The following is a 56167-nucleotide window of genomic DNA, read 5'->3' as shown; positions in this document are numbered from 1 at the left end:
CCGCCGACCATCCGCTCGCCGCGCGCCGCGTCATCGACCTCGCCGACCTCGCGGGGGAGCCGTGGATCGGCAGCGAGCCGCCGGGGCCGTGCCTGGACGTGATCCTCGACGCCTGCGCCACGGCGGGTTTCAGCCCGAACTTCGTGGCCGGGAGCGAGGACTACGCCACCGCGCAGGGTTTCGTCGCGGCGGGCCTCGGCGTGGGCCTCCTGCCCCGCATCGCCGTGGCGGGCCGCCGCCACGCGGGCATCGTCCTGCGCAGGGTGCGGCATCCGGAGCCGGTCAGGGTGGTCCACGCCGCCGTCCGCGAGAGCGCCACGCCCCAGCCGGCCCTGCGCACCCTGCTCCAGGCCCTGGAGGAGGCGGGCGGCGCGCGGCCCCAACGCTGACGGCCCGCCGCGGTCCGCTCAGCCGCTCGTGGAGCCGACCGCGTCGGCGGACGGCGACGGCCGCTCCTCGGGGCGCTCCCGGCCGGTGAACGGCGACAGTCTCACCAGCAGGTCGAGCAGGAGCGGGCCGAGTGCCAGGCTGAACAGCACGTCGGTCAGCCAGTGGTCGTCGGCCAGCACGAGCGCCACGGCCGCCAGCACGCCCGACGCCAGCGCGAGGGCGCGGCGGCGGCGCGGCGGCAGGCGCCGGGCCGCCGCGGGCAGGGCGAGCGCGAGCAGTTCGAGGATCACCCAGACGAGCAGGATCGCGTTGAGGGTGTGCCCGGACGGGTACGCGTTGCCCTGCGCGAAGATCACGTCGGTGTCCCCGAACGGGAACGTCCGGGGGATCTGTGCCTTCAGCGTGACCTGGAGGTAGGACAGCACCACGATGATCAGTGCGGCCGCCAGCGGGGGACGCGGCGACCGCCGCCGGATCGCGGCGACGACCGCCAGCGGCACGATGGCCTGCAACAGCACGCCGCGCTGCCCGAGCTGCGTGACCGCGTTGGCCATCTCCCACCACACGCCGCGCACATGGCGGGCGCACAGCCGGTGGAGGGCGAAGTCCAGCTCCCGGAGCGGGCCGTCGGCCAGCACGTCCACGGTGACGAGCGCCATGGCCGCGACGAGGAGGCCGTACCCGACCACCACGCCTCGCCGCAGCCCCATGCCCGAGGCGTACCCGTGCGATCTACCTCTTATCCCCCTGTGTCACGACATGGGTCTCATTGCTTCTTCATGGCGCTTGATGGTGAAGGGGCGTGATGCGTGTAGCGTGCGCCGGCGTGATGATCTTCTCTGAACGGGTGGCCGCGTTGCGGACGGCGGCGCAGGACGGCGATGGCGAGGCCGCCCGGGAGTACGGACGGTTGCTGGGCCTGCTTCCGAGTGTGGTCGTGGGGGAGGAGGAACCGGTCTGGTCGGGCGAGCCGTGGTTGCGCGCCGCGGTCGCCGCCCGTCCCGGTGACGCGCTGGCCCGCACGCTGCTGGGCAGCCTGCTGGTCACGCAGGTCGCGGAGTGGCGGAACATCATCGAGATCGCTCCGGACGTCGACGTGGCCGCGATCGAAGCCGCGAACGCGCGTCGACGGGAGGAGGCCGTGGAGCTGCTCGGCGGCGTCCTGCGCGACGACCCCGAAGCGCCCACGCCCAAGGCGTGCCTGGCCGCGCTCGCCGAAGTGTCCGGCGGGGGCGACTACCCGGAGGAGGAGAGCGGGGTTTTCCCTTACGACTACCACCGGGTCCGGACGGAGCTGTGGAGCGGCTCGGTGTGCACCACGGTCCAACTGGTCGTCACCGATCCCGACGAGCTGCGCTGGGCCTGCGACTCATGGCTGGACCACGAGGTCCTGGCCGGTGCACTCACCCTTACCTCCTATTCCCGAGGCGAGAGGATCGGCACTGCGGCCCTGCCGGAAGGCCCTACCGGGACCGTCGACTGGGAGGCGGTGACGATCCCGCCGTTGCCGGGCGTGCCGCTGCCGCCGGGGCACCCGGCCCCGCACTGGCGCGCCTACTACGGTTTCACCATGGAGGTCGGGTGAGCGGTGAGACCTTCCTCCCTTCGGGCGGAGTGGAGTTCGCGGTCCCGTGATCCGCGCGGATTCGGTGCCCGCCCGGCCGGGGGCGTCCGTCGGGGACGCCGTCGGATCTCCCCCGCAGGCCCGGGGTCAGGCGTGGGACAGGGCGAACGCGGCGAGGAAGCCGACCATGGTGATCAGGCCCGTCAGCAGGTGCGCGTCCTCGAACGCCTCGGGGATCATCGTGTCGGCGATCATGGTGAGGATCGCGCCGCCGGCCAGTGCGGTGACGGCGGCCAGCACGCTCGCGGGGGCGTCGCCGAGCGCGGCGTAGCCGACCACCGACGCTGCGGCGCTGATCAGCGCGATGCCGCTCCACAGCCCGAACACGTACCGGCGGCCGCGTCCGGAGCGCCGCATCCCCGCGGCGCTGGACAGGCCCTCGGGCACGTTGCTGATGAACACCGCGGCCACCGTGACGGCGCTCACCGTGCCGCCGCCCAGCAGGCTGACGCCGATCACCATCGACTCCGGCACCCCGTCCAGCAGCGCGCCCAGCGCGATCGCCGTGCCCGACCCCGGCCGCTCCCCCTCGGAGCTCTGCTGCCCGCCCGAGCGCTTGCGGTGCCGCGCTCCGCGCCGGGCGAGCAGCATGTTGGCCCCGGCGTAGACGACCGCGCCGGTCACCGCCCCGATCACGGTCGGCGTCAGGCCGCCGCGCTCGTTCGCCTCGGCGATCAGCTCGAACGACACCGCCGACAGCAGCACGCCGCTGCCGAAGGCCATCACCCCGGCCACCACCCGCGCCGGGATCCGCACCAGGTAGCCGACCAGCGCCCCCAGCACCAGCGCCGAACCGGCCAGCAACCCCCAGCCCGCGGCCTGCACCACCTCCGGCACGACCCGTCCCCTCCCCGCCCGGCCGGTGCGCCGTCGGCGTCCGGCGCACCGTGGTCCGTCCGGTGTGCGGCTACCCCGCGGGCCACCTCCGAAACGGCCGCCCCGGAGCTCTCAGTGGTCGCCGGTGATGGTGTTCAGGCGGGCGACCGCGTCGGCGAACTCCTCGATCATGTCGTGGACGACGCGGCGGGCCGGCCGCACCGCGTTCATCTGGCCCACCACCTGGCCCACGAAGTAGTTGGCCAGCTCGCGGGCTCCGGGGTTGCCCGTCTCGGCGACCTTGTTGATCTGGCGCATCGCGCCCTCGGCGATGATCATCTGGAGGGGCATGCCGAGCGCGCCGGGGCTGTCCGGGCCCTCCCACTCGTCGGTCCAGGCGGAGCGGAGCTGACGGGCGGGCTTGCCCGTGCGGGACCGGGAACGGACCGTGTCCCGGGACGTCGCGGCCAGCATCTTCGCCTTGACCGGGAGCGGGGTCTCGGCCTCCTCGGTGGTCAGCCAGACCGAGCCGCACCACACGCCGGACGCGCCGAGGGCCATCGCGGCGGCCATCTGGCGGCCCGTCGCGATGCCCCCGGCCGCCAGGACCGGGAGCGGGGCGACCTCGTCCACCACCTCGGGGACCAGGACCATCGTGGAGATCTCGCCGGTGTGGCCGCCGGCCTCGCCGCCCTGCGCGACGATCAGGTCCACCCCGGCGGCCGCCTGGCGGCGGGCGTGCTCGGCCGTGCCCACCAGGGCCGCGACCGGGACGCCGCTCTCCTTCGCCCGGTCCACCATGAGCGGCGGCGGGGTGCCCAGCGCGCTGGCGATCAGGCGGATCGGGTGGGCGAGCGACACCTCGATCAGCTCGGCCGCGCCCTCCCTGGTGACCTGCGTGCCGCCGCGCGAGTGGCCCTTCCTCGCCTTCTCGAAGTCGGGGAGCGGCACCCCGTACCTCTCGAAGAGCCCGAACAGGAACTCCCAGTGCTCCTGCGGAACGGCCGCCAGCATCGTCTCCAGCCCGCCCTCGCCGCGCCCGGCCCGTTCGGCGGACTCGTCGATCTTCGCGGGGACCAGCACGTCGACGCCGTAGGGGCGGCCCGCGACGTGCGCGTCGATCCAGCGCAGCTCCTCCTCCAGGCGGTCGGGCGTGTAGGCGACGGCGCCCAGCACGCCCATCCCGCCCGCGTTGGTGACGGCCGCGACCACGTCCCGGCAGTGGCTGAAGGCGAACAGCGGGAACTCGATCCCGAACGTCTCGCAGACCTCGGTGCGCATGCCCCGACGCTAGAGGACCGAATGCCGTTCGGTCCAGGGCCGGAACCGATCGGTCGCCTCCAGCAGCCGCCGGAGCGTCCCCGGCTCGTCGAAGGCGTGCCCGGCGTCCGGGACGATGTGCAGCTCCGGGTCCGGCCAGGCCCGGTGCAGCAGCCACGCGGCGTCCGGCGGGGTCAGCATGTCGTAGCGCCCGTTCACGATCACACCGGGGATGCCGCGCAGGCGGGGGGCGTCCCGCAGAAGCTGGCCGGGCTCCAGGAAGCACCCGTTGCCGAAGTAGCGGTTCTCCAGGCGCGCCACCGCGACCGCCGCCCGCTCCTCCTCGTCCTCCCCGGGCGGGGGCAGCAGCGTCGCGGTCGTGTTCTCCCAGCGCGTCCATGCCAGCGCCGCCGGAACGTGCACCGCCGGGTCCGGGTCGGCGAGGCGGCGCGCGTAGGCGGCCAGGTAGTCGCCGCGCTCGTCCTCGGGGATGTGGTCCCGGAACCTCTCCCACGCGTCGGGGAACAGCCGCGACACCCCGCCCTCGGCGAAGCACCACGGCTCGTCCGAGGGCAGCGCCAGGTACACGCCGCGCAGCACGATCTCCGTCACTCGCCCGGGATGCGCCTGCGAGTAGGCGAGCGCGAGCGTGCTGCCCCACGACCCGCCGAACACCATCCACCGGTCCACGCCCAGGTGCTCGCGCAGCTTCTCCATGTCCGCGACCAGGTTCGCCGTGGTGTTCGCGGACAGGTCGATGTCGGGCTCGGCGGCGTGCGGCAGGGAACGTCCGCAGTTGCGCTGGTCGAACAGCACGATCCGGTAGGCGTCGGGGTCGAACAGCCGCCGGTGGTCGGGCGAGCATCCGCTGCCCGGTCCGCCGTGCAGGAACACCACCGGCTTGCCGCCGGGGTTCCCGCAGACCTCCCAGTAGATCTCGTTGCCGTCCCCGACGTCGAGCATGCCCGACTCGTGCGGCTCGACCGGCGGGTACAGCTCCTTGGCTTCCATGGCCCCCAGTCTCACGCACCGGGGGCGCGCGCGGGCCCGCCGGTCAGGACGCGGGGCGGAACAGTACGTACGACTCGCCCTCGGCCGGGTGCTCGAACGCCGCCCTCAGCGGCAGCCCCTCGCGCAGGGACGCGGGGTCCACCCCGTCCAGCCGCGCGTGCAGCCACGGCCCCTCCGGCAGCTCCACCAGCGCCAGGTACGCCGGAGGCGGAACGGCCCCGTCCTCGCGCGGCTTGGCGTGCGTGACCGTCCACGCCACCAGCGTCGCCGTCCCCGACGCCCGCGCCCACTCCAGCCCGGTGGAGCCGCACCCGGGACAGTCGCCCTGGTCGGGCGCGAACCAGCGGTCGCACGGGACGCACCGCCGGACCACCAGCCGGTCGGCGGCGGCGCCGTCGAAGAACGGGTCGGTGCGGCCGTCGCGGCGCAGGATGCCGATGTCCACCGTCAGGTCCCCTTCGCGTGCGGGCTGAGGATCAGCGTGGAGTGGTGGTCGAGGATGCCGCCGTTGCCGCTGACCAGGATCAGGTCGTTGCGGTCCGCCTGGCGTTCGCCGCCCTGGCCGCGTCCCTGGATGACGGCCTCCGACAGCGGCGTCATGCCCCACATGTAGTAGCCGGACAGCTGGCCGCCGCCGGTGTTGGTGGGCAGCGACCCGCCGGGGCCGAGCGCGCCGGACGCGGCGAACGCGCCGCCCTCGCCCTTGCCGCAGAAGCCGTAGTCCTCCAGCGACACCAGCACCGTGTAGGTGTAGCAGTCGTACAGCTGGCAGACGTCGATGTCGTCGGGCGTGACCCCGGCCATCTTCATCGCGACCGGGCCGGACGTCGCCGCGCCGGTCCGCAGCCCGAACTCGCTGCCCCGCTCCCTGCGGTGCCCCGGATGCCCCTGGCCCCAGCCCCACAGGTGCACCGGCGGCTGCGCCAGGTCCCGCGCCCGGTCCGCGCCGGTGACGACGACCGCGATCGCGCCGTTGGACACCAGGCAGCAGTCCAGCAGGTGCAGCGGCTCGGCGACCCAGCGCGAGTTCTGGTGGTCCTCGACCGTGATCGGGTCGCGCATCTGCGCCAGCGGGTTCATCGCGGCCCACCGCCGCGTGCTGACGGCGATCGCGCCGAGCTGCTCGCTGGTGGTGCCGTACCGCTCCATGTGCCGCCGCGCGGCCAGGGCGTAGAACGCGTTCACGCTGCGGAACCCCAGCGCCGCCGTCATCCCGCCGAACCCGTACCACTCGGGGGCGTCCCGGTGGTACGCCGACCCGGCCGACTGCCTCGGCTTCAGCGGCGCGTCGGCGAACACGCACGCCACCGTCGTCGCCGCGCCGCTCAGCACCGACATCGCCGCGTACGCCACCATCGCCCCGGCGGTCGCGCCGAACGCGTTCATCTGCGTCAGCAGCCGCAGGTCGCGCAGGCCGAGGGAGTCGGCCAGCTCGATGCCGGGGGAGCCGCCCATGCCGTGGCTGACCAGCAGGCCGTCCAGGTCCGGCAGGGACAGGCCCGCGTCGGCGACCGCGCGCCGCACCGCGTCGGCCGCCAGCCGACGCGGGCTGCGCCCGTACACCCGGCCGAGCTCGGTCATGCCGAGCCCGACGATGCTCGCGCCCTCACCCATGGATCACCGCCGAAGCCTCCTCGCGGGACGGATACCCCGGCACGCTACCGAATGTCGTTCGGTCAACTCCAGGGTGACAATGGTCACCGGCCGCGGAACGCCCGCCGGTACGCCTGCGGCGAGGTCCCCACCCGCCGCGCGAAGTGCGCCCGCAGCGTCACCGCCGCGCCGAACCCCGACTCGGCGGCGACCCGCTCGACCGGCAGGTCGGTGCTCTCCAGCAGGTGCTGGGCGCGGTGGATGCGGGCGTTCAGCAGCCACTGCAACGGGCTGGTGCCGGTCTGCTCGCGGAAGCGCCGGGTCAGCGTCCGCACGCTCAGCGCCGCCCGGCGCGCGATGTCCTCCAGCGTCAGCGGCCGGTGCAGGTTCTCCTCCAGCCACGCCAGGACCGGCTGCAACGCCACCCCCTCGTCCCGGGGGTCGGGATGCCGGATGAACTGCGCCTGCCCCCCGTCGCGCTGCAACGGCGTCACCATGAACCGCGCCACCTGCCCCGCGACGGCCGACCCGTGGTCGCGGCGCACCAGGTGCAGGCACAGGTCCACGCCCGCCGCGACCCCGGCCGAGGTCAGCAGCGCGCCGTCGTCCACGAACAGCACCGACGGATCGACCTCGACCCTCGGGTACCGCTCGGCCAGCAGCCGCGCGTACATCCAGTGCGTGGTGGCGCGCCGCCCGTCCAGCAGCCCGGTCGCGGCCAGCGCGAACGCCCCCACGCAGATCGACGCGATCCGCGCGCCCCGGTCGGCGGCGGCGCGCAGCGCCTCCAGCACCTCGGCGGGCGGCCCGGCGCGCGGGTCCTCCACGCCGGGCAGCACGACCGTGTCGGCGGCGGCGACGGCGTCCAGGTCCCAGGGCGTCTCCACCCGCATCTTCCCGAACAGCGACGAGGACACCACCGCGCCGCCGGGCGCGCACACCCGCGTCTCGTACAGCGGCGCGCCCGGCCCCTGGTACGCCGCGCCGAACACCTGGCACGGCGTCGCCATGTCGAACGGCACCACCCCGTCGAGGGCGAGAACGGCCACGGTGTGCATGGCCGGAATATAGCGCACCTCGGCCTTCGGGCCACTGGTGGCGGCACGGCGGCGGGCCGACCATCGTGTGCATGACCGATCACTTCGCCGAATTCGCGTTCCCCGACACCGACCTGGCCCGCCGCGCCTACGCCCACGCCTACGAGGAGGTGAGCGAGGCCCTCGCCCACCACAGCGTCCGCAGCTACCTGTTCGGCCGCGCGGCGGGCGAGGGGATGGGCCTGAAGGCGGGCTCCGACTACGACGACGAACTGCTGTTCCTGGCCTGTCTCCTGCATGACATGGGGCTGAACGAGCGGGGCAACGGCGACCAGCGCTTCGAGGTGGACGGCGCCGACGCGGCCGTGTCGTTCCTCGAAGGGCAGGGCGTGCCCGCCGACCGCGTCCGGGTCGTCTGGGAGGCCATCGCGCTGCACACCAGCGTGGGCATCGCCCACCGGATGCGCCCGGAGATCGCCCTCACGCACACCGGCGCCGGGATCGACGTGGTCGCGCTCGGCGCGGAGAACCTCCCCGAGGGGCTGGCCGACCGGGTGCACGCCGCCTTCCCCCGGCTGGAGCTGGCCGACGACCTGTCCGGCACGATCGTCGCCCAGGCCGCCGCCAACCCGCGCAAGGCCCCGGTGGGCACCTTCCCCAGCGAGCTGCTGCGCCAGTTCCACCCCGAGATCCCGATGCCCCGCTGGGAGGAGATGACCGGCAACGCCTGGCCGGGCGTCGCCTGAGGGCGCGTCCGCCGCGACCGTCCGGGTGGGGCCCCGCCGGGGAGCCCCACCCGTTCCCGTCAGGAGGCCAGCACCGCCTGGAGGAAGTCGCGGGTGCGCCGCTCGCGCGGCTCGCCGAAGATCTGATCCGGCGGGCCCTCCTCCACGATCTGGCCCTGGTCGAACATCAGCACCCGGTCGGAGATGTCGCGGGCGAAGCGCATCTCGTGCGTCACGCACAGCAGCGTCAGGTCGCTCTGCCGGGCGATGTCGCGCAGCAGGTCCTGCACGCCCACCACCAGCTCGGGGTCGAGCGCGGAGGTGACCTCGTCCAGCAGCAGCACCTTCGGCCGCATCGCCAGCGCGCGGGCGATCGCCACGCGCTGCTGCTGGCCGCCCGACAGTTGCGACGGGTGCGCCTCGATCTTGTCGGCGAGCCCCACCATGTCCAGCAGCCCGCGGGCGCGCTCGACGGCCTCGTCCCGGGACAGCCCCAGCACGTGCACCGGGCCCTCGGTGAGGTTGCGCAGCACGTTCATGTTGGGGAACAGGTTGAACTGCTGGAACACCATGCCGATCTGCTTGCGCATCTCGTGCAGGTGCCTCTCGTTGGCCGGGACGAGCCGCCCGCCGCGCTCCATGTGCGACAGCGGCCGCTCGCCGACCCGGATGATCCCGCCGTCGACCCGTTCCAGGGTCATCAGCAGCCGCAGGATCGTGGTCTTGCCCGACCCGGACGGCCCGATCAGCGTGACGCGCTCGCCGGGCGCGACGGTGAAGTCGAGCTCGCGCAGCACGACGTTGCCGCCGAACCGCTTGACCACCTTCTCGAACCGGATGCCGGGCGCCTCGCCGTGCGGCAGCGGGTCGGCGGCGCCCTTCGCGAGCGGGACGCCGGGGACGTCGTCCTCGGGTGCGGGGACTGCGGGAGTGGTGTCAGTAGGTGGCATAGCGCCTCTCCAGGCGACGGACGAGCAGGGAGGACAGCACGCTGACCGCGATGAACAGCACGCCGACGATCGTGATCGGCTCCAGGAACTGGAGCGTCCTGGAGCCGGTCTGGTAGGCGGCCCCGAGCAGTTCCACGACGTTGACGGCCAGCAGCAGCGGCGAGTCCTTGAACATGGCGATGAGGTAGTTGCCGAGCGTGGGCACCACCCTGCGGACGGCCTGCGGCAGCACCACCCCGAGCCACACGCGGCGGCGCGGCAGGTTGAGGGCGGTGGCCGCCTCCCACTGGCCGCGCGGCACGTCGTCGATGCCCGCCCGGTACACCTCGGCGGTGTAGGTGGAGTAGTGCAGGCCCAGGCCGATGATCCCGGCGGTGAGGGGCCCGAGCGTCAGGCCCCACGACGGCAGCACGTAGAAGACGAAGAACAGCTGCACCAGCAGGGGGGTGCTGCGGATGAACTCCGCCGCCCAGCGGACCGTCCCGTTGACCAGGCGGCTGGGGGTGCGTTGCAGCAGCGTCCAGGCCAGGCCCAGCACCAGCGCGATGGCGTAGCCGAGCAGGGTGGCGACGACGGTGACGCGCAGGCCGTTGAGCAGGTCGGGGAGGATCTCCCCGGTGTAGTTCCAGTCCCAGGTCATCGGGGCGCGCCTCCCGCCGGGGCGGGGACCTCGCGGAGCGCGCCGCGGCGTGGCCGGCGGCCCAGCATCCGTTCGGTGCGGTGCTCCAGCAGCCGGACGAGGCGTTGCAGCACCTGCGCGATCACGAAGTACACCACCAGGACGAGCGCGTAGGTCGCCGCCGTCTCACCGGTGTTGGCCTGGATCTGCTGGGCGCGGAACGTCAGGTCGGCGATCGTCACCAGCGACACCACGGCCGTGGCCTTCATCAGCTCGATGAGCAGGTTCCCGAACGGCGGCAGCATCAGCGCCACCGCCTGCGGCAGGATCACCCGGCGCATCCGCTGGGCGGGCCGCAGGTTCAGCGCGACCGCCGCCTCGTACTGCGCCTTCGGCACGGCGTTGATCGAGCCGCGCACCACCTCGGCGCCGTAGGCCCCGTAGTTGAGGCCGAGCGCCAGCACGGCGGCGGCCATCGGGGTGAACCGCAGGCCGACCAGCGGCAGCGAGTAGAACAGCCAGTACATCAGCACCAGCGCCGCCGCGCCCCGGAAGAACTCCACGTAGAGGCGGTTGACCGCGCGCATCCACACCGCCCGCGCGGCGCCCGCCACGCCGAACGCCAGCGCCAGCACCAGCGCGAGCACCGCGCCGAGGACGGTGATCTGCACGGTGATCCACGCGCCCTGGAGCAACTGGGGGTGGCTGTCGAGGACTTCGGACACGGCGGATCAGCCCTGGCAGAACTTGGCGGCGGTGTCGCCCGGGCCGGGCAGGTCGGCCTCGGTGAACCCGAACGGGCGCAGCACCGGCAGCAGCCGCCTGCCGGTCTTCAGCTCGGTGAGCTTGTCGTTGAACGCCTTGAGCAGGTCGGCGTCGGCCTTGCGGAACGCGAACGCGCCCGCCCCGAACCGCTCCTTCCCGTCGATCACCGGCGTGAAGGGGTCGGTCACCTCGAACGGCTCGCCCTGGTGCTTGGACAGCAGGTCGGCCAGGGAGATGCGGGTGAGGGAGAGGGCGTCGATGCGACCGGCCTTGAGGCCCTCGAACGCGTTGGGGGCGCTGTCGAAGGTCTTGACGTTGTCCTTCCTCACCCCGAGCTTCGCGGCGTAGTCACCCTCCACCGCACCGGTCAGGACGCCGATCCGGGCGTTCGCCCGCGCGGCGTCCTCGAACTTGCGGATCTTCTTGGGATTGCCCCTCGGCACGAGGAACGCGCTCTTGGCGACGTACTCGGGGTCGGAGAACGCGACCGCGCCGCACCGCTCCGGCGTGATGAACATCCCGGCGGAGATGACGTCGAACCGCTTGGCCTGCAGGCCGCCGATCAGGCCGCCGAACGCGACCTGCACGCCCTCGACGGTGGGGATGCCGAGTTCCTTGAAGACGACGCGGGCCAGCTCGGGGGCCTCGCCGGTCAGCTTGCCGTCCTTGTCGGTGAAGCCGTAGGGGGCCTCGTTGGCGAACCCGACACGGATCCTCCCCTCCTGGCGGGCCCGCGCCAGGGTGCCGCCGCCCCGGCGTTCGGCCTGCGGGTCGGTGGTGGAACATCCGGCGGCGGCGAGGGGGACGGCCGCGCCCAGCATCGCGGCGGTGCGCAGGAAGTCGCGTCTGGAAGAGGTCATGGGAGCTCCCGGGGTGGGGTGGGGGGTGGGGTGCGCGGCGCCGCGTCCGCCGGGGAGGGCCCCGGCGGACGCGGCGCCGGACATGGAGGGGGACGGCTAGGCGACGGGGGTGAAGTCGCGGGCGCCGATGAACGAGGGGCGGGGCGCGGGGGCGGAGAACGGCTCGACGCAGGTGTTCTCCACGCTGTTGAAGACGATGAAGACGTTGGAGCGCGGGAACGGGGTGATGTTGCCGTTGGAGCCGTGCATGCAGTTGCAGTCGAACATCGTCGCCGAGCCCGCCGGGCCGGTGAACAGCTCGATGCCGTGCTTGTCGGCCAGGATCGACAGGCTGCCCGGGTCCGGGGTGCCGATCTCCTGGCCCTTCAGCGACTCCTTGTAGTGGTCGGAGGGCGTCTCACCGACGCACGACACGAACGTCCGGTGCGACCCCGGCATGATCATCAGTCCGCCGTTGTGCGCGAAGTTCTCGGTGAGGGCGATCGAGATGCTGACCGCGCGCATCCGCGGCATCCCGTCCTCGGCGTGCCAGGTCTCGAAGTCGGAGTGCCAGTAGAAGTCCTTGCCCTTGAACCCGGGCTTGTAGTTGACCCGGCTCTGGTGGACGTAGACGTCCGAGCCGAGGATCTGCCGGGCCCGGCCCACCACGCGCGGGTCGCGCACCAGGTTCGCGAACACCTCGCTGATGCGGTGCACCTCGAAGATGGAGCGGACCTCGTCCGAGCCGCGCTCGGTGACGGTGCGCTCGTCGGCCAGGATCTTCGGGTCCGACGACAGGCGGCGCAGCTCGGCGCGGTACAGCTCCACCTCCTCGGGGTCGAGGAGCCGGTCGACCGTGAGGTAGCCGTTGGCGTCGTAGGACTCCAGCGTCCCGGCGTCGATCGGGCCGTCGCCGGCCGAGCCGTACACCACCGGGTCCACGCGGTACAGCAGCGCCGCCTCGGCGGCCTTGCGGGTGGGGTAGGCGTCGTCGACGGAGGGATGGGACTCGATGATGCTCACGCGTTCTCCTGGTCGTTCTCCGGCTCGGTCAGCAGGGGGTAGACACCGTTCTCGTCGTGGACCTCACGGCCGGTGCACGGCGGGTTGAAGACGCAGACGGTGCGCACGTCGGTGTGGGCGCGCAGGACGTGGTGCTCGTGGCCGTCGAGCAGGTACATCACGCCGGGTTCGATGCGGTGCTTCTCGCCGGTCTCCTCGTTGACGAGCTCGCCCTCGCCCTCGATGCAGTAGACGGCCTCGATGTGGTTCGCGTACCACATCCGCGTCTCGGTCCCGGCGTACAGGACCGTGTCGTGCAGGGAGAAGCCGACCCTCTCCCTCGCCAGCACCAGGCGGCGGCTGCGCCAGGTCTCCGCCCGGACGTCGCGGTCGGTGCCGACGATCTCGTTCAGCGAACGGACGATCATTGGGGTGCTCCTCTCAGGCGGGGACCCGGTCGCGGGTGACGGCGCTCACCGACTCGGCGATGATCTCCAGCCCCCGGCCCAGGTCGGCCTCGTCGGTGGTCAGCGGCGGCAGCAGCTTGACGACCTCGCCCTCGGGGCCGGAGGTCTCCATCAGCAGGCCGCGCTCGAACGCCTCCGCGCACACCCGCGGGGCCAGCTCGGCGTCCTTCATGACCAGGCCCCAGGCCAGACCGCGGCCCCGGACGGTCTCCACGACGTCGGCGTTCAGCAGGGCGATCTCGTTCAGGCCGCGCTCGACCAGGTCGCCCTTGGCGAGGGTCCGCCCGGTCAGCCCCTCGTCGGTCCAGTACTCCTCCAGCGCGCCGGTGGCGGTGACGAACGCCGGGTTGAAGCCGCGGAAGGTGCCGTTGTGCTCACCGGGCTCCCACACGTCCAGGCCGCGCCGGAACAGCGTGACCGCGAACGGCAGGCCGTAGCCGCTCAGCGACTTCGACAGGCACACGATGTCGGGCGTGATCCCGGCCTGCTCGAAGCTGAAGAACGCGCCGGTCCGGCCGCAGCCCATCTGCACGTCGTCGACGATCAGCAGCATGTCGTGCCGCTTGCACAGGTCGGCCAGGCCGCGCAGCCAGTCGGCGCTGGCGGCGTTGATGCCGCCCTCGCCCTGCACCGTCTCCACGATCACGGCGGCGGGCTTGTCCAGGCCCGAGCCGCTGTCGGCCAGCATCGTCTCGAACAGCAGGAAGTCGGGGGTGCGGCCGTCCAGGTAGTTGTCGTAGGGCATCGCCACGCCGTGGCCCAGCGGCACGCCCGCGCCGGTGCGCTTCATCGAGTTGCCGGTGACCGCCAGCGCGCCCAGCGTCATGCCGTGGAAGGCGTTGGTGAAGCTGACGACCGTCTCCCGGCCGGTGTACTTGCGGGCCAGCTTCAGCGCCGCCTCGACCGAGTGGTTGCCCGCCGGGCCGGGGAACTGGACCTTGTAGTCCAGGCCGCGCGGCCGGAGCACGACCTCCTCGAAACGTTCCAGGAAAGTGCGTTTGGCGGCGGTGTACATGTCAAGGCTGTGCACGATGTTGTCGGCCGCCAGATAATCCATGAGCCGCTGTTTCAGCAGCGGGTTGTTGTGCCCGTAGTTGAGGGTCCCGGCACCGGCGAAGAAATCCAGATAGGTGCGGCCGTTCTCGTCGGTGATGTGGCTTCCCCGGGCGGTGGTGAAGACCGTGGGCCAGCCGCGGCAGTAGCCGCGTACTTCGGATTCCAGGCGTTCGAAAGTGTTCATGCCGTACCTCCGGAGGGTGATGGACGGAAAATGAGGAGAGGGGGCTCGCGGTGGCTTCAGCGGACGGGCAGCGGGCCGATCCGGAACAGCACCTCGGGCTCGTGGTCGCCCGCCAGGTGCTCGCGCCCGAACAGCCGCGTCCGGGTCAGCCCGCAGCCGTGGTCACGGGCGAACGAGGAGAACATCGCGGCCGAGGGGGCGTTGTCGGGGGTGACGGTGGCCTCCACCCAGCGGATCCCCTGACCGCGCGTCCGGGCGGCCAGTTCGTCCAGCATGCGGCGGGCCAGGCCGCGTCCGCGATGGCTCGCGTCCACGGCGACCTGCCAGATGAACAGCGTGTCGGGAACGTCGGGCCGCCGGTAGCCGGTGACGAAGCCGCAGGGGCGCCCGCCGTCGTCGGCGACCACCGAGGTGTCGGCGAAGTCGCGGCACCAGAGCGTGTAGCTGTAGGGGGAGTTGACGTCCAGGACCTTGGAGTCCCGCGCCATCCGCCACAGTTCCGGGCCGTCCGAGAGGGACGGCTCCCGTAGGCGCACGTCGGCGGAACGGCCCGTGGGTATGTCCGTTTCGAGCGGTTGCACTGCCATGTGCAGGCAACTTAGCGAATGCCAACGGTGCGGCGTTACCGATTGTTATCTTGTGGATGTTTGGGCGCGGCCACGGCGGGTATAACGGGTCGCTTGCAAATTTTTGGAACGTTTTATCGGCGGGGAAACGCGCCGACGCTCCGCCGTTCCCGTCGCTGACCGGCGAAGACTCCGGCAATGGCGCGAATGGTTCCAGGCGGCGATCCCGGGGCCGACTTTAACGCCGCTCTCGTGTTACGGCGGTGTTTCTTGATCTCATTTCTGTGAGGTGAATCACGCGATCTTGGTGTCATCCTCACGCCGCGTGCGGGCGTCGTGGCGCCTTCGCCGAGGTCGGGGCATGGGAAAGGGGCCCCGCGCCGCCCGGCGCGAAGCCCCTGGGAAGGGGACCGGGTCAGCCGTTCTTGGCGAACCGGTCGGTGGCCTCGATCAGATGGTGCAGAATGCCCGGCTCGTCGTAGGCGTGCCCCGCGTCGTCCACCAGGTGGAACTCCGCCTCCGGCCACGCCCGGTGCAGGTCCCACGCCGTCGCGGGCGGCGTGCACACGTCGTAGCGGCCCTGCACGATCACCGCCGGGATGCGCCGGATCCGCTCGACGTCGCGCAGCAGCTGCTCGTCCTCGAACCAGCCCTCGTGGGTGAAGTAGTGGTTCTCGATCCGCGCGAACGCCACCGCGTAGTCGGGGTCGCCGTAGGAGTCGACCCGCTCCGGCCGGGGCCGCAGCGAGATCGCGCCGCCCTCCCACTGCGCCCACGCCCGCGCCGCCGCGACCCGCGTCTCGCGGTCGGGGGAGTTCAGCCGCTCGGCGAACGCCGCGATCAGGTCCTCGCGCTCGTCCTCGGGGATCGGCGCGACGTACTTCTCCCACAGGTCGGGGAACAGCAGCGAGGCGCCCTCCTGGTAGAACCAGTACAGCTCGAACGGCCGCAGCATGAAGATCCCGCGCAGCACCAGCTCGCTCACCCGGTCCGGGTGCGCCTGCGCGTAGGCCAGCGCCAGCGCGCTGCCCCACGACCCGCCGAACACCTGCCAGCGTTCGACGCCCAGGTGCTCGCGCAGCTTCTCCATGTCGGCGACCAGGTGCCAGGTGGTGTTGTCGTCCAGCGCCACGTCCGGGTCGCTGGCGTGCGGCAGGGAACGCCCGCAGTTGCGCTGGTCGAACAGCACGATCCGGTAGGCGTCGGGGTCGAACAGCCGCCGGTGGTCGGGCGAGCACCCGCCGCCCGGTCCGCCGTGCAGGAACACCACCGGCTTGCCGCCGGGGTTCCCGCAGACCTCCCAGTAGATCTCGTTGCCGTCCCCGACGTCGAGCATGCCCGACTCGTGCGGCTCGACCGGCGGATACAGGGTGCGAAGCTCAGGTCCCATGGTCATGGCCCCACGGTAGTGGCCGCCGCCCGCCGTTCCCGGCTACCCGCGTCCCTCCTGGAAGTAGTCGCTGGCCGAGCGGAGCCACTTGATGTAGGACCGGGTCGAGCGCGCGTCGGGGACGAGGGCGGTCAGCGGCCCCTGCCTGCTGGGCATCTCGGTGCCGACCATCCGCGCGACCTTGCGCACCGTCCTGGCGCGGGCGCGTTCGTAGCCGCGCAGGTCGTCGAGCGAGCGGGTCAGCGCCCAGGCGTCCTCCAGCGCCTGGCCGGAGCCCATGGCCATCGCCGGGGGCATCGTGTGGGCCGCGTCGCCCAGCAGCGTGGTCGGGCCCCGGCCCCAGACCGAGGGCACGCGGTGGATGTGGTGCGGGTAGAACTGGGCGGTCTCGGCGCGTTCGAGCACCGTCCGGAACGGCTCGGGCCAGTGCCCGAACCGCTCGCGGAGCCGCTCCATGATGTCGGGGGCGTCGCCCCAGAACCGGCCGCCCGGCTTGGCGCGCAGGTCGAACCACCACAGCGCCCTGCCGTGCCCGGCCGGGACGATGCTGCCGAGCGACCGGCCGTTGGAGACCATCAGGGACCGGTCCGCGTCGATGACGTCGGCGGGCACCGTGGTGAACGCCTGCCAGGTGACCCAGCCGTTGAGCCTGCTCGGGTTGCCGCCCGACAGCGCCCGCTGGACGACCGACATGCGGCCGTCGGCGCCGACGAGCAGGTCGCCGCGGGCGGTGCTGCCGTCGGCGAAGGTGAGCTCCGCGCGGTCGGGGTCGGCCTTGGTGATCGTCCGGCCGTACTGGACGGGCACGCCCTCGGCGAGGCGTTCGACGAGTTCGCGCCGGGCGATGTGCAGGGAGGGCAGGCCGTCGAAGTGGCGTTCGACCTCGGTCAGGTCGATCGTGCCGAGCGTGCGGCCGCGCACCGACAGGTTCGTCAGCGCCTCCAGGCGGCGGCCCGCTCCGTCGAGGTCGACCTTGAACTCGCGCAGGATCCCGACGCCGGCCGGCCAGAGCGAGATCGATCCGCCCTCGGTGCGCAGTTCCGGCGACGCCTCGTACACCTCGACGTCGTGTCCCGCCGCGGTCAGTCCGCGCGCCGCGGCAAGCCCCGCGACACCGCCACCGACGATGAGTACTCTCATGACCGTAACCTCTTCTGAGACTTAGAGTATCTGATATCTGGAGTATCTCAATGAGTGGCCGTGGGCGCAAGCCCGATCCCGAGGTCGACGCGCGCATCCGGCAGGCGGCGGTGTCGTTGCTGTTCAGCAAGGGGCCGTCGTTCACCATGGACGAGGTGGCGGCGGCCGCCGGCGTGGGCCGGGCGAGCGTCTTCCGCCGCTACGCCACCAAGCGCGACATCCTGCTGGACGCGCTCGGCATCGCCATGGACGCGCAGGTGACGGCGGTCCCCGACACCGGGTCGCTGGCCGGCGACCTGGTCGTGATCGCCACCGAGACGCTCGCCGCCTGGGACTCTCCCGAGATCGCGGAACGGACCCGGGAGATCTTCGGCGAGGCCGGCCGGGACCCCGCGATCGCCGAGATCATCCGCACCGCCATGCGCTCCCGGATGGAACGCAGCTGGGAGATCTACGACCGCGCGATCGCCCGGGGGGAGCTGTCCGCCGACGCGGACCTGTGGATGCTGTCGGACATGCTCGTCGGCCTGGCCGTCTACCGCGGCCTCATCGGCGTCCCGCAGCCGGAGGCCGAGGCGGTGGTCAACGCGCTCCTGTGCGGCTTCGCGCGTTAGGTCGTGTTCCGAGGTCCCGGCCCACGGCGCGCGCCCGGGGGCTCGCGCCTCACCGGGACTCGGCGGGCGCGACATCGCTTCGCGATCTGACCCGCGCGGGTGGCCGAGGCCCGTTCGGAAACAGGCCCTGGCCGCACTGATCGCGAACGTTGTCGACACCGTTGGGCCTCTGATGAGCGAGGGAGACCTCCGATGTGGTGAAGGTGTCGAATCCACGCCACACCGGAAGTCTCCATGGCCCACCGCAGGCGCCCGGCGCCGACCGCCGCGGGCGCGCCGCGGTGATCAACGAGATGTCCTTTTTCATCGGCCGGGCGAAGGAGGAGTGTCGGACCACCTCGCCGGTTGACCGAAGATCCTCGCCGCGCGTCGCCGCCCGGCGGAACGCCGGTTTGCCGAGATGCTGTCGGGAACACTGTGCGTCGTCGCCGCGGCCGAATGCCCAGGGAAGCGCGCGTTGCGGGAGGAAGGGGAGGACCGAGATTCTGGTCACGGCGTGGGGGTGAGGCGTGGCGGAAGCGCCGGATGGGCGAATCCGAGGTCCAACCCCCATGGCCTGTGATTTTTCACCCCGTTCGGGGGTGTCTCCCGGGGGAGGATCAAGAAACTAAACCCCAAACTGGGCAAACGCTCCGCTGGTCGGCACTAGAGTGCCTTTGGTGAGCCATGCGACGAGCCGCCAGGCGAGGAGTGCAGCGAGCAGGCGAGGAGAACAGTGAGCGAGCTGAACGGATCGGGTGGTTCGCGGAGCGTGCGGGACGCCGGTTCGCCCTGGCCCACCCCGGTCGGACGTGACACGGGCCCCCAGCCCGAGGTGGTCCAGGCGGCCCAGCAACCGATCAAGGCCGCGAACCCCGCCGGGGAGCCCGACGCCCCCGAGGCACAGCCGTGGGACATCGTCGAGCGGCTGCGGCAGATGGCCGACCTGATCGGCGACGCACTGGCGGCGGGCGAGCGCAAGGTCTCCGAGGCGCAGAACGACGCCGCCTCGCAGATCTCGCAGATCACCGCCGACAAGGAGGCCGCCCAGCGCGACGCCGCCGCCGCGTGGGGCGAGGTGCAGCGCGCCCGGGGCCAGGCCGAGCAGGCCGACCGCCGCGCCGTGGACCTGGAGCGGCGGCTGACCGAGGCGCAGAACGAGTCCGCCGCCAAGATCTCCGCCCTCACCGCCGAGAAGGAGGCAGCCCAGCGCGACGCGGCGGCCGCCTGGGGCGAGGTGCAGCGGGCGCGCGGCCAGGCCGAGCAGGCCGAGCGCCGCGCCGTGGACCTGGAGCGCCAGCTCGCCGAGGCCGAGAAGCGCACCAAGGACGTCCAGGCCGAGGCGGTCCAGCAGATCGCCTCCCTCCAGGACGAGAAGGAGGAGGCCCAGCGCGACGCCGCCGCCGCCTGGAACCAGGCCCAGCAGGGCCGCGCCCAGGCCGACCAGGCCCGCGGCCAGGCCGAGCAGGCCCGGGTGCAGGCCGAGCAGGCGCGCGCGCAGGCCGAGCAGGCCCGTTCCCAGATGGAGCAGGCCCAGGCCCAGGCCGAGCAGTCCCGCGTCCGCATGGAGCAGGCCCAGGCGCAGGCCGAGCAGGCGCGCGCCCAGGTCGAGCAGGCCGAACGGCGCGTCGCCGAGGCCGAGGCCACAGTCCGCCAGGCCATCACCCAGCGGGACGCGATGAGCGAGGCCCGAGACGACGCCCTGCGCGCCGTCGAGGACGCCGTCGGGGCCCGCCGCGCCGTCGAGGCCGAACGCGACCGCGTCACCGAGCAGGCCACCGAGCTGTCGCGCGCCCTGGAGAACGCCCACGCCGAGCTCGCCGGGCTGCGCGCCAAGCTCACCGACGCCGAGACCAGCGTGCAGAACCTCCAGCACGCCGTCGCGGGCGCCACCAAGGAGGCCGACGACAACCGGCTGCGCGCCCAGACCGCCGAGGGCCGCGCCGCCGAGGCCGAGCGCCGCGTCCAGGAGGCCGAACGGCGCGTCGCCGAGGCCGAGCGCCGGGCGACCGAGTCCGAGCACCTGGCCAAGGGCGCCGACGTGCGGGCCGCCGAGTCCGAGCGCCGCGCCAAGAGCGCCGAGGCGCGGGCCCAGGAGGCCGAGCGCCGGATGACCGAGTCCGAGCACCTGGCCAAGGGCGCCGACGTGCGCGCCAAGTCCGCCGAGAGCCGCGCCGTCGACGCCGAGCGCCGCGCCTCCGAGGCCGAGTCCGAGCGCCAGCAGGCCCTCGACATGGCCGCGCAGTCCCTGGAGGCCGCCAAGAAGAACGAGCGCGCCCTGGAGACCGCCCAGCAGACGCTGGCCGCCGCCGAACGCGCCCGCGAGTCCGCCGAGCAGGCGCAGGCCCGCGCCGAGTCGGAGCTGACCATCGCCCGCGGCCGTGCCGACCAGGCCTCCCGGGAACGCGACCAGGCCGTGGCCGGGATGCGCCAGATGGCCACCGAACGCGACGCGATCGCCGAGAAGCTCGCCGAACGCGACCAGTGGGTCGACCAGCTCGCCCAGGCCGTCACCGAGCAGCGCGCGGCCATCGCCGAGCTGTCGCAGGAGCGCGACGCCGCCAAGCAGGCCGCCGACCAGGCCCGCTCGCTGATCGACGAACTCACCCGCCAGCTGCGCACCATCATGCCGACGGCGGCCACGCCGCGCCTGTAGCCGCGGCCCCCACCCCCGGCGGCCCACCGGCCGCCGGGGCGGCGAAGCCTCCCCGAACGACCCCTGACCTGGGGGTCCGATCGGGACCCGGCCGGGCGGGTCCCGGACGGGACACGTCGTGCCGCCTGTTATCCTGGTGGCCCGTGGACAGTGCGGTACCGTCCGCCTCGCAACGACCACGGGAGTGTCTTCTTGCCTTCGGCAGCCACTGGTAGAACGCGTCCTACCAAGCATCTCTTCGTCACCGGCGGTGTCGCCTCTAGCCTCGGCAAGGGACTGACCGCTTCCAGCCTGGGCCGGCTGCTCGCCCTGCGCGGCCTGCGGGTCACCATGCAGAAGCTGGACCCGTACCTCAACGTCGACCCCGGCACGATGAACCCGTTCCAGCACGGCGAGGTCTTCGTCACCGACGACGGCGCCGAGACCGACCTGGACGTCGGCCACTACGAGCGGTTCCTGGACGTCGAGCTGCACGGCTCGGCCAACGTCACCACCGGCCAGGTCTACTCCAACGTGATCGCCAAGGAGCGGCGCGGCGAGTACCTCGGCGACACCGTCCAGGTCATCCCGCACATCACCAACGAGATCAAGGACCGCATCCGCGGCATGGCCGCCGACGACGTGGACCTGGTCATCACCGAGGTCGGCGGGACCGTCGGCGACATCGAGTCGCTGCCGTTCCTGGAGGCCGTCCGCCAGATCCGGCACGAGATCGGCCGCGACAACTGCTTCTTCCTGCACGTGTCGCTGCTGCCCTACATCGGCCCGTCCGGCGAGTTGAAGACCAAGCCCACCCAGCACTCGGTGGCCGCGCTGCGCTCCATCGGCATCCAGCCCGACGCGATCGTGTGCCGCTCCGACCGGCCGATCACCGACGGGCTCAAGGCCAAGATCAGCCTGATGTGCGACGTGGACCGCGAGGCCGTGGTCTCCGCCGTCGACGCCGCCAGCATCTACGACATCCCCAAGGTGCTGCACTCCGAGGGCCTGGACGCCTACGTGGTGCGCCGCCTCGGCCTGCCGTTCCGCGACGTGGACTGGGGCGCCTGGGACGAGCTGCTGCGCCACGTGCACCAGCCCTCCCGCGAGGTCACCATCGCGCTGGTCGGCAAGTACATCGACCTGCCCGACGCCTACCTGTCGGTCACCGAGGCGCTGCGCCACGGCGGCTTCGGCAACGACGCCAAGGTCCACATCCGCTGGGTCAAGTCCGACGACTGCGAGACCCCCGAGGGCGCCAAGCGTGAACTCGACGGCGTGGACGGCGTGCTGATCCCCGGCGGGTTCGGCGTGCGCGGCATCGAGGGCAAGGTCGGCGCGATCCGGTACGCCCGCGAGAACCGCCTGCCGCTGCTGGGCATCTGCCTGGGCCTGCAGTGCATGGTCATCGAGGGCGCCCGCCACCTGGCCGGGATCGCCGACGCCGGCAGCACCGAGTTCGACCCGGCCACCGCCCACCCGGTCATCGCCACCATGGCCGACCAGGTCGACGTGGTCTCCGGCGAGCGCGACATGGGCGGCACCATGCGGCTGGGCCTGTACCCGGCCGACCTGGCCGAGGGCTCCATCGTCCGCGAGCTGTACGGCGAGGCCAAGGCGTCCGAGCGGCACCGCCACCGCTTCGAGGTGAACAACACCTACCGGGAGCGGCTGGAGCAGGCGGGTCTGGTCTTCTCCGGCCTGTCGCCGGACGGCCGCCTGGTCGAGTACGTCGAGCTGCCGCGCGAGGCGCACCCGTTCTTCGTCGGCACCCAGGCGCACCCGGAGTTCCGCTCCCGCCCGACCCGCCCGCACCCGCTGTTCAGGGGCCTGGTCTCCGCGGCGATCGACTACGCCGACGCGCGCGGCGGGACGGCCGCCGGGGCGGACCAGGAGTGAGCGACCCCCGCGACCTGGGCCCCGACGACGTCCGCGACCGTCCCGAACGCTGGGAGGTCACCGGCAGCGAGCGCCCGTTCGAGGGCCACGTGTTCAACGTGCGCCGCGACCGGGTCCGCATGCCGAACGGCGCGGACACCGAGATCGTCGGCCGTGACGTCATCGAGCACCTGGGCTCGGTCGGCGTCCTCGCCCTGGACGACCGCGACCGGGTGCTGCTGATCCGCCAGTACCGCCACCCCGTCGGGCACCTGCTGTGGGAGGTGCCCGCCGGGCTGCGCGACAAGGACGGCGAGCCGCTGCACGAGCTGGCCGCCCGCGAGCTGCTGGAGGAGTCGGGGTACCGCGCCGGCCGCTGGGACACCCTCGTCGACGTGTACCCGTCCTCGGGCATGTCCGACGAGCGCTCCCGGATCTTCCTGGCCCGCGACCTCACCCTGGTCCCCGCCGAGGAGATCGACTTCCAGCGGGTCCACGAGGAGGCCGACATGCCGGTCGTCTGGGTGCCGCTGGAGGAGGCCGTCGCCAAGGTCCTGGCCGGTCACGTCCACAACACGCTGGCGTGCCTGGGCATCCTGGCGGCCCACGCCGCCCGCGCCGACGGCTACCGCGCCCTGCGCCCCGCGGACGCCCCGGAGGAGTAAAAAGCTAGAAAGCCGTGGAGCCCCCCGCAAAAAGCACGCGGGGGGCTCCACGGCGTATTCACCCCGAAACGCGTTGGTGGGGGAGACCCTCGCGGAGGGTGTTGGTGCAGGTGCGCGTCGGTTGTGGGGGACGGGTCGGTAGAGGGCGTTCTTCGCGCGTGGGTGTCGCCGTGCTCCAGTGGTCCGGAACGGGCATGATGGGCACGTCCCACCGGCGATCCACCGGAATGAGGTGCCCACTGTCCCCGAGCGCGACGGGCTCGCACGCCGCCCCGGCCCCCGGCACCGGTCCGGCGGCCGGCACCGCGCTGGAGTCCGCCGTGCGCACCTACCTGGGACATCTGGCCGTCGAACGGGGCCTGGCCGCCAACACCCTGTCGTCCTACCGCCGCGACCTGCGCCGCTACCTGGCCACCCTGGTCGAACGCGGGCGCGCCGCCATCGGCGAGGTCACCGAGGACGACGTGCGGGCGTTCCTGGTCGCGCTGCGCGAGGGCGACGCCGACCATCCGCCGCTGGCCGCCGGGTCCGCCGCCCGCGCCGTGGTCGCCGTGCGCGGCCTGCACCGCTTCGCGCTGCGCGAGGGACTGGCCGCCGACGACCCCGCCCGCGACGTCAGGCCCCCCACGCCGCCGCGCCGCCTGCCCAAGGCGATCTCCATCGACGAGGTGGAGCGCCTGCTGTCGGCCGCCTCCACCTCGGACGAGGGCGCCGCCGGGACCGCGCGCGCCCTCCGCGACCGCGCGCTGCTGGAACTGCTGTACGGCTCCGGGGCCCGCATCTCCGAGGCGGTCGGCCTCGACATCGACGACCTCGACCTGGACGAGGGGTTCGCGCGCGTCGCGGGCAAGGGCGGCAAGGCCCGCGTCGTGCCCGTCGGCGACTACGCCCGCCGCGCCGTCGAGGCGTACCTGGTGCGCGCCCGCCCCGAGCTCAGCCGCGGCGGGCGCGGCGGGCCCGCGCTGTTCCTCAACGCCCGCGGGGGCCGCCTGTCCCGCCAGGGCGCGTGGATGGTGCTGCGCGCCGCCGCCGAACGCGCCGGGCTGAAGGAGGTGTCGCCGCACACGCTGCGCCACTCGTTCGCCACCCATCTGCTGGACGGCGGCGCGGACGTCCGGGCCGTCCAGGAATTGCTCGGACACGCCTCGGTGACCACCACCCAGGTCTACACTCTGGTCACAGTGCAACTGCTTCGCGAGGTCTACGCGACCTCCCATCCGCGTGCCCGCAGCTAGACGGGTGCGCCGACAAATCGCGACCATTGGCGCGCGTCAGCTTGAGACCCGAGGTGACAGGCCATAGAGTCCCGGTTCTGGATGGCATTCCGGCCGCCGGGGAGGGATCTGGGTGACGAGCACACACGCTGCCGAGGACGTTCTGGCGTCCGCCACCATAGAGACCGATCCGCGGGCCGCGCTGGGACCCACCATGCGGCCCGTCCCGGTCTTCCCCGATCCCGAGCCGCTGGCCGAGCACGGCCCGGCCCGGATCGTGTCGATCTGCAACCAGAAGGGCGGCGTCGGCAAGACCACCACCACCATCAACCTGGGCGCCGCGCTGGCCGAGTACGGCCGCCGGGTGCTGCTGGTGGACTTCGACCCGCAGGGCGCGCTCTCGGTCGGCCTGGGCAAGGGCGACCCCCGCCAGCTCGACATGACCATCCACAACCTGCTGCTCGAACGCGACACCGAGTGGGAGGACGTGGTCATCGAGACCGGCGTCGACGGGATGGACCTGCTTCCGTCCAACATCGACCTGTCCGGCGCCGAGGTGCAGCTCGTCCACGAGGTCGGCCGCGAGTACATCCTGGCCGGGGCCCTGAAGTCGGCCGTCCCGCACTACGACTACATCCTCATCGACTGCCAGCCGTCGCTGGGCCTGCTGACGGTCAACGCGCTGGCCGCCAGCCACGGCGTGCTCATCCCGCTGGAGTGCGAGTACTTCGCCATGCGCGGCGTCGCCCTGCTGATGGAGACCATCGACAAGGTCCAGGGCCGCATCAACCCCGACCTGGTGATCGACGGGGTGCTGGGCACCATGTACGACTCGCGGACCCTGCACACCCGCGAGGTGCTGGGACGCATCGTCGAGGCGTTCGGCGAGAAGGTCTTCCACACCGTCATCAACCGCACGGTACGCTTCCCGGACGCCACCGTCGCCGGGGAGCCGATCACCTACTTCGACCCCAACTCGATGGGGGCGAACGCGTATCGGGGTCTGGCACGGGAGGTGCTCGAAAGGTGGCGGCTCGTAGGGTGAGTCTTCCCGGGGCGGACGAGATCTTCCGTCCCACCCTCCCCGCCCGCCCCGCGCCCGAGCCCGAGCCGGCCCCCGAGCCCGCCGCGGCCCCGCGCCACCGCCCCTCCGGCCGGCAGCGCCACGACACCAAGATCACGGTGTACCTGTCCCGCGCCGAGCTGCTGGAGCTGGAACGGCTCCGGCTGATCCTGCGCGCCGACCACGGCCTGGCCGTGGACCGGGGGCGGCTGGTCCGGGAGGCCGTCGCCGCGATGCTGGCCGACTACGAGGCGCGCGGCGCGTCCAGCACCCTGGTGCGCCGCCTCGAAGAGGCCTGACGGTCGACTACGGTTGGTATCCGTGACGCAACCCGCCGCCCCGGACGCCCCAGGCGAGGGCTCCGCGGCCCCACCCGACTCCCCGCCGGACGCCGCGGGCGAGCACCAGGGCTTCCAGGTCCACCTCGACAACTTCGAGGGCCCGTTCGACCTGCTGCTCCAGCTGATCTCCAAGCACAAGCTCGACATCACCGAGGTGTCGCTGCACAAGGTCACCGACGACTTCATCGCCCACATCCGCTCGCACGGCCGGGACTGGGACCTGGACCAGGCCAGCCACTTCCTGCTGGTCGCCGCGACGCTGCTGGACCTGAAGGCGGCGCGGCTGCTGCCCTCGGGCGAGGTGGACGACGAGGAGGACCTGGCGCTGCTGGAGGCCCGCGACCTGCTGTTCGCGCGGCTGCTGCAGTACCGGGCCTACAAGGAGGTCGCCAAGGACGTGGCGCGGCGGATGGCCGAGGCGAACCGCCGATATCCGCGCCTGGTGCCGATGGAGCCCCGCTTCGCCAACCTGCTGCCCGAGGTGCTGCTCGGCCTCGGCCCCGAGGAGTTCGCCCGGCTCGCCGCCCGCGCCATGGCGCCCAAGGCCCCGCCGACGGTGTCGGTGGAGCACATGTACCAGCCCCGGGCGAGCGTGAAGGAGCAGGCGGCGATCGTGGTCGCCAAGCTGCGGGAGCTGCGGCAGACCACGTTCCGGGTGCTGGTCGACGACGCCGAGGGCACGTTCGAGGTGGTGGCCCGGTTCCTGGCGCTGCTGGAGCTGTACCGGGAGCTGGCGGTCACGTTCGAGCAGGACGAGCCGCTCGGCGAGCTGCACGTCACCTGGATCGGCGCCGACCAGGGCGACGTCGAGGTTGGTGACGACTACGAGGGCTCCCGCGAGAAGCCCAAGGACGAGCAGAACGAACAGCCCGAACAGGACGCCGAATGACCGATCCGCTTCCCGACGACACTCCCGAGACCTCCGCCGCGGAGGAGGGGCCGGGCCTGTACGCCTCCATCGAGGCGATCCTGCTGGTGGTGGACGAGCCGGTGAGCGAGATCACCCTCGCCCAGCTGCTGGAGCGCCCCACCCACGAGATCTCCGCCGCCCTGCGCGCGCTGTCGTCGGAATACACTGAACAGGGCCGGGGGTTCGACCTGAGGGAGGTCGCCGGCGGCTGGCGCTTCTACACCCGGGACGTCTGCGCCCCGGTCGTGGAACGCTACGTCACCGACGGCCAGCAGGCCAGGCTGACGCAGGCCGCGCTGGAGACCCTCGCCGTGGTGGCCTACCGCCAGCCGGTGAGCCGCGCGCGGGTCTCGTCGATCCGCGGCGTCAACAGCGACGGGGTGATGCGCACCCTGACGCTGCGCGGACTCATCGAGGAGGCCGGCCAGGACCCCGAGGGCCAGGCCATCCTGTACCGGACCACGAACTACTTCCTGGAGCGGCTGGGGCTGCGCAGCCTCGACGAGCTGCCGGAACTGGCCCCCTACCTGCCCGACGACCTGCCTGAAGAGATAGTTGAGGACAAGTGACCGAAAGAGCCGAAACCCAGGGTGTACGCCTGCAGAAGGTCATGGCGGACGCCGGCATCGGCAGCCGCCGCCACTGCGAGGAGCTGATCGGCGAGGGCCGGGTCACGGTCAACGGCAAGAAGGTCTTCCGCTTCGGTGAGCGCGTCGACCCGCAGCACGACGTGATCCATGTCGACGGCCGCCGCGTCGAGACCCGCGCCGAGACGCGCTACTACATGATCAACAAGCCGCGTGGCGTGGTGTCCACCATGGCCGACGAGCGAGGCCGCAAGTCCCTGGCCGACTACGTCGAGGTGCCCGAACGGCTGTTCCACGTCGGCCGCCTGGACACCGACACCGAGGGCCTGATCCTGCTCACCAACGACGGCGAGCTCGCGCACCGCCTGATGCACCCCAGCTACGGCGTCGCCAAGACCTATCTGGCCGAGATCCACGGCCCGATCCCGCGCGACCTCGGCCGGACCCTGAAGAGGGGCGTGGAGCTGGAGGACGGGATGGCCAAGGCCGACCGGTTCCGGATCTTCGACCAGGTGGGCCGGCGGGTGCTGGTGGAGATCACCCTGCACGAGGGCCGCAAGCACATCGTGCGCCGCCTGCTGAAGGAGGTCGGCTTCCCCGTGCAGCAGCTGGCCCGCGTAGAGTTCGGGCCGATCAAGCTCGGCCTGCTGCGGCCCGGCAACATGCGGGCGCTGACGGTGAAAGAGATCGGCGAGCTGTACAAGGCCGTGGGCCTGTAGGTCCGGCCGTTCGAGGAGGGGGACGACTGTGGCGGTACGCGCGCTGCGCGGGGCGACCCAGGTGGACGCCGACGACCGGGAGCTGATCCTGGAGGCGACCACCGAGCTGGTCGCCGAGGTGATGACCCGCAACGGCCTGACCACCGACGACGTGATCAGCGTGGTGTTCACGGCGACGCCGGACCTGACCGCCGAGTTCCCGGCGCTGGCGGCGCGCAAGCTCGGCTTCCACGAGGTGCCGCTGCTGTGCGCCGCGGAGATCGACGTCCCGCACGCCCTGCCCCGGGTGATCCGGCTGATGGCGCACATCGAGACCGACCGGCCCCGGTCGGAGATGCAGCACGTCTACCTGCGCGGCGCGCAGGCGCTGCGGCTGGACATCGCCCAGTAGCCGCCCAGGAGCCGCCCGGTGGCCGCCGGGCGGCCAGGTCCCGTGCCGCCCCGCGGCGCGGGCCCGGCGGCGTCCTGGAGGGGTGCCACCGGCCGCTACCCTTGACGGGTGGCTGAAGGTCGGGTGGAAGAAGAGAGCGTCCCCGCGCGCATCGTGGTGATCGGGACCGGGCTGATCGGGACCTCGATCGCCCTGGCCATGCGCGAGCGGGGCAGCGAGGTGCTGCTCGCCGACCGGGACGAGACCGCGCTGGCGATGGCGGTCGAGCTCGGCGCGGGCGACGCCCTGCCGGCCGACGGCCCCGGCGAGCCCGCCGACCTGGCGGTGCTGTGCGTGCCGCCCGCCGCCGTCGCCGTCACCCTGCTGGACGCCCAGAAGCGCCGGCTGGCCGCCGTCTACACCGACGTCGCCAGCGTCAAGGCGCTGCCGTTGCGGCAGGCCGCCGACCTGGGCTGCGACCTGACCTCGTTCGTCGCGGGCCACCCGCTGGCCGGACGCGAGCGCTCCGGCCCGGCCGCCGCCCGCCCCGACCTGTTCCTGGGCCGCCCCTGGGCGCTGTGCCCGACCGCCGAGACCCGGCCCGGGGCCGTCGCGACCGTCACCGCCCTGGTCCAGGCCTGCGGCGCGCAGGCCGTCACCGTGGACGCCGGTCACCACGACCGGTCGGTGGCGCTGGTCTCGCACGCCCCGCACGTGGTGTCGGCCGCCGTCGCCGCCCGGCTCACCGGCGCCGACGACACCGCCCTCGGCCTGGCCGGGCAGGGCGTGCGGGACGTGACCCGCATCGCCGCCAGCGACCCCAAGCTGTGGATCGGCATCCTGAGCGCCAACGCCGACCCGGTCGCCGACGTGCTGGAGGCCGTCGCCACCGACCTGGCCGTGGCCGCCTCGCTGCTGCGCGACGGCAGCGAGGGCGCCGCCGCGCACGTCGCGGACCTGCTGCTGCGCGGCAACGCGGGCCGCTCCCGCATCCCCGGCAAGCACGGCTCGCAGGACAAGACCTACGCCACGGTCCCGGTGGTCATCCCCGACCGCCCCGGCGAACTCGCGATGATCTTCCAGGCGGCCGGGATCGCCGGGGTCAACATCGAGGACGTCACCATCGAGCACTCCCCGGGCCGCCCGCTGGGCGTCCTGGAGATCGTCGTCAAGCCCGAGGCGGCCGAGAAGCTGGCCGCCGAGCTGCGTTCGCGCGGCTGGTCGGTCCCCGGCTGAGCCGCGCGGGAAGAACCCGAGGCCCCCGACGCGTTCTGTGAGCGGGGGTCGAGGGGACCGGTAACCTGGGGCGCCGCCCCGCCATCCCCGCCCGCCGCGCGTCCGCGGGCACGCAGGACCGCTAGAAAGGGAGCGATCGTGCCGCTCGTCATCGCCATGGACGGCCCCTCCGGGACGGGCAAGTCCAGCGCCTCCAAGGGCGTCGCCCGCGCGCTGGGCCTGCGCTACCTCGACACCGGAGCCATGTACCGCGCCATGACGTGGTGGATGCTCCGCAACGGCGTCCCGGTGGAGGACGCCGCGGCCGTCGCGGCCCGGGTGGGCGATCCGGTCATCGAGTCGGGCACCGACCCGGTCACCCCGACCATCACGGTGGACGGGGAGGACGTGTCGGGGCCGATCCGCTCCCGCGAGGTCACCAACGCCGTCAGCGCCGTCTCCGCCGTTCCCGAGGTCCGGGCACGCCTGGTGGCGTTGCAGCGTGAGATCATCGGGGGTGGGGGGATCGTGGCCGAGGGTCGCGACATCGGCACCGTCGTGGTTCCGGACGCCCGGCTGAAGGTCTACCTGACCGCCAGCGAGGAGGTCCGTGCCGCGCGCCGGGCCCGGGACCTGGCCGCCGACCCGGGCGCGTCGGTGGCGGTCGTGCGGTCCGAGCAGGCCCGCCGGGACCGGCTCGACTCCACCCGTAAGGCGTCCCCGCTGACCAGGGCGGACGACGCACACGAGATCGACTCGACCGAGCTGACGCTCGACGAGGTCATCGAGGCGATCGTCCGCCTCGCCAAAGAACTTCAATGAGCAGGCCGAGCGAATGCCTGCGGAGAACACAGTGAGCGAAAGCGAATACGACATCGAAGTGGCCGAGTTCGGCGACGAGGCGGAGCGCGAGCTGCCGCCCGCGCCGGTCGTGGCCGTGGTGGGGCGGCCGAACGTCGGCAAGTCCACGCTGGTCAACCGGATCATCGGACGCCGTGAGGCGGTCGTGGAGGACGTACCGGGGGTGACCCGGGACCGGGTCGCCTACGACGCGACCTGGAACGGCCGCCGGTTCACGGTCGTGGACACCGGCGGCTGGCTGCCCGACGCGCAGGGGCTGGCCGCCGCCATCGCCGAGCAGGCCCGTCTGGCCGTCGACCTGGCCGACGTGGTGATGTTCGTGGTGGACGCCACCGTGGGCGCCACCGACGTGGACGAGGCCGTGGTGGAGATCCTGCGCCGCTCCGGCAAGCCGGTGGTGCTGGTCGCCAACAAGGTCGACGACGTGGGCGCCGAGTCCGACGCGGCCCTGCTGTGGTCGCTGGGCATCGGCGAGCCGCACCCGGTCAGCGCCGTGCACGGCCGCGGCTCGGGCGACCTGCTGGACGCGGTGCTGGAGGCGCTGCCCGCCGAGGCCCCGCCGGAGACGTTCACCGACCTCGGCGGGCCGCGCCGGGTGGCGCTGCTGGGCCGTCCCAACGTCGGCAAGTCCAGCCTGCTGAACAAGCTGGCGGGCGAGACCCGCGCCGTCGTCGACGCGGTGGCGGGCACGACCCGCGACCCGATCGACGAGGAGATCCAGCTCGGCGGCAAGACCTGGCGGTTCATCGACACCGCCGGGATCCGGCGGCGGCACCGGGAGAACCAGGGCGCCGACTTCTACGCGATCCTGCGCACCCAGTCGGCGCTGGAGCGCGCCGAGGTCGCCGTCGTGCTGGTCGACGCCGAGGAGCCGCTGGCCGAGCAGGACCTGCGGATCATCTCCATGGTGGTCGACGCGGGCCGCGCGCTGGTGATCGCCTACAACAAGTGGGACCTGCTGGACGAGGAGCGCCGCCACTACCTGGAGCGCGAGATCGACCGGCAGCTGCACAACGCCCGCTGGGCCCCGCGCGTGAACGTCTCGGCCAAGACCGGCCGCCACATGGAGAAGCTGGTCCCGGCGATCGAGACGGCGCTGGAGGGCTGGAACACCCGCGTGCCGACCGCCAAGCTGAACCAGTTCTTCGCCGACCTGGTCAACGCGCACCCGCACCCGATCCGCGGCGGCAAGCAGCCCAAGATCCTGTTCGCGACGCAGGCGGGCGTGCGCCCGCCCCGGTTCGTGCTGTTCACCTCCGGGTTCCTGGAGGAGGGCTACCGGCGCTTCATCGAGCGGCGGCTGCGCGAGGAGTTCGGCTTCGAGGGCACCCCGATCGACATCACGATGAAGATCCGCGAGAAGCGCGGCCGCCGCAAGTAGCGGCCGGTGACGTGGCAGGGCCCGTCCGGGGGTTCCCCGGACGGGCCTTCGCGTGTCAGGATGCCGGGACCGGGAGGAAGTAAGCCTTCCATTACTCGTTGACCGGGCAACGGGAACGCGTTCTGAGGGGTGCGTACGTGAAGCTCTTGCTGTTGATCTCCATCGCGATCGGATGCGTGGCGCTCAGCTTCGCGTGGCGGGAGCCGTGGATCGGCGGGGTCGGGCTGCTGGTGGCGTTCATCGCGATGTTCACCGACCGGGACGACATCGAGGTCGAGGACAAGCGGAGCTACGAGACCACCAAGTCCGTGCGCAACATGCGCAGCCGCAACCGCTGACCGGCGCCCCGGTCAGCGGGGACGCTCCTCCCGCTCCCCGGCGACCCGCCGGTCGTCGGGCACCGGGCCCCACGGCGACGGCGGCGCGTCGCGCCCGTACCGTCCGGCGGCGGGTGCGATCGGCTGGGTGGTGCCCGCGTCGGGGTCGGCCTCCCGGCCGCGGTCGGCGGGATCGGCGGGGTCGTCGTGGACCTCGGCGGCCCGCGCCTCCTTGACGCCCACCACCGCGAACCGGCCCAGCGCCAGGGCGGCGAGGAAGACGACCACCACGCCGAGCGCGGAGAACGCCGCCAGCTGCTCGCCCAGCACCCGGCCCTCCTCGGTGCCCAGCGGCCTGCCGACGCCGTCGACGTCCCACAGCCGGGCGACCTGCGTGCCCACCGCGAACCACGCGCCGCCGAGCGCGGCGAGCCAGGCCCCGGCCATCGCGAGCACCCGGTTGGCGCTCACCAGCACGACCAGCCCGCCGAGCGCCGTGGCGGCGCCCGGCGCGACGCTCAGTTGCAGCCGTTCGACGCTGTACACCCAGGGCCGGTCCGGCTCGAATCCGAAGTCCAGGTAGGGCCCGACGAACGGGAGCAGCCCGCCCCACAGCCCCAGCAGCACCAGGAGCGTTCCGCAGAACGCGCCCCGGCTGCGCGGTACCCGCATGGTGCCCGCCATGATCGATCCTCCAGATCGGGCATTCGTTGTTCTGTTTTGGTTTTTGGGGCGGCTTGTACCCCGTTGGGCGGGTGCCAAGCGCGACGGCGCGGAAGGAGCGGAACATGGGAGAGACGGTCGTGGTCCACGCGAGAGAGGAGCCGCCGCCGTCCTGGGACGCGGCGGTCTTCCTGGCCGGGCCCACGCCCCGCTCGCCGGAGGTGGCGTCCTGGCGGCCCGCCGCCGTCGCGGAGCTGACCGCGCGCTGGAGGGGCGGCGGGCGCCTGGTGGTGTTCGTCCCCGAGCACCGGCACGATCGCTACGACGACTACACCGGCCAGGTCGACTGGGAGGAACGCTGCCTCCACCTGGCCGACGAGGTGCTGTTCTACGTGCCGCGCGACCTGGCGACGATGCCCGCGTTCACCACCAACGTGGAGTGGGGCATGTGGCACGACAGCGGCCGCGCCGTGTTCGGCGCGCCGCCCGGGGCGCCGAGGAACGCCTACCTGCTGCACTACGCCCGCAAGGGCGGCGTGCCGACCGCGACCGACGTGCCCGGCGTCGTGGCCGCCGCGCTGGGGCGGATCGGGGAGGGCGCGACCCGCGTGGAGGGCGAACGCGAGGTGCCGCTGCTGGTCTGGCGGACCGCGGAGTTCCAGGGCTGGTACGCCGCCCGGCGCGCGGCGGGTGACACGCTGCTGGCCGCGCGGGTGCTGTGGCGGGAGAACGTGCACACCGGGCTGCGCGTCACCCTGCGCGTGGCCGCCGAGGACCGCGTCAAGCGCGACGAGCTGGTGGTGCTGCGCCCCGACGTCGCCGCGGTCGTGCTGTACCGGCCGGGACCGACCCTCGACGAGACCGCCGTCGTGCTGGTGGGGGAGGCGCGCGGTCCCGCCACCACCCCCGACGGCCGCGTCCACGGGCCGCCGGGCGGATCGGGCGCGGGCGGACCCCTGGCCGACGCGCTGGCCGAGCTCGCCGAGGAGACCGGCCTGACCCTCGCCCCCGAACGGCTGCGGCCCGTCGGCGACCGGCAGGTCGACGCGGGGCTGACGGCGCACCGCGCGCACGTGTTCGCCGCCGAGGTCACCGAGGACGAGCTGGCCCTGCTGCGCGCGGCCGGGCCGCGCGGCGTCGCCGCCGACGGCGAGGTGACGCGCGCGGAGGTCACCACCTTCGGCGAACTGTGCCGCGGCCGGACCGTGGACTGGGCCGCGCTGGGCATGGTCGCGCGGGCGCTGGGGGCGGCGGGGGACTGACGGAAGGCGTCCACTTCCTGCGAATAGTGAGGAATCCCTGACGCGCCGCAACCTTCATGGCATCCTGTGACGTCGAGTGATCAAGTGCTTTCATTCGGTCACAGGGGGGTTCATGTCGCTTTTCGGGCGCAAGACGAGGGCGCGGACGGTCCGGCCGGTCCCGGCGGACGGGATCCCGGCCGGGACCTCCGCCGACGTCCCGGCCGAGCGGGCCGTGTGGCGGGCCGCCGAGGAGTTCCTGCGGATGTTCCACGCCGAGGACCGGCGGGCGGGGGACCTGGAGGACCGGCTGCGGCGGGTCCGGGCGGAGATCACGGAGACCGGGACCTACCGGCACACCGAGGCCGAGCTGACGTTCGGCGCGCGGGTCGCCTGGCGCAACAGCGACCGGTGCATCGGACGGCTGTACTGGCGCAGCCTGCGGGTGCGGGACCTGCGGCACGCCCGTGCCCCCGAGCAGGTCGCCGCCGGATGCGTGGAGCACCTGGCGGCGGCCACCGGCGGCGGGCGGATCCGGCCGATCATCACGGTGTTCGCGCCGGACGAGCCGGGACGGCCCGGCCCCCGGCTGTGGAACTCCCAGCTCATCCGGTACGCCGGCCACCGGCGGCCGGACGGGGTGGTCGGCGACCCCGCCAACGTCGCGCTCACCGCCGCCGCGCTCGCGCTGGGCTGGGCCGGGGGCGCCGGCACCCGCTTCGACGTGCTGCCGCTGGTCGTGGAGGCGCCCGGCGAACCGGTCCGCGTCTTCGACCTGCCGCCGGAGGTGGTGCTGGAGGTGCCGCTCGCCCACCCCGACTTCCCGTGGTTCGAACGCCTCGGGCTGCGCTGGCACGCCGTCCCGGCGGTGTCGGACATGACCCTGGAGATCGGCGGGGTCACCTATCCGGCCGCGCCGTTCAACGGCTGGTACATGGGCACCGAGATCGGCGCGCGCAACCTCGCCGACGCCGACCGCTACGACCTGCTGCCCGAGATCGCCGACCTGCTCGGCCTCGACCGCTCCGAGGAGGCGACGCTGTGGCGCGACCGGGCGCTGGTGGAGCTGAACGTGGCGGTGCTGCACTCGTTCCGCGCCGCGGCCGTCACCGTCACCGACCACCACACCGAGGCGCGCCGCTTCCTGATCCACCTGGCGCGGGAGGAGGCGGCGGGACGGGTGTGCCCCGCCGACTGGTCGTGGATCGTTCCGCCGATCTCCGGGGCGGCGACCCCGGTGTTCCACCGCTACTACGACGAGGCCGACCTGCGCCCGGCGTACGTGCGGCGGCCCGAGCCCGAGGCGCTGCGGCGGGCGGTGTCCGGCCCCGGCGGGGCCCACGGGGCCGTGCCGGTCCCGCCGTCCCCGGCGGTGGGCGGCGGGCGGTGCCCCGTCACCGCCGCGCGGCGTCGCGCGGGCTGACCGACCGGCGTTCCCCCTCGGGGCGTTCGGGGTCGAGGTGCCAGCTGATGACCCGTTCGGGGTGGACGCGGATCAGGTCGTCGCTGAAGAAGCCCTTGCCGATGTGCATCTCGCCCTTGACGAGCTCGACGGTGCCGCGGATCTCCACGCCGCGCCCCCAGCCGGGCCGCACCGCGTCCGGGTCGTCCGGCGGCGTCATGTCGTCCACCAGGAACGACACGCGCGGGTCGGCCTGGACGTTGCGGTACTTGCGGCTGTTGGCGTTGTCCGGGCCGCCGATGTCGATGGTGCCGTCGTCGTTGAGCCGGAACCCGACGGGCCGCACCTGCGGCCCGCCGGGGCCCATCGTCGCCAGCCGGCCGATGCCCTGCTTCTCCAGGTAGGCGCGCTCGGCGGGGGTGAAGACGTCGTTCGTCGTCGTGTCCATGCCCGGGACGTTAGGACCTCAAGCAGGGTTGAGGTCAACCCGCCTCCCGATCCGCCTCCGGGCCCGCCCCTGCGGCGGCGTCGGCCACGTCGAGGGCGTCGGCGTCGCGCAGCTCCCCGGCGAACGCCCGCCGCGCGAACGCGCCCAGCTCGGCGATCGCGGCCCGCGACTCGGGCAGGAACGAGCCGAACATCTGGAACACGTGGAGCTGCCGGTCCCACACCTGGAGCGTCACCGGCACGCCCGCCTCCGCCAGGCGCCGAGCCATCACCTCCGAGTCGCAGTACAGCAGTTCGGTCGAGCCCGCCGTCAGCAGCGTCGGCGGCAGCCCCGCCAGGTCGGCGCGGACGGGGGAGACCTTCGGGTCGGCCGGGTCCAGCTGCCCGAGGATGCCCTCGACCAGGCGTTCCAGCAGCGGTCCGGGCGCCGACGGGTCCAGGTCCACGTTGGCGTGCGCGAGCTTGGCGGTGAGGTCCATGTCGAGCATGGGGGACAGGGCCGCCAGGGCGGCGGGCTGCGGCAGGCCCTCGTCGCGGGCGCGCAGGGCGGTGGCGAACGTCAGGTAGCCGCCCGCCGAGTCCCCCATGATCACGATGTTCCCCGGCGGGATCCCCCGGTCCTCCAGCAGCCACCGGTAGGCGGTGACGCAGTCGTCGACCTCCTGCTCGAAGCGGACCTTCGGCACCATCCGGTAGTCCACCGACAGCGCCGGGACCCCGGCCGCCGCGCTGAAGTGCGCGACCATCCGGCGGTGCGTGTTGAGGCCGCAGCAGATCCAGCCGCCGCCGTGCAGGTACAGGATCGCCCGGCTCCGGTCGCGGCCGACGCCCGGCCCGTGCACCCACTCGGCCTCGAAGCCGTCGAAGCGGATCCGCCGGCAGTGCGTGCCGCGCGGCGGGCGGCCGCGCGCGGCCATCCGGTCGATGGCGGCGGCCCGGCGCAGCGCCGTCTCGTCGAGGGGCGCCGAGGCGTACCGGGCCAGGCGCGGTTGCAGGATGCGGCGCACCCCCGCGGAGACGGCCCGCGACCGCAGGCTCGCCGTCCCCCTCCGGTCGATCACCAGGGTCGTCGGCTGTGCACGGGTCAACGTTCCTCCTCTGACCGGTCGGGATTCCTCCCCGATGGTGGCATCCGGGGCGGATGCCGGAAACCCCGAACCGAAGCGGATTCGGTCACGCTCCGGCGATCGCGTGGTTGGAGCATCTGCCAGGGAGATCATCGACTTCCACTCGCAACTCCTGGGGCTATCTCCAGATGTGCCACGCATCTGCGAGGGTCTACGCTTTGCGGTGTGACCACGTTCCGCATCAGCGAGGCCGCGGCCCTGCTCGGGGTCAGCGCCGACACCGTGCGCCGCTGGGTGGACGGCGGGAGACTGCCCGCCACCCGCGACGAGCACGGGCACCGCATCATCCCCGGCGCCGAACTGGCCGCGTTCGTGCGCGCCCAGTCCCGCCAGGACGGCGAGCCCGGCTTCTCCTCGGCGCGCAACCGGATGCGCGGCATCGTCACCGACATCGTGCGCGACCGCGTGATGGCCAAGGTCGACATCCAGGCCGGGCCGTTCCGGATCGTGTCGCTGATGAGCCGCGAGGCGGCCGACGAACTCGGCCTGGAGGTCGGCGTGGTCGCCGAGGCCGTCGTGAAGTCCACCACCGTGGTCGTGGAACGCCCCGGCCCCGCCTGACGTCCCCAAGTCCAGGAGTGCACACAGATGAAGCGCGCCAGCATCGCCACGGCCGCCCTCGCCCTGCTCGCCGCGGCGGCGGGGTGCGGAGAGGCCGAGGGCGGGGGCGGCGACCGGACGCTGACGGTGTTCGCCGCCGCGTCGCTCACCGAGACGTTCACCGCCCTCGGGAAGGCGTTCGAGGGGACGCGTCCGGGCGTGCGGGTGCGGTTCAACTTCGGCGGCAGCCCCACCCTGGCGCAGCAGATCACCCAGGGGGCCCCGGCCGACGTGTTCGCCGCCGCCAGTCCCGCCGCCATGAAGCCGGTCGCCGACGGGGGCGCGACCGCCGGGCAGCCCCGCGTGTTCGCCAGGAACCGCCTGGTCATCGCGGTCCCCGCGAAGGAGGGCGGCAAGGTCGCCGCGCTCGCCGACCTGGCGCGGCCCGGCCTGAAGGTCGTGCTGTGCGCCGAGCAGGCCCCGTGCGGAGCGGCGGCCGGGAAGGCGCTGTCGGCCGCCGGGGTCACCGTCCGGCCGGTCTCGCGGGAGCAGGACGTCAAGGCCGTGCTCACCAAGGTCCGCATGGGCGAGGCCGACGCCGGGCTCGTCTACCGCACCGACGTCAGGGCCGCGACCGCCCAGGTGCGCGGCGTGGAGTTCCCCGAGTCCGCCAAGGCCGTCAACGACTACCCGATCGCGCCCCTGGCCAGGGCTCCGCAGTCGGCGCTGGCCAGGGAGTTCGTCGACCTGGTGCTGTCGCGGCAGGGCCGCGCCGCGCTCACCGGGGCCGGGTTCGAGGCGCCGTGACCGCCGCCCCGCCCGCCGCCCCGTCCGCCGAACGCGCCGCCCGCGCCCGGCGCGCGCCCAGCGGGCGGGTACCGCTGGTCCTGCTGCTGCCCGCCCTGCTGGGCCTGGCGTTCCTGGTCCTGCCGCTGGCCGGGCTGCTGTGGCGCGCCCCCTGGTCCACCCTCGGCACCCGCCTCGCCCAGCCGCACGTCCTGGAGGCGCTGCGGCTGTCGCTGGTGACCGCCACCCTCGCCACCGCGCTGTGCCTGCTGCTGGGGGTGCCGCTGGCGTGGATGCTGGCGCGGGTGCCGTTCCGGGGCGTGCGGCTGGTCCGGGCGCTGGTCACCGTCCCGCTGGTGCTGCCCCCGGTGGTCGGCGGCGTCGCGCTGCTGCTGGTGCTGGGCCGCCGGGGCGTGGTGGGGCAGTGGCTGGACGCCTGGTTCGGGATCACGCTGCCGTTCAGCACCGCCGGGGTGGTGCTGGCCGAGACGTTCGTGGCGATGCCGTTCCTGGTGATCAGCGTGGAGGGCGCGATCCGCGCCGCCGACCTGCGCTACGAGGAGGCCGCCGCCACCCTCGGCGCGGGCCGCTGGACGGTGTTCCGGCGCGTCACGCTGCCGCTGGTCGCGCCCGGCGTCGCGGCGGGCGCGGTGCTGTGCTGGGCGCGGGCGCTGGGCGAGTTCGGCGCGACGATCACGTTCGCGGGCAACTTCCCCGGCCGCACCCAGACCATGCCGCTGGCGGTCTACCTGGCGCTGGAGACCGACCCGCAGGCCGCGATCGTGCTGAGCCTGGTGCTGCTGGCGGTGTCGGTGCTGGTGCTGGCCGCGCTCCGGGACCGGTGGACGGGGGCCGCATGACCGACGCGACCGACGCGACCGGCACGACGGCCGGGACACGTGCCGGGGCCGCCGGACTGGACGCCCGGCTGGTGGTGCGGCGCGCCGCGTTCGACCTGGACCTGGCGCTCGCCGCCGCGCCCGGCGAGGTCGTCGCGCTGCTCGGCCCCAACGGCGCGGGCAAGAGCACCGCCCTGCGCGCCCTGGCCGGGCTCGTCCCGACCGCCGGCGGGCACGTCCGCGTGGACGGGACCGACCTGCGGCACCTGCCGCCCGACCGGCGCGGCATCGGCATGGTGTTCCAGGACTACCTGCTGTTCCCGCACCTCAGCGCGCTGGACAACGTCGCGTTCGGGCTCCGCTGCCAGGGGCTGGGCAGGAAGGCCGCCCGCGCCCGCGCCGCCGCGTGGCTGGACCGGGTCGGGCTCGCCGAGCACGCCGCCGCCCGGCCGCGCGCCCTGTCCGGCGGGCAGGCCCAGCGCGTCGCCCTCGCCCGCGCGCTGGCCGTCGAGCCCCGCCTGCTGCTGCTGGACGAGCCGCTGTCGGCCCTGGACGCCCACACCCGGCTGGAGATCCGCGCCGCCCTGCGCCGCCACCTGGCGGGCTTCGCCGGCGCGGCGGTCCTGGTCACCCACGACCCCTTGGACGCCATGGTCCTCGCCGACCGCCTGGTCGTCGTGGAGGACGGCCGCCTGGTCCAGCGGGGCTCGCCCGCCGAGATCGCCCGGCGGCCCCGCACCGACTACGTGGCGCGCCTGGTCGGCCTCAACCTCTACCGAGGCCACGCCCGGGGGACGGTCGTGACGGTCCGCGACGAACAGGACGGGGACATGATCGACCTGAACGTGGTCGACTATCTCGAAGGTGATGTTTTTCTATCCTTCGCGCCAGCATCGGTTGCCCTGTACCGCACCCGCCCCGACGGCAGCCCCCGCAACCTGTGGCAGGCGCGCGTGGGGGGCGTGGAACGCCAGGGGGACCGCGTGCGCGTGCAGTTGGAGGGTCCGCCGCTGTCCGCCGCCGCCGACGTGACCCCGGCGGCCGTCGCGGAACTGGAATTGATCGAGGGCAGCACGATATGGGCCGCGGTCAAGGCGGCCGAAACGCACGTATACCCAGCCTGACCGTCTTCATGCGGACGGTGGAAACCCGCCCGTAACGGGGTCATCCGAGGTGAGATCAATCACAAACGGGTACCAAGACCCCTCAAATGGGGGACCGAGTGGTCCAGACCAAATGGCAAAAACGCAGGGTCTTGTTCATGATGCAGAGATCCTGCGAACTGCTGAAGGAGTTGCCCGTGTCCAACCAGATCCCCGGCCTCGACCAGGCCCCCACCAGTCACGCCGAACTGATTGACTGGGTGCGCGGGATCGCCGAGCTGACCCAGCCCGAGCGAATCGAATGGTGCGACGGCTCGGATGCCGAATGGGAGCGTCTGACCGACCTCCTGGTCGAGCAGGGCACGTTCAAACGCCTCGACCCGAACAAGCGGCCCAACAGCTTCTACGCGGCCTCCGACCCCAGCGACGTCGCGCGAGTAGAGGACCGCACCTACATCTGTTCCGAGAAGGAAGAGGACGCCGGCCCCACCAACAACTGGATCGCGCCCGCCGAGATGCGCGAGACCTTCGGCGAGCTGTTCAAGGGGAGCATGAAGGGCCGCACCATGTACGTGGTGCCCTTCTGCATGGGCCCGCTCGGCGGCAACATCTCCCAGCTCGGCGTCGAGATCACCGACTCGCCCTACGTCGCCGTCTCGATGCGGATCATGACCCGGATGGGCACGCCCGCGCTGCGCCTGATCGAGGAGCGCGGCCAGTTCGTCAAGTGCGTCCACTCCGTCGGCGCGCCGCTGGAGCCGGGGCAGCAGGACGTCCCCTGGCCGTGCAACTCCACCAAGTACATCTCGCACTTCCCCGAGACCCGCGAGATCTGGTCCTACGGCTCCGGCTACGGCGGCAACGCCCTGCTGGGCAAGAAGTGCTACGCGCTGCGCATCGCCTCGACCATGGCCCGCGACGAGGGCTGGATGGCCGAGCACATGCTCGTCCTCAAGCTGACCCCGCCGAACGGCGAGGCCCGCTACGTCGCCGCCGCGTTCCCGTCGGCCTGCGGCAAGACCAACCTCGCCATGCTGGAGCCGACCATCCCCGGCTGGAAGGTCGAGACCATCGGCGACGACATCGCCTGGATGCGCTTCGGCGAGGACGGCCGCCTGTACGCCATCAACCCCGAGGCCGGGTTCTTCGGCGTCGCCCCGGGCACCGGCGAGACGACCAACGCCAACGCCGTGAAGACCCTGTGGGGCAACAGCATCTTCACCAACGTCGCCCTGACCGACGACGGCGACGTGTGGTGGGAGGGCCTCACCGACGAGCCCCCGGCCGGCCTGACCGACTGGAAGGGCAACCGCTGGACCCCCGGGTCCGACACCCCGGCGGCCCACCCCAACGCCCGCTTCACCACCCCGGCGTCGCAGTGCCCGATCATCGCGCCGGAGTGGGAGGACCCCAAGGGCGTGCCGATCTCGGCGATCCTGTTCGGCGGCCGCCGCGCCAGCGCCGTGCCGCTGGTCACCGAGGCGTTCGACTGGCAGCAGGGCGTGTTCCTGGGCGCCAACGTCGCCTCCGAGAAGACCGCCGCCGCCGAGGGCAAGGTCGGCGAGCTGCGCCGCGACCCGTTCGCGATGCTGCCGTTCTGCGGCTACAACATGGGCGACTACTTCGCCCACTGGCTGAAGATCGGCAAGTCCACCGACGCCGAGAAGCTGCCGCGCATCTACTACGTCAACTGGTTCCGCAAGAACGCCGACGGCAAGTTCATCTGGCCCGGCTTCGGCGAGAACAGCCGCGTGCTCAAGTGGATCGTGGACCGGCTGAACGGGCAGGCCGACGCCGTCAAGACCCCGATCGGCCACCTGCCGACCAGGGCGGCGCTGGACACCGACGGCCTGGACATCTCCGAGCAGGACCTGGAGACCCTGCTGTCGGTCGACACCGAGGTCTGGAAGGAAGAGGCCGCGCTCGTTCCCGAGCACTTCGAGACCTTCGGCGACCACCTGCCCAAGGAGCTGTGGGACGAGTACAACGCGCTGGTCAACCGCCTGGGCGAGTGACCTGAGCAGGTAGGGGACGGCCCCGGGAGATATCCCCCGGGGCCGTCCCCTTCCTCGTTGACCGGGTGCTTTTGCCCAATCCGGGACGTTCCTTGGTCTTGCCGACCACGCCGCCCGGCTAGCCCTGCACTAGGGCCCCGTGATCGCCGCGGGGCGGGGCGGCGCGTCTCGGGGGAAGCCTTGGCCAGCACACCGTTCGGCTCGATGTCCGACGATCCGTTCCGCGGGTTCGAGTACCTGACGGGGAGGCTGTCCGGCGCGCCCGAGTCCTGGCCGCCGCGCCCCGGCGGGGTGCAGCGGGTGGACGTCGGCGGCATGCTGAGCGGTCCCGGCCGGGAACTGCTGGCCCAGGCGCTGCAACGGGCCGCGCGGCGCGGCGCGCCCGACCTGGACGTGCTGGACCTGCTGGGCGCCGCCGCGCGGACCGACCCGGCGCGCGGGCTGCTGCGCGCCGCCGGGGCCGAACCGGACGCGCTGCTGGCCCGCGTCGGCGACCTCACCGGCTCCGGCACGCCCGGCGAGGCGCCCACCACCCTCACCCCGGCCGCCAAGCGGGCGCTGCTGGACTCCCAGCGGATCTCGCGGGCGCTCCAGGCCGGCTACATCGGGCCCGAGCACCTGCTGCTGGCGCTGGCCGCCAACCCCGACGCGGCCGCCGCGCGACTGCTGGCCGCCCAGGCCGAGTTCGGCGCCCGCCCGCTGCGCCGCGCCCTCCGGCGGGAGGTCGACGACCCGCTGTCGCGGATGCTGCTGAACGGCGAGATCCCCGAGGGCGCGCACGTCCGGATCGACGCGGGCGACGACGTCGCCCTGGCCATCGACGTCCACTCGGCCCCCGTCACGGGCACGGCCACGGTCGCGGGCACGACCACGGGCGCCGACAACACGGGAGGTACCGATGTTTGACATGATCACCCGCAACTGGTGGGTGCTGGCGCTGCGCGGCCTGTTCGCCGTGCTGTTCGGGGTGCTGGCGCTGTTCCGCCCGGAGATCACCCTGTGGGCCATGGTGGTCGTGACCGGTGCCTACGCCCTGGTCGACGGGGTGTTCGGCCTGCTGGCGGCGGTCGGCGGCCGGGGCGGGGCGGCCCGCTGGCTGCTGGCGCTGGTCGGGATCGCGGGCATCGCGTTCGGCATGCTGGCGCTGCTGCGGCCCGGCCTGACCGCGCTGGCGCTGCTGTACCTGATCGCCGGCTGGGCGGTCGTCACCGGCGTCATGGAGATCATCGCGGCGTTCGGGCTGCGCCACGAGGTCGACGGCTCCTGGACCTACGCGCTGACCGGTCTGGTGTCGGTGCTGTTCGGCGTGCTGCTGTTCGCCTGGCCGGTGGACGGCGCGCTGGCGATGGTGCGGGTCGTCGGGATCGTCGCGCTGGTGTTCGGGGCGCTGCTGATCGGCGGGGCGTTCCGGGCCCGCGCCCTGGGCAGGCGCGCCGCCGAGCGGTACCGGCACCAGGCCGGGTCCGGCGGGACGTCGGCCGCGCCGCTGTAGGGCCCGCGGGAGTGGACGGGGGGTTCCACGCGCCGCCCGGCCTCATAGGATGCCGGACATGACGCGTCTGGAGTACAGGGTCAACGAGCTGACCGTGGGACAGCTCGCCGAACGCAGCGGGGTCGCGGTCTCGGCGCTGCACTTCTACGAGTCCAAGGGCCTCATCACCAGCCGCCGCACGGCCGGCAACCAGCGGCGCTTCTCCCGCGACACGCTGCGCCGGGTCGCGTTCATCAAGGTCTCCCAGCGGGTCGGCATCCCGCTCGCCACGATCAAGGAGGCGCTGGAGACGCTGCCGTGCGAGCGGACCCCCACCGCCGAGGACTGGGCGCGGCTGTCGGAGATGTGGCGCGCCGACCTGGACGAGCGCATCGAGCAGCTGCGCAAGCTGCGCGACAGCCTCGACGACTGCATCGGCTGCGGCTGTCTGTCCATCCGCAAGTGCGCCCTGGCCAACCCCTACGACCGGCTCGGCGACCAGGGGCCCGGGCCGCGGCGGCTGCTGGTCCGCCACGACCCCGGCGAGGACGCCGCCCCGGCCCCGGTCGCGGTCGGGACCGGCGGGGACGCCGGGCCGGACTGCTGCGACCCCTGCGCCCCCGCCGACCGCTGACCGGACGCCGCCCGCCCTAGCGGGTGCCGCGCGTGGAGCGGGTGCGCGGGTCCAGGCGGCGCGGCATGGGGGCGCGGCCCGGCGGCTGGGACGGCGCCTGGGACGGCGCCTGGAGCTTGGGGATGGGCAGCTCGGCGGGCTCGTCGGCCAGCGTGACCTCCTCGCCGTGGTGCAGCAGCTTCAGGCCCCGCCCGTCCAGCAGCTCGTAGACGGCGCTGTCGTGGGTGACGGTGACCTTGATCCGGTTGTCCCGGTAGCGCATCCGGAACGCCATGCGGCTGATCCCGGCGGGCAGCCGCGGCGCGAACCGCAGCACCCCGTCCGCGGCCCGCATCCCGCCGAACCCGGCGACCAGCCCCGACCACGCCCCGGCCATCGACGCGATGTGCAGGCCGTCGCGGGTGTTGCGGTTCAGGTCGTGCAGGTCCAGCAGCGCGGTCTCGCCGAGGTAGTCGTGCGCCAGGTCCAGATGCCCCACCTCGGCGGCGATCACGGCCTGGGTCTGCGCCGACAGCGACGAGTCCCGGACGGTGATCGCCTCGTAGTACTCGAAGTTGCGGGCCTTCTGCTCGGGCGTGAACGCCTCCCCGCACAGGTGCATCGCCAGCACCAGGTCCGGCTGCTTGACCACCTGCTTGCGGTACAGGTCGAAGTAGGGGAAGTTCAGCAGCAGCGGGTACTGGTCGGGCTTGGTGGCCTGGAAGTCCCAGCGGGCGTGGTTGGTGAAACCCTCGCTCTGCGGGTGCACGCCGAGCCGGTCGTCGTAGGGGATCAGCATCGCCGCGGCCGCGTCCCGCCAGGAGGCGGCCTCCTCGGTGGTCACCCCGAGCCGGTCGGCCAGGTCGGGGTGGCGCATCGCCATGTCGGCGGCCTCCTGGAGGTTCCGCCGCGCCATGAGGTTGGTGTAGACGTTGTTGTCGACCACGGCGGTGTACTCGTCGGGGCCGGTGACGCCGTCGATGCGGAACACGCCCTCCACGTCGTGGTGGCCGAGTCCGCGCCACAGCCGGGCCGTGTTGACCAGCAGCTCCAGCCCGACCTCGCGTTCGAACCGCTCGTCCCGCGTGGCGTCCACGTACCGCACGACCGCGTCGGCGATGTCGGCGTTGATGTGGAACGCCGCCGTGCCCGCGGGCCAGTAGCCCGACGTCTCCTGCCCCCGGATCGTCCGCCACGGGAACGCCGCGCCCGGCAGCCCGAGCTGCTGCGCGCGCTGCTGCGCCAGCGACAGCGTCATGTGCCGCCAGGCCAGGGCGTCGGCGGCGGCCGGGGGGTAGGTGTAGGTCAGCACCGGCAGCACGAACGTCTCGGTGTCCCAGAACGTGTGCCCGTCGTAGCCGGGGCCGGTGAGGCCCTTGGCGGGGATCATGCGGCGTTCGGCGCGGGCCCCGGACTGCAGGATGTGGAACAGCCCGAACCGCACCGCCTGCTGGATCTCGGCGTCGCCGTCGACCTCGACGTCGGCGCCGCACCAGAACTCGTCGAGGAACTCGCGCTGCTCGCGCAGCAGCCCCTCCCAGCCGGTGTGGCGGGCGCCCGCCAGCGCCGCCACCACCTGGTCGTGCAGCGCGGGCCGGGACCGGCGGCTGGACCAGCCGTAGGCGACGTACTTGACGATCCGCAGCTTCTGGCCGGGCTCCAGCCGGGTCGCGACCGTCAGCCGCCCCACGTCCGGGGAGCTCTCGGTGTCCAGCTCCATCGACTCGGGGCCGTCGATCTCGTGGGACATGCCCGCCGCCATCCGCAGGCCGCTCTCGCGGGTGTGGTGCAGCAGCAGGACCTTGGTGCCGTTGGCGACGTGCTCCTCGCTCACCAGCGGGGAGTCCAGCACGGCGGACTCGCGGGGGTCGCGGCCGGACCGCGGCAGCGCCTCGTTGGCGACCAGCTCGGACTGGGCCACGACGCGGACGGAGTGCCCGACCGGCTCGACCTCGTAGCAGATCGCCACCACGGCCCGCTGCACCAGCGACACCATCCGCACCGACCGGATCCGCACGGTGCGCTCGGCGGGGGAGGTCCACTCGACCTCGCGGGTGAGGGTGCCCGCCCGCATGTCCAGGATGCGTTCGTGGTGGTGCAGGCGGCCGTAGCGCACGTCGAACGGCTCGTCGTCCACCAGCAGCCGGATCAGCTTGCCGTTGGTGACGTTGATGACGGTCTGTCCCTCTTCGGGATAGCCGTAGGCGGTCTCGGCGTGGGGCAGGGGGCGTTCCTCGTAGAGGGAGTTGAGGTAGGTGCCCGGCAGGCCGTGCGGCTCTCCCTCGTCGAGGTTGCCGCGGATGCCCACGTGCCCGTTGGCGAGCGCGAACACCGACTCGCTCTGCGCGAGCCGGTCCAGCCGCAGCTCGCTCTCGCGCACGCACCACGGCTCCACCTCGTACATCGGGCGGGGCGTGCTCTGCTCTTCCTCTCGCGCGGCGCGCTGTGTCATGCGTCCTCCAGCAGCTCCGACAGGTCGCCGACCACCACGTCGGCGCCGTGCTCGGCCAGGGCGGCGGCGTGCTCGTCGTCCACCCGGTTCACCCCGACGACGTAACCGAACTTTCCGGCGCGTCCCGCCTCGACCCCCGCCAGCGCGTCCTCGAACACGGCGGCGCGGTCGGCGGGGACGCCCAGCTCGCGCGCGCCCTCCAGGAACGTGTCGGGGGCGGGCTTGCCGGGCAGGTCGCGTTCGGCGGCCACGACCCCGTCGACCCGGGCGTCGAACAGGTCGGTGATCCCGACGGTCCGCAGCACCTCCACGGTGTTGGCGCTGGAGGACACCACGGCGGTCTTCAGGCCGTTGCGGCGGGCGCGCCGCAGGTACTCGACCGAGCCGTCGAAGACCTTGACGCCCTGCTCGCGGATGAGCTGGAGGACCAGCTCGTTCTTGCGGTTGCCGAGTCCGCGCACGGTCTCCCTGGCGGGTGGGTCGTCGGGTGTCCCCTCCGGTAGCTCGATCCCCCGCGACCGCAGGAACGAGCGCGTGCCGTCCTCGCGGCGCTTGCCGTCCACGTACCGGCCGTAGTCCTTGTTCGGGTCGAACTCGCGGAACGGCTCCCCGGTGCGCTCGGCGCGGGCGCGCAGGTACTCGTCGAACATCCGCTTCCAGGCGGCGGCGTGGACGGAGGCGGTGTCGGTCAGCACCCCGTCCAGGTCGAACAGGCACGCGTCGATCTGCTCGGGCAGTCCCAGCATCGTTCCTCTTCCGGCGGCGTTTTTCGGTAAAGACCGTGTGGTCCCACCTTCACGGCTCTTCCCAGCCGGAACAAGGACATGCCGCCGGGAGTTGCCCGAACCAGGAGAGGAACCCGCTGCGTACCACGCGGTGGTGACCACACGAAGGAGAAGGCGATGCAGAAGGCGCAGATCGGCGTGACCGGACTGGCGACGATGGGCCGCAACCTGGCCCGGAACTTCGCCCGGCGCGGCCATACCGTGGCCGTTCACAACCGGACCGCCGCGCGCACCAAGGCCCTGGTCGAGGAGTTCGGGCACGAGGGGACGTTCGTGCCCGCCGAGACGGCCGAGGAGTTCGTCGCCGCCCTGGAGCGCCCCCGCCGCCTGGTGGTCATGGTGAAGGCGGGCGCGCCCACCGACGCGGTGATCGACGAGTTCGCGCCGCTGCTGGAGCCCGGCGACATGATCGTGGACGGGGGCAACGCGCACTTCGCCGACACCCGCCGCCGCGAGGCCGCCCTCCGCGAACGCGGCATCCACTTCGTCGGGGCCGGGATCTCCGGCGGCGAGGAGGGCGCGCTGAACGGCCCCAGCATCATGCCGGGCGGCCCGGCCGAGTCCTACGAGGCCCTGGGGCCGCTGCTGGAGTCGATCGCCGCGAACGTGGACGGCGTGCCGTGCGTCACCCACATCGGTCCGGACGGGGCCGGACATTTCGTGAAGATGGTGCACAACGGCATCGAGTACGCCGACATGCAGTTGATCGCCGAGTCCTACGACCTGCTGCGGCACGCCGCCGGGCTGTCCCCGGCCGAGATCGCCGAGGTGTTCCGGACCTGGAACACCGGGCGGCTGGAGTCCTACCTGATCGAGATCACCGCCGAGGTGCTGGCGCACACCGACGCCGCGACCGGGGAGCCGTTCGTGGACGTGGTGCTGGACCGCGCCGAGCAGAAGGGCACCGGCCGCTGGACCGTGCAGACCGCCCTGGACCTCGGCGTCCCGGTCGGCGGGATCGCCGAGGCGGTGTTCGCGCGGTCGGTGTCGGGCCACGCCGACCTGCGGGAGGCGGCGCGGGACCTGCCGGGGCCGGCGCGCGAGGCCACCGAGGACGCCGCGTTCGCCGACGCCGTCGAGCGGGCCCTGTACGCCTCCAAGATCGTCGCGTACGCGCAGGGCTTCCACCAGATCCAGGCCGCCAGCGCCGAGTACGGCTGGGACGTGGACCTGGGCGCGGTCGCCACGATCTGGCGCGGCGGCTGCATCATCCGGGCCCGCTTCCTGGACCGCATCCGCGCCGCCTACGAGGCCGACCCGCGCACGGTGACGCTGCTGACCGACGGTTACTTCGCCGAGGCGCTGGCCGAGGCGCAGGACGCCTGGCGGGGCGTGGTGGCCACCGCCGCCCGCCTCGGCATCCCCACGCCCGGCTTCTCCAGCGCCCTGGCCTACTACGACTCGCTGCGCGCCGAGCGCCTGCCCGCCGCCCTCACCCAGGGCCAGCGCGACTTCTTCGGCGCGCACACCTACCGGCGCGTGGACCGCGAGGGGGCGTTCCACACCCTCTGGTCCGACGGCCGCCGCGAGGTCGAGGCCTGACCGGCCCCCGGCTCAGCCGACCGTCAGCACGATCTTGCCGCTGGTGCGCCCGGTCTGCCCGGCCCGGTGCGCCTCGGCCACCCGCTCCAGCGGCAGGACCGTGGCCACGTGCGGGCGCAGCGCGCCCGCCTCGACCAGCCGGGTGATCTCCAGCAGGCCGCCCCGGTCCGCCTCGACGATCATGAATCCGGCGCGCCGCCCGATCGCGGCGGCCTCCTCCGCCAGGTACGCCTCGGCGGGGGAGGCCAGCGCGACCAGGACCCCGCCGGGCCGCAGGACCCGCAGCGAACGCGGCCCGTACTCGCCGCCGACCGTGTCGACCACCACGTCGACGTCGCGGACGACCTCCTCGAACGGGACCGCGCGGTAGTCGACCACCTCGTCGGCGCCCAGCTCCTTGACGAACGCGTGCTTGCCCTCGCTCGCCGTCCCGATCACGTACGCGCCGCGCGCCTTGGCGATCTGCACGGCCAGGTGCCCGACGCCGCCCGCCGCCGCGTGCACCAGCACCCGCTGCCCCGGCCGCACGCCGGCGGTGTCCACCAGCGCCTGCCAGGCGGTGAGCGCCGCCAGCGGCAGCGCGGCGGCCGTGACGTGGTCCAGCCCGGCGGGCTTGCGCACCAGGTGCCGCGCGGGGGCGACCAGGTACTCGGCGTAGGCCCCGGCGGGCAGCGGCTGGCGCGGCATCCCGTACACCTCGTCGCCCGGCGCGAACAGCGTCACCCCGGGCCCGACCGCCTCGACCACGCCCGACACGTCCCAGCCCAGCCGGACCGGGCGGCCGGCCAGCCCGCCGGTCTCCCGGTGCCACCAGTCGGTCGGGTTGACCCCGGCGGCGCGCACCCGCACCAGGACCTCGGCCGGGCCGGGCTCGGGGCGTTCCACCTCCACGATCTCCAGCGTCTCGGGTCCGCCCAGCCGGTCCTGCTCCACAGCGCGCATCGCGTCCGCTCCCTCACTGTTCTCGGTACGTGACCGACTTTCGCGGATCCGCCCGGGGCGGGCGAGTGGCCAGATGGCCATGGTGTGAAAGGATCTGGCCATGCATCGTGTCGTGGTCCTGGCGCTCGACGGCGTCTATCCGTTCGAGCTCGGCATCCCCAAGCGCGTCTTCAGCACCGCCGCCGCACCCGACGGCAGCCCCCTCTACGACGTGGTCACCTGCGGGCTGACCAGTGGTCCCGTCCGGACCGACGCCGACTTCGCCATCCACGTCGAGCACGGCCTGGAGGCGCTGGAGGCCGCCGACACCGTGGTGATCCCGCCGTTCGTCTGCGACCCGGCCGAGGACCGCGAGTGGCTGCCCGGTCCGCTGGCCGAGGCGCTGACGCGGCTGCGGCCGGGCACCCGCCTGGTGTCGATCTGCACCGCCTCCTACGTGCTGGCGGAGGCGGGCCTGCTCGACGGACGTCCCGCCGCGACCCACTGGAACGAGGCCGAACGCTTCCGGCGCCGCTTCCCCGACGTCCGGCTGGACCCCGACGTGCTGTTCGTCGACGACGGCGACCTGCTCACCGCCGCCGGGGCGGCCTCCGGCATCGACCTGTGCCTGCACCTGGTCCGCCGCGACCACGGCAGCGCCGTCGCCAACCGCACCGCGCGGCTGTGCGTGGTGCCGCCCTGGCGCGAGGGCGGCCAGGCCCAGTTCATCGAACGGCCGGTGCCCGAGCCGCGCGACACCTCCACGGCCGCGACCCGCCAGTGGGCCCTGGAGCACCTGGACCGGCCGCTGACCCTGTCGGACCTGGCCCGCCACGCGCGGATGAGCGTGCGCACCTTCTCCCGCCGCTTCCGCGACGAGGTGGGCCTGACCCCCGGCCAGTGGCTGACCCGCCAGCGCGTCGAGCACGCCCGCCGCCTGCTGGAGACCACCGACCTTCCGGTGGACCGGGTCGCGGCCGAGTCGGGCTTCGGCACGGCCGCGTCCCTGCGCCAGCACATGGCCGCCACCCTCGGGGTCCCGCCGAGCGCCTACCGGCAGACGTTCCGCGCCGAGGCGCCGGCGGTCACCCGGCGGTGACCAGGCGGCGGATCGTGAGGGGTTCGGCGAGGACCAGGTCCAGGACCTGCCGGACGTGCCGGAAGTGCGGGGTGGCGAAGTGCTCCTCCAGCGCGTCCGGGCCGGTCCACTCCTCGACGACCACCATGCGGGCGGGGTCGTTGGGGTCGGCGTAGGGGCGGTAGGCCAGGCAGCCGGGCTCCTCCAGGGAAGGCTCGATCATCGCCTCCAGGGCGGTGCGGAGCCGGTCCTCGTGGCCGGGGGAGGCCAGGCACTCGGCGACGACGTACAGCGACACGGGGTTCTCCTCGGGGAGGGGCGCGGTCAGGGGCGGGCGGGGCCGGCGCCCGCGCCGGTCGTGGTGATCGCGGTCGCGATCTCGTCCAGGTCGGCCGGGGTCAGCGCGAGCGAACCGGCGTTGATCCAGCCGTCCACCTGGGCGGGGCGGCGCGCGCCGACGATCGCGCCGGTGATGCCGGGCCAGGCCAGCGTCCAGGCGATGGCGACCTCGGCCACGGTCGCGCCGTGGCGTTCGGCGACCGGGCGCAGCGCGTCGGCCAGCGCCAGGTTGGCGGCCAGCCCGGTGGTGAAGTCGGCGTGCCCGGAGCGCCAGTCGTCGGCGGGCAGGTTCGCGGCGCGTTCGGCGGTGAACGCGCCGGTCAGCAGGCCCGACTGGAGCGGCGAGTAGACGATCACGCCGGCGCCGTGCGCGTGCGCCCAGGCGATCTCCTCGGCGGCCGAGCGGTTGATCGCCGAGAACGGCGGCTGGACCGCGTCCACGTGCGCGACCTTCTCGGCGCGGTCCAGCAGGTCGGGGGCGTGGTTGGACAGGCCGATCGCCCGGACCTTGCCCTCGGCCTTCAGGTCGGCCATGACCTGCCAGTACTCCTCCAGCGGGGTGGCGTTGGGCGACACCGCGCCGAACCCGCCCCCGGCGTACTCCAGCGCCTCGCCGGTGTCGGGGTAGTGCACCTGGTACAGGTCGATCGTCTCCAGGCCCAGGCGGCGCAGCGAGTCCTCGACCTCGCGGCGGACGCTGGCGGGCTTCATGATCCGGCGCGGGGACGCCTCGGGGTCCTCGGGGTCCCAGACCAGCCCGGCCTTGGTGAAGACCAGCGGGCGGTCGGCCTCGGGCAGGCCGGCGACCGCGCGGCCGACCAGCTCCTCGGAGTGGCCGAGGCCGTAGACGGCGGCGGTGTCGATCCAGTTGACGCCGGACTCCACCGCGTGCCGGATCGCCGCGACCGACTCGGCGTCGTCGGTGGCGCCCCACGCGAAGCGCCAGCCGGAGCCGGACACCGCCCAGGAGCCGAAGCCCACGGTGGTGATGTCCATGCCGGTGGTGCCGAGCGGGCGGGTGGGAAGGGTGGTCATCGTCGAACGCTCCTCGCGGTTCGGATGCCGGAGCCGTTCCGGCGATCACCACTCTGGCCACCGGCGAGGGGGTTACCCAGTGGCGGCCGGAGCCTGGGCACGGCATGACCAGGCTCGCGGACGGGCGGGCCGGGATACTGGCCGCATGGCTCTGGACAGGCGTGCGGAACTCGGCGAATTCCTCCGGTCCCGGCGGGCCCGGCTGCGGCCCGAGGAGGTGGGGCTGCCCGACTACGGCGGGCGCCGCCGCGTCCCCGGCCTGCGCCGGGAGGAGCTGGCCCGGCTGGCCGGGGTGAGCGTGGACCACTACGTCCGGCTCGAACAGGGCCGCACGCTGCACTTCTCCGAGGCGGTGCTGGACGCGGTCGCCCGCGCGCTGCGCCTGGACCCGGTGGAGCGCGAGCACCTGTTCCGGCTGGCCCGCCCCTGGAACGGCGGCGAGACCCCCGGGCCCCAGCGGGTCCGGCCGGGCCTGCGGCGGCTGCTGGACTCGGCCGCCGACGTCCCGGCCTACATCGTCGGCCGCAACACCGACGTGCTCGCCTGGAACCCGCTGGCCGCCGCCCTGATCACCGACTTCGGCGCGCTGCCGCCCCGCCAGCGCAACCTGGCCCGCCTGGTCTGCCTGGACGAGGGCGTGCGGCACCTGTACGCCGACTGGCCCGGCAAGGTCGAGGACGTGGCCGCCTACCTGCGGCTGGACGCGGGCCGCCACCCCGGCGACCCCGCCACCGCCGCGCTGCTGGCCGAGCTGGAGGCCGCCAGCCCCGAGTTCCGCGCGGCGTGGGCCCGGCACCGGATCAGGGACAAGACGCACGGCCGCTACGTCTACCGGCACCCCGCCGTCGGCGAGCTGGACCTCGGCTTCGAGACGCTGCGGCTGCCCGACGACCCCGACCAGGCCCTGGTCGCCCACACCGTCGAGGAGGACTCGCCGTCGCAGACCGCGCTGCGGCTGCTGGCCGCCTGGGCGCGGGACGGAAAGGCGGCGACCCGGTCCTCGTGAGCGGCGGTTTGGCTCATCCAGTGGGCCGGTGAGGGCAGGATGGAGGGGTGAGTCTTCTCGATCAGCTTCCAGCCGGTGACGATGTCAGCCCCGACGCGCTCTTCGAGGCGTTCGAGTCGTGGGTGTCGGGGCGCGGCATCACGCTGTACCCCGCCCAGGAGGAGGCGTTGATCGAGGTCGTCTCCGGTTCCAACGTGATCCTGGCCACTCCCACCGGCTCGGGCAAGAGCCTGGTGGCGGCCGGCGCCCTGTTCGCGGCGCTGGCGAGCGACCAGGTCGGCTTCTACACCGCGCCGATCAAGGCGCTGGTGTCGGAGAAGTTCTTCGACCTGGTGGAGATGTTCGGCCGGGAGAACGTCGGCATGATGACCGGCGACGCCAGCGTCAACGCCGACGCCCCGATCATCTGCTGCACCGCCGAGGTGCTGGCCAACATGGCGCTGCGGGACGGCGCCGACGCCGACGTCGGCGTGGTCGTCATGGACGAGTTCCACTTCTACTCCGAGCCCGAGCGCGGCTGGGCCTGGCAGATCCCGATCCTGGAGCTGCCGCAGGCGCAGTTCCTGCTGATGTCGGCGACCCTCGGCGACGTGGCGTTCTTCCAGCAGGACCTGACCCGGCGCACCGGGCGGCCGACCGCGCTGGTCACCTCCGCCGAACGGCCCGTCCCGCTGATCTACGACTACCGGGTCACGCCGCTGCACGAGACCATCGAGGAGCTGCTCGCCGAGCGCAAGGCCCCGATCTACCTGGTCCACTTCACCCAGGCCGCCGCCGTGGAGCGGGCGCAGTCGCTGATGAGCATCAACGTCTGCACCAAGGAGGAGAAGGCGAGGATCGCCGAGCTGATCGGCGGTTTCCGCTTCACCACCCGGTTCGGCCGCAACCTGTCGCGGTTCGTGCGGCACGGCATCGGCGTCCACCACGCCGGGATGCTGCCCAAGTACCGGCGGCTGGTGGAGAAGCTCGCGCAGGCGGGCCTGCTGAAGGTGATCTGCGGCACCGACACCCTCGGCGTCGGCGTCAACGTGCCCATCCGCACCGTGGTGTTCACCGCGCTCAGCAAGTACGACGGGCACCGGGTGCGGCGGCTGCGGGCCCGCGAGTTCCACCAGATCGCCGGGCGGGCGGGCCGCGCCGGGTTCGACACCGTCGGCTTCGTCGTCGCGCAGGCCCCCGACCACGTGGTCGAGAACGAGCGGGCCCTGGCCAAGGCCGGCGACGACCCCAAGAAGCGCCGCAAGGTCCAGCGCAAGAAGCCCCCGGAGGGCTTCGTCGGCTGGGACGAGGAGACCTTCCGCAAGCTCCAGGAGGCCGAACCGGAGGTCCTGCGCTCCCGCTTCCAGGTCAGCCACGCCATGCTGCTGTCGGTGATCGCCCGGCCGGGCAACGCGTTCCAGGCCATGAAGCGGCTGCTCACCGACAACCACGAGGACCGGTCGGCCCAGCGCCGGCACATCTCCCGCGCCATCGCGATCTACCGTTCGCTGCTGGCCGGGGGCGTGGTGGAGACCCTGGAGGTCCCCGACGAGCAGGGCCGCTACGCCCGCATCACCGTGGACCTCCAGGAGGACTTCGCGCTCAACCAGCCGCTCAGCACGTTCGCGCTGGCCACGTTCGAGATCCTCGACCCCGCCTCGCCCACCTACGCGCTGGACGTGCTGTCGGTGATCGAGGCGATCCTGGACGACCCGCGCCAGGTGCTGGCCGCCCAGCTCAACAAGGCGCGCGGCGAGGCCGTCGCGGAGATGAAGGCCGAGGGCATCGAGTACGAGGAGCGCATGGAGCTGCTCCAGGACGTCGACTACCCCAAGCCGCTGGAGGAGGAGCTGCGCGCCGCCTACGAGGTGTACCGGACCGGGCACCCGTGGGTCGGCGACCACGAGCTCAGCCCCAAGAGCGTCGTGCGCGACATGTACGAACGGGCGATGACGTTCACCGAGTACACCGCCCACTACGAGCTGGCCCGCGCCGAGGGTCTGGTGCTGCGGTACCTGTCGGGCTGCTACAAGGCGCTCCAGCAGACCGTCCCCGAGTCGATCAAGAACGACGACCTGATCGACCTCATCGAGTGGCTGGGCGAGCTGGTCCGCCAGGTCGACTCCAGCCTGCTCGACGAGTGGGAGCAGCTGGCCCACCCCGCCGACGAGCCCGTCGAGAAGGCGATCGAGGAGAAGGTCACCCGGGTCACCGCCAACGCCCGCGCGTTCCGCGTCCTGGTCCGCAACGCGATGTTCCGCCGCGTCGAGCTGGCCGCCCTGGAGCGCTACCACGCGCTCGGCGAGCTGGACCCCGACTTCGGGGCCGACGCCTGGGCGGAGGCGATGGACGCCTACTTCGAGGAGCACGACGAGCTGCTGACCGGCCCGAACGCGCGCGGCCCCAAGCTGCTCCAGATCGAGGAGGTCCCCGCGGACGCGCTGTGGCGGGTCCGGCAGGTCTTCGACGACCCGCAGGGCCACCACGACTGGGGCATCAGCGCCGAGGTCGACCTCACCGGGTCCGACGAGGCGGGCGAGGCCGTGATCAGGGTGCTGGCGGTCGACCGGCTGTAGGCCGGTCGCGGGCCGGTCGCGGGG

At 73.2% G+C, this 56167-nt stretch carries 57 protein-coding genes (1 of these 57 cut by a window edge); 32 read left to right on the top strand and 25 right to left on the bottom strand.

The window, feature by feature from the left end; translation table 11 throughout:
- On the top strand, nucleotides 1-389 hold the 3' end of the coding sequence (locus AKI01S_RS07810) for a LysR family transcriptional regulator (protein WP_174567361.1). Its footprint begins 517 nt before the window's first position; 389 of the gene's 906 nt are visible here — the last part of the coding sequence; its start codon lies off the left edge, out of view; it ends in the stop codon at nucleotides 387-389.
- An 18-nt stretch (nucleotides 390-407) separates the two neighbouring features.
- Here the strand turns inward: AKI01S_RS07810 and AKI01S_RS07805 are convergent, their stop codons facing one another.
- A complete protein-coding gene (locus AKI01S_RS07805) occupies nucleotides 408-1100 on the bottom strand; it encodes a phosphatase PAP2 family protein (protein WP_067813371.1) in 693 nt (230 codons plus the stop codon).
- Nucleotides 1101-1216: 116 nt separating this feature from the next.
- On the opposite strand from AKI01S_RS07805, the gene AKI01S_RS07800 reads away from it, so the two are divergent.
- The gene (locus AKI01S_RS07800) at nucleotides 1217-1975 is read left to right on the top strand and encodes a tetratricopeptide repeat protein (protein ID WP_157419717.1); all 759 of its coding nucleotides are present in this window, start codon (nucleotides 1217-1219) and stop codon (nucleotides 1973-1975) included.
- 126 nt (nucleotides 1976-2101) lie between these two features.
- Here AKI01S_RS07800 and AKI01S_RS07795 read toward each other — a convergent pair whose 3' ends face one another.
- The 6 genes from AKI01S_RS07795 to AKI01S_RS07770 form a co-directional block, all read right to left on the bottom strand.
- Nucleotides 2102-2851 (bottom strand): ZIP family metal transporter, encoded by a 750-nt coding sequence (locus AKI01S_RS07795; protein WP_067813367.1) that lies wholly within the window; start codon nucleotides 2849-2851, stop codon nucleotides 2102-2104.
- Nucleotides 2852-2962: 111 nt separating this feature from the next.
- Nucleotides 2963-4111 carry an NAD(P)H-dependent flavin oxidoreductase gene (locus AKI01S_RS07790; RefSeq protein WP_067813365.1) on the bottom strand — a complete coding sequence of 383 codons (1149 nt, stop codon included), beginning with the start codon at nucleotides 4109-4111 and terminating at the stop codon, nucleotides 2963-2965.
- A gap of 9 nt (nucleotides 4112-4120) precedes the next feature.
- Nucleotides 4121-5101 carry a prolyl aminopeptidase gene (pip, locus tag AKI01S_RS07785; protein ID WP_067813364.1) on the bottom strand — a complete coding sequence of 327 codons (981 nt, stop codon included), beginning with the start codon at nucleotides 5099-5101 and terminating at the stop codon, nucleotides 4121-4123.
- A 43-nt stretch (nucleotides 5102-5144) separates the two neighbouring features.
- On the bottom strand, nucleotides 5145-5546 hold the full coding sequence (locus AKI01S_RS07780; RefSeq protein WP_067813362.1) for a Zn-ribbon domain-containing OB-fold protein: 402 nt from the start codon (nucleotides 5544-5546) through the stop codon (nucleotides 5145-5147).
- 2 nt (nucleotides 5547-5548) lie between these two features.
- Nucleotides 5549-6715, bottom strand: a complete 1167-nt coding sequence (locus tag AKI01S_RS07775) for a thiolase family protein (protein ID WP_067813360.1) — start codon at nucleotides 6713-6715, stop codon at nucleotides 5549-5551.
- An 83-nt stretch (nucleotides 6716-6798) separates the two neighbouring features.
- A complete protein-coding gene (locus AKI01S_RS07770; protein WP_067813358.1) occupies nucleotides 6799-7752 on the bottom strand; it encodes a GlxA family transcriptional regulator in 954 nt (317 codons plus the stop codon).
- Between the two features lie 71 nt (nucleotides 7753-7823).
- Between AKI01S_RS07770 and AKI01S_RS07765 the strand changes: the two genes are divergently transcribed.
- Nucleotides 7824-8477, top strand: coding sequence for an HD domain-containing protein (locus AKI01S_RS07765; protein WP_067813356.1), 654 nt, complete (start codon nucleotides 7824-7826; stop codon nucleotides 8475-8477).
- Nucleotides 8478-8536: 59 nt separating this feature from the next.
- On the opposite strand, the gene ehuA is transcribed toward AKI01S_RS07765, so the two are convergent.
- The 10 genes from ehuA to AKI01S_RS07715 form a co-directional block, all read right to left on the bottom strand.
- A complete protein-coding gene (ehuA, locus tag AKI01S_RS07760; RefSeq protein WP_083999115.1) occupies nucleotides 8537-9406 on the bottom strand; it encodes an ectoine/hydroxyectoine ABC transporter ATP-binding protein EhuA in 870 nt (289 codons plus the stop codon).
- A complete protein-coding gene (gene ehuD / locus AKI01S_RS07755; RefSeq protein WP_067813354.1) occupies nucleotides 9393-10046 on the bottom strand; it encodes an ectoine/hydroxyectoine ABC transporter permease subunit EhuD in 654 nt (217 codons plus the stop codon). The genes ehuA and ehuD overlap by 14 nt, the downstream gene beginning before the upstream one ends.
- Nucleotides 10043-10750 carry an ectoine/hydroxyectoine ABC transporter permease subunit EhuC gene (gene ehuC, locus AKI01S_RS07750; protein ID WP_067813352.1) on the bottom strand — a complete coding sequence of 236 codons (708 nt, stop codon included), beginning with the start codon at nucleotides 10748-10750 and terminating at the stop codon, nucleotides 10043-10045. Before ehuC ends, ehuD begins: the two co-directional genes overlap by 4 nt.
- A 6-nt stretch (nucleotides 10751-10756) precedes the next feature.
- Nucleotides 10757-11650: an ectoine/hydroxyectoine ABC transporter substrate-binding protein EhuB gene (ehuB, locus tag AKI01S_RS07745; protein WP_067813349.1), complete on the bottom strand. Its 894-nt coding sequence runs from the start codon at nucleotides 11648-11650 to the stop codon at nucleotides 10757-10759.
- A 96-nt stretch (nucleotides 11651-11746) separates the two neighbouring features.
- Nucleotides 11747-12652: an ectoine hydroxylase gene (gene thpD / locus AKI01S_RS07740; RefSeq protein WP_067813347.1), complete on the bottom strand. Its 906-nt coding sequence runs from the start codon at nucleotides 12650-12652 to the stop codon at nucleotides 11747-11749.
- Nucleotides 12649-13059 carry an ectoine synthase gene (locus AKI01S_RS07735; protein ID WP_067813344.1) on the bottom strand — a complete coding sequence of 137 codons (411 nt, stop codon included), beginning with the start codon at nucleotides 13057-13059 and terminating at the stop codon, nucleotides 12649-12651. Before AKI01S_RS07735 ends, thpD begins: the two co-directional genes overlap by 4 nt.
- Before the next feature lie 13 nt (nucleotides 13060-13072).
- Nucleotides 13073-14338 (bottom strand): diaminobutyrate--2-oxoglutarate transaminase, encoded by a 1266-nt coding sequence (gene ectB / locus AKI01S_RS07730; protein WP_067813343.1) that lies wholly within the window; start codon nucleotides 14336-14338, stop codon nucleotides 13073-13075.
- A 56-nt stretch (nucleotides 14339-14394) separates the two neighbouring features.
- Nucleotides 14395-14925: a diaminobutyrate acetyltransferase gene (gene ectA, locus AKI01S_RS07725; protein ID WP_083999113.1), complete on the bottom strand. Its 531-nt coding sequence runs from the start codon at nucleotides 14923-14925 to the stop codon at nucleotides 14395-14397.
- Between the two features lie 394 nt (nucleotides 14926-15319).
- Entirely contained in the window at nucleotides 15320-16300 is a 981-nt protein-coding gene (pip, locus tag AKI01S_RS07720; RefSeq protein WP_245681518.1) for a prolyl aminopeptidase, read from the bottom strand.
- A gap of 36 nt (nucleotides 16301-16336) precedes the next feature.
- Nucleotides 16337-17434: an FAD-dependent oxidoreductase gene (locus AKI01S_RS07715; RefSeq protein WP_067813341.1), complete on the bottom strand. Its 1098-nt coding sequence runs from the start codon at nucleotides 17432-17434 to the stop codon at nucleotides 16337-16339.
- Nucleotides 17435-17484: 50 nt separating this feature from the next.
- On the opposite strand from AKI01S_RS07715, the gene AKI01S_RS07710 reads away from it, so the two are divergent.
- The 15 genes from AKI01S_RS07710 (at nucleotide 17485) to AKI01S_RS07640 (ending at nucleotide 32204) form a co-directional block, all read left to right on the top strand.
- On the top strand, nucleotides 17485-18048 hold the full coding sequence (locus tag AKI01S_RS07710; RefSeq protein ID WP_067813339.1) for a TetR-like C-terminal domain-containing protein: 564 nt from the start codon (nucleotides 17485-17487) through the stop codon (nucleotides 18046-18048).
- Between the two features lie 715 nt (nucleotides 18049-18763).
- On the top strand, nucleotides 18764-20683 hold the full coding sequence (locus AKI01S_RS07705; RefSeq protein WP_067813337.1) for a coiled-coil domain-containing protein: 1920 nt from the start codon (nucleotides 18764-18766) through the stop codon (nucleotides 20681-20683).
- Nucleotides 20684-20875: 192 nt separating this feature from the next.
- Nucleotides 20876-22561: a CTP synthase gene (gene pyrG, locus AKI01S_RS07700; protein WP_067813335.1), complete on the top strand. Its 1686-nt coding sequence runs from the start codon at nucleotides 20876-20878 to the stop codon at nucleotides 22559-22561.
- Nucleotides 22558-23205, top strand: coding sequence for an NUDIX domain-containing protein (locus AKI01S_RS07695; protein WP_245681517.1), 648 nt, complete (start codon nucleotides 22558-22560; stop codon nucleotides 23203-23205). The genes pyrG and AKI01S_RS07695 overlap by 4 nt, the downstream gene beginning before the upstream one ends.
- A gap of 227 nt (nucleotides 23206-23432) precedes the next feature.
- Nucleotides 23433-24440: a site-specific tyrosine recombinase XerD gene (gene xerD / locus AKI01S_RS07690; RefSeq protein ID WP_083999111.1), complete on the top strand. Its 1008-nt coding sequence runs from the start codon at nucleotides 23433-23435 to the stop codon at nucleotides 24438-24440.
- Between the two features lie 142 nt (nucleotides 24441-24582).
- Nucleotides 24583-25464, top strand: a complete 882-nt coding sequence (locus tag AKI01S_RS07685; RefSeq protein ID WP_439951661.1) for a ParA family protein — start codon at nucleotides 24583-24585, stop codon at nucleotides 25462-25464.
- Nucleotides 25461-25781: a hypothetical protein gene (locus AKI01S_RS07680; RefSeq protein WP_067813328.1), complete on the top strand. Its 321-nt coding sequence runs from the start codon at nucleotides 25461-25463 to the stop codon at nucleotides 25779-25781. Before AKI01S_RS07685 ends, AKI01S_RS07680 begins: the two co-directional genes overlap by 4 nt.
- A gap of 22 nt (nucleotides 25782-25803) precedes the next feature.
- Nucleotides 25804-26712, top strand: a complete 909-nt coding sequence (locus AKI01S_RS07675) for a segregation and condensation protein A (protein ID WP_083999105.1) — start codon at nucleotides 25804-25806, stop codon at nucleotides 26710-26712.
- On the top strand, nucleotides 26709-27302 hold the full coding sequence (scpB, locus tag AKI01S_RS07670) for an SMC-Scp complex subunit ScpB (protein ID WP_067813324.1): 594 nt from the start codon (nucleotides 26709-26711) through the stop codon (nucleotides 27300-27302). Before AKI01S_RS07675 ends, scpB begins: the two co-directional genes overlap by 4 nt.
- On the top strand, nucleotides 27299-28039 hold the full coding sequence (locus tag AKI01S_RS07665) for a pseudouridine synthase (protein ID WP_281185968.1): 741 nt from the start codon (nucleotides 27299-27301) through the stop codon (nucleotides 28037-28039). The genes scpB and AKI01S_RS07665 overlap by 4 nt, the downstream gene beginning before the upstream one ends.
- 28 nt (nucleotides 28040-28067) lie before the next feature.
- Nucleotides 28068-28430, top strand: a complete 363-nt coding sequence (gene aroH / locus AKI01S_RS07660) for a chorismate mutase (protein ID WP_067813320.1) — start codon at nucleotides 28068-28070, stop codon at nucleotides 28428-28430.
- 108 nt (nucleotides 28431-28538) lie between these two features.
- Complete coding sequence (locus AKI01S_RS07655) at nucleotides 28539-29645, top strand: prephenate dehydrogenase (RefSeq protein WP_245681516.1); 1107 nt, start codon at nucleotides 28539-28541, stop codon at nucleotides 29643-29645.
- Between the two features lie 138 nt (nucleotides 29646-29783).
- Nucleotides 29784-30446, top strand: coding sequence for a (d)CMP kinase (gene cmk / locus AKI01S_RS07650; protein ID WP_218009593.1), 663 nt, complete (start codon nucleotides 29784-29786; stop codon nucleotides 30444-30446).
- 13 nt (nucleotides 30447-30459) lie between these two features.
- Nucleotides 30460-31866, top strand: a complete 1407-nt coding sequence (gene der, locus AKI01S_RS07645) for a ribosome biogenesis GTPase Der (RefSeq protein WP_067813318.1) — start codon at nucleotides 30460-30462, stop codon at nucleotides 31864-31866.
- Nucleotides 31867-32003: 137 nt separating this feature from the next.
- A complete protein-coding gene (locus AKI01S_RS07640) occupies nucleotides 32004-32204 on the top strand; it encodes a hypothetical protein (RefSeq protein WP_067813316.1) in 201 nt (66 codons plus the stop codon).
- A 12-nt stretch (nucleotides 32205-32216) separates the two neighbouring features.
- On the opposite strand, the gene AKI01S_RS07635 is transcribed toward AKI01S_RS07640, so the two are convergent.
- Nucleotides 32217-32867 (bottom strand): hypothetical protein, encoded by a 651-nt coding sequence (locus tag AKI01S_RS07635; protein WP_067813314.1) that lies wholly within the window; start codon nucleotides 32865-32867, stop codon nucleotides 32217-32219.
- A 104-nt stretch (nucleotides 32868-32971) separates the two neighbouring features.
- Between AKI01S_RS07635 and AKI01S_RS50300 the strand changes: the two genes are divergently transcribed.
- Complete coding sequence (locus AKI01S_RS50300) at nucleotides 32972-34108, top strand: nucleoside 2-deoxyribosyltransferase domain-containing protein (protein ID WP_067813312.1); 1137 nt, start codon at nucleotides 32972-32974, stop codon at nucleotides 34106-34108.
- Between the two features lie 112 nt (nucleotides 34109-34220).
- Nucleotides 34221-35510, top strand: a complete 1290-nt coding sequence (locus tag AKI01S_RS07625; RefSeq protein ID WP_083999101.1) for a nitric oxide synthase oxygenase — start codon at nucleotides 34221-34223, stop codon at nucleotides 35508-35510.
- Here the strand turns inward: AKI01S_RS07625 and AKI01S_RS07620 are convergent.
- Nucleotides 35482-35937: a PPOX class F420-dependent oxidoreductase gene (locus AKI01S_RS07620; RefSeq protein WP_067813310.1), complete on the bottom strand. Its 456-nt coding sequence runs from the start codon at nucleotides 35935-35937 to the stop codon at nucleotides 35482-35484. The two genes, AKI01S_RS07625 and AKI01S_RS07620, sit on opposite strands and share 29 nt — an antisense overlap.
- Nucleotides 35938-35971: 34 nt before the next feature.
- Nucleotides 35972-37024 (bottom strand): alpha/beta hydrolase, encoded by a 1053-nt coding sequence (locus tag AKI01S_RS07615; protein ID WP_083999100.1) that lies wholly within the window; start codon nucleotides 37022-37024, stop codon nucleotides 35972-35974.
- A gap of 204 nt (nucleotides 37025-37228) precedes the next feature.
- Here AKI01S_RS07615 and AKI01S_RS07610 point away from each other — a divergent pair, with 204 nt between their 5' ends.
- The 8 genes from AKI01S_RS07610 (at nucleotide 37229) to soxR (ending at nucleotide 44451) form a co-directional block, all read left to right on the top strand.
- Entirely contained in the window at nucleotides 37229-37624 is a 396-nt protein-coding gene (locus AKI01S_RS07610; RefSeq protein ID WP_067813308.1) for a TOBE domain-containing protein, read from the top strand.
- Between the two features lie 27 nt (nucleotides 37625-37651).
- Nucleotides 37652-38410 (top strand): molybdate ABC transporter substrate-binding protein, encoded by a 759-nt coding sequence (modA, locus tag AKI01S_RS07605; protein WP_067813306.1) that lies wholly within the window; start codon nucleotides 37652-37654, stop codon nucleotides 38408-38410.
- Nucleotides 38407-39249, top strand: coding sequence for an ABC transporter permease (locus AKI01S_RS07600; RefSeq protein ID WP_067813305.1), 843 nt, complete (start codon nucleotides 38407-38409; stop codon nucleotides 39247-39249). Before modA ends, AKI01S_RS07600 begins: the two co-directional genes overlap by 4 nt.
- Nucleotides 39246-40352 (top strand): ABC transporter ATP-binding protein, encoded by a 1107-nt coding sequence (locus AKI01S_RS07595; protein WP_067813413.1) that lies wholly within the window; start codon nucleotides 39246-39248, stop codon nucleotides 40350-40352. Before AKI01S_RS07600 ends, AKI01S_RS07595 begins: the two co-directional genes overlap by 4 nt.
- 176 nt (nucleotides 40353-40528) lie before the next feature.
- Entirely contained in the window at nucleotides 40529-42346 is a 1818-nt protein-coding gene (locus tag AKI01S_RS07590; RefSeq protein WP_174567360.1) for a phosphoenolpyruvate carboxykinase (GTP), read from the top strand.
- 204 nt (nucleotides 42347-42550) lie between these two features.
- Nucleotides 42551-43252 carry a Clp protease N-terminal domain-containing protein gene (locus tag AKI01S_RS54620; RefSeq protein WP_067813303.1) on the top strand — a complete coding sequence of 234 codons (702 nt, stop codon included), beginning with the start codon at nucleotides 42551-42553 and terminating at the stop codon, nucleotides 43250-43252.
- The gene (locus AKI01S_RS07580) at nucleotides 43245-43838 is read left to right on the top strand and encodes an HdeD family acid-resistance protein (RefSeq protein WP_067813301.1); all 594 of its coding nucleotides are present in this window, start codon (nucleotides 43245-43247) and stop codon (nucleotides 43836-43838) included. Before AKI01S_RS54620 ends, AKI01S_RS07580 begins: the two co-directional genes overlap by 8 nt.
- A gap of 49 nt (nucleotides 43839-43887) precedes the next feature.
- The gene (gene soxR, locus AKI01S_RS07575) at nucleotides 43888-44451 is read left to right on the top strand and encodes a redox-sensitive transcriptional activator SoxR (RefSeq protein ID WP_218009592.1); all 564 of its coding nucleotides are present in this window, start codon (nucleotides 43888-43890) and stop codon (nucleotides 44449-44451) included.
- A 16-nt stretch (nucleotides 44452-44467) separates the two neighbouring features.
- Here soxR and AKI01S_RS07570 read toward each other — a convergent pair whose 3' ends face one another.
- Together AKI01S_RS07570 and AKI01S_RS07565 are read right to left on the bottom strand one after the other, a co-directional pair.
- Nucleotides 44468-46882: a glycoside hydrolase family 65 protein gene (locus AKI01S_RS07570; protein WP_067813297.1), complete on the bottom strand. Its 2415-nt coding sequence runs from the start codon at nucleotides 46880-46882 to the stop codon at nucleotides 44468-44470.
- Complete coding sequence (locus AKI01S_RS07565) at nucleotides 46879-47628, bottom strand: beta-phosphoglucomutase family hydrolase (RefSeq protein WP_067813294.1); 750 nt, start codon at nucleotides 47626-47628, stop codon at nucleotides 46879-46881. The genes AKI01S_RS07570 and AKI01S_RS07565 overlap by 4 nt, the downstream gene beginning before the upstream one ends.
- A 156-nt stretch (nucleotides 47629-47784) precedes the next feature.
- Here AKI01S_RS07565 and gnd point away from each other — a divergent pair, with 156 nt between their 5' ends.
- Nucleotides 47785-49209: an NADP-dependent phosphogluconate dehydrogenase gene (gene gnd / locus AKI01S_RS07560; RefSeq protein ID WP_067813291.1), complete on the top strand. Its 1425-nt coding sequence runs from the start codon at nucleotides 47785-47787 to the stop codon at nucleotides 49207-49209.
- A gap of 12 nt (nucleotides 49210-49221) precedes the next feature.
- Here the strand turns inward: gnd and AKI01S_RS07555 are convergent, their stop codons facing one another.
- Entirely contained in the window at nucleotides 49222-50151 is a 930-nt protein-coding gene (locus tag AKI01S_RS07555) for an NADP-dependent oxidoreductase (protein WP_067813289.1), read from the bottom strand.
- Between the two features lie 100 nt (nucleotides 50152-50251).
- On the opposite strand from AKI01S_RS07555, the gene AKI01S_RS07550 reads away from it, so the two are divergent.
- Nucleotides 50252-51229, top strand: a complete 978-nt coding sequence (locus tag AKI01S_RS07550) for a GlxA family transcriptional regulator (RefSeq protein ID WP_067813288.1) — start codon at nucleotides 50252-50254, stop codon at nucleotides 51227-51229.
- Here the strand turns inward: AKI01S_RS07550 and AKI01S_RS07545 are convergent.
- Both AKI01S_RS07545 and AKI01S_RS07540 read right to left on the bottom strand, forming a co-directional pair.
- Complete coding sequence (locus AKI01S_RS07545) at nucleotides 51216-51506, bottom strand: putative quinol monooxygenase (protein ID WP_067813286.1); 291 nt, start codon at nucleotides 51504-51506, stop codon at nucleotides 51216-51218. The genes AKI01S_RS07550 and AKI01S_RS07545 overlap by 14 nt on opposite strands.
- A 26-nt stretch (nucleotides 51507-51532) precedes the next feature.
- A complete protein-coding gene (locus tag AKI01S_RS07540; protein ID WP_067813284.1) occupies nucleotides 51533-52582 on the bottom strand; it encodes an aldo/keto reductase in 1050 nt (349 codons plus the stop codon).
- Nucleotides 52583-52727: 145 nt separating this feature from the next.
- On the opposite strand from AKI01S_RS07540, the gene AKI01S_RS07535 reads away from it, so the two are divergent.
- Together AKI01S_RS07535 and AKI01S_RS07530 are read left to right on the top strand one after the other, a co-directional pair.
- Nucleotides 52728-53588: a helix-turn-helix transcriptional regulator gene (locus AKI01S_RS07535; RefSeq protein WP_067813282.1), complete on the top strand. Its 861-nt coding sequence runs from the start codon at nucleotides 52728-52730 to the stop codon at nucleotides 53586-53588.
- Nucleotides 53589-53635: 47 nt separating this feature from the next.
- Entirely contained in the window at nucleotides 53636-56143 is a 2508-nt protein-coding gene (locus AKI01S_RS07530; protein ID WP_067813281.1) for a DEAD/DEAH box helicase, read from the top strand.
- Nucleotides 56144-56167 lie beyond the last annotated feature (24 nt).

Origin of the sequence: Actinomadura kijaniata NBRC 14229 (genome assembly GCF_001552175.1) — a bacterium.
Classification (GTDB): Bacteria; Actinomycetota; Actinomycetes; order Streptosporangiales; family Streptosporangiaceae; genus Spirillospora; species Spirillospora kijaniata.
This window is presented reverse-complemented; position numbering and strand designations above follow the sequence as displayed.

Coding starts and splice junctions, on each gene's coding strand:
- AKI01S_RS07805 (WP_067813371.1), bottom strand. CDS start 1,100: ATGGGGCTGCGGCGAGGCGTGGTGGTCGGGTACGGCCTCCTCGTCGCG.
- AKI01S_RS07790 (WP_067813365.1), bottom strand. CDS start 4,111: ATGCGCACCGAGGTCTGCGAGACGTTCGGGATCGAGTTCCCGCTGTTC.
- pip (WP_067813364.1), bottom strand. CDS start 5,101: ATGGAAGCCAAGGAGCTGTACCCGCCGGTCGAGCCGCACGAGTCGGGC.
- AKI01S_RS07775 (WP_067813360.1), bottom strand. CDS start 6,715: ATGGGTGAGGGCGCGAGCATCGTCGGGCTCGGCATGACCGAGCTCGGC.
- AKI01S_RS07770 (WP_067813358.1), bottom strand. CDS start 7,752: ATGCACACCGTGGCCGTTCTCGCCCTCGACGGGGTGGTGCCGTTCGAC.
- AKI01S_RS07765 (WP_067813356.1), top strand. CDS start 7,824: ATGACCGATCACTTCGCCGAATTCGCGTTCCCCGACACCGACCTGGCC.
- ehuA (WP_083999115.1), bottom strand. CDS start 9,406: ATGCCACCTACTGACACCACTCCCGCAGTCCCCGCACCCGAGGACGAC.
- ehuD (WP_067813354.1), bottom strand. CDS start 10,046: ATGACCTGGGACTGGAACTACACCGGGGAGATCCTCCCCGACCTGCTC.
- ehuB (WP_067813349.1), bottom strand. CDS start 11,650: ATGACCTCTTCCAGACGCGACTTCCTGCGCACCGCCGCGATGCTGGGC.
- AKI01S_RS07735 (WP_067813344.1), bottom strand. CDS start 13,059: ATGATCGTCCGTTCGCTGAACGAGATCGTCGGCACCGACCGCGACGTC.
- ectB (WP_067813343.1), bottom strand. CDS start 14,338: ATGAACACTTTCGAACGCCTGGAATCCGAAGTACGCGGCTACTGCCGC.
- ectA (WP_083999113.1), bottom strand. CDS start 14,925: ATGGCAGTGCAACCGCTCGAAACGGACATACCCACGGGCCGTTCCGCC.
- pip (WP_245681518.1), bottom strand. CDS start 16,300: ATGACCATGGGACCTGAGCTTCGCACCCTGTATCCGCCGGTCGAGCCG.
- AKI01S_RS07715 (WP_067813341.1), bottom strand. CDS start 17,434: ATGAGAGTACTCATCGTCGGTGGCGGTGTCGCGGGGCTTGCCGCGGCG.
- AKI01S_RS07710 (WP_067813339.1), top strand. CDS start 17,485: ATGAGTGGCCGTGGGCGCAAGCCCGATCCCGAGGTCGACGCGCGCATC.
- xerD (WP_083999111.1), top strand. CDS start 23,433: ATGAGGTGCCCACTGTCCCCGAGCGCGACGGGCTCGCACGCCGCCCCG.
- scpB (WP_067813324.1), top strand. CDS start 26,709: ATGACCGATCCGCTTCCCGACGACACTCCCGAGACCTCCGCCGCGGAG.
- der (WP_067813318.1), top strand. CDS start 30,460: ATGCCTGCGGAGAACACAGTGAGCGAAAGCGAATACGACATCGAAGTG.
- AKI01S_RS07635 (WP_067813314.1), bottom strand. CDS start 32,867: ATGGCGGGCACCATGCGGGTACCGCGCAGCCGGGGCGCGTTCTGCGGA.
- AKI01S_RS50300 (WP_067813312.1), top strand. CDS start 32,972: ATGGGAGAGACGGTCGTGGTCCACGCGAGAGAGGAGCCGCCGCCGTCC.
- AKI01S_RS07625 (WP_083999101.1), top strand. CDS start 34,221: ATGTCGCTTTTCGGGCGCAAGACGAGGGCGCGGACGGTCCGGCCGGTC.
- AKI01S_RS07620 (WP_067813310.1), bottom strand. CDS start 35,937: ATGGACACGACGACGAACGACGTCTTCACCCCCGCCGAGCGCGCCTAC.
- modA (WP_067813306.1), top strand. CDS start 37,652: ATGAAGCGCGCCAGCATCGCCACGGCCGCCCTCGCCCTGCTCGCCGCG.
- AKI01S_RS07595 (WP_067813413.1), top strand. CDS start 39,246: ATGACCGACGCGACCGACGCGACCGGCACGACGGCCGGGACACGTGCC.
- AKI01S_RS54620 (WP_067813303.1), top strand. CDS start 42,551: ATGTCCGACGATCCGTTCCGCGGGTTCGAGTACCTGACGGGGAGGCTG.
- AKI01S_RS07580 (WP_067813301.1), top strand. CDS start 43,245: ATGTTTGACATGATCACCCGCAACTGGTGGGTGCTGGCGCTGCGCGGC.
- soxR (WP_218009592.1), top strand. CDS start 43,888: ATGCCGGACATGACGCGTCTGGAGTACAGGGTCAACGAGCTGACCGTG.
- AKI01S_RS07570 (WP_067813297.1), bottom strand. CDS start 46,882: ATGACACAGCGCGCCGCGCGAGAGGAAGAGCAGAGCACGCCCCGCCCG.
- AKI01S_RS07565 (WP_067813294.1), bottom strand. CDS start 47,628: ATGCTGGGACTGCCCGAGCAGATCGACGCGTGCCTGTTCGACCTGGAC.
- gnd (WP_067813291.1), top strand. CDS start 47,785: ATGCAGAAGGCGCAGATCGGCGTGACCGGACTGGCGACGATGGGCCGC.
- AKI01S_RS07555 (WP_067813289.1), bottom strand. CDS start 50,151: ATGCGCGCTGTGGAGCAGGACCGGCTGGGCGGACCCGAGACGCTGGAG.
- AKI01S_RS07550 (WP_067813288.1), top strand. CDS start 50,252: ATGCATCGTGTCGTGGTCCTGGCGCTCGACGGCGTCTATCCGTTCGAG.
- AKI01S_RS07540 (WP_067813284.1), bottom strand. CDS start 52,582: ATGACCACCCTTCCCACCCGCCCGCTCGGCACCACCGGCATGGACATC.
- AKI01S_RS07535 (WP_067813282.1), top strand. CDS start 52,728: ATGGCTCTGGACAGGCGTGCGGAACTCGGCGAATTCCTCCGGTCCCGG.